This is a genomic window from Engelhardtia mirabilis (assembly GCF_007748095.1).
Lineage (GTDB): Bacteria > Planctomycetota > UBA1135 > UBA1135.
On record NZ_CP036287.1, the window covers coordinates 2,998,250 to 3,055,920 of the forward strand.

The window sequence follows — 57,671 nt, forward strand, 5'->3', positions numbered from 1 at the left end:
GAGCGAGGCGCTCGTCGCCGCGGTCGAGGGCGGCGCCGGGTTCCTGCGGATGATGGGCTGGAACCACCGCAACCCGGACCGCGTGGCGGGCGCCGAGGCCCTCGAGTCGATCATGGCGCTGCGCTCCAGTCGGCCCTCGCGGCCGCCGCGCGACGTGCTCCTGTTGGTGGATGGATCGGGCTCCATGGCGGGTGAGCCTTTCGAGCAGGTCGAACGGGCGGCCGTGGACCTGGCCGGTGCGGCGCCGGCGGACGACCGCCTGCTGCTGCGCTTCTTCACCAGCGTCCTGCAGCCCAACGTGGTGCTCGAGGACGAGAGCGGTCGCGGCCGCGCCGCCGTGGCCGAGCGCCTGGTGGGGGCCCGCGCGGCCAGTGGTCCGACGGCGCTCCTGGCCTCCATCGAGCAGCTCGCCGCAGAACGCCGCGTCGACCACGAGCGGGCCATGCTCGTCTTGCTGTTGACCGACGGCCGTGAGGCGGGCGGTCCGGTCCACGAGCGGGAGCGTCGCGCCGAGCTGCGCTCGACCTTCGCGTCGACTGACACCGACCTACGCGCCCTGGCCGTCGGTCCGCGCGCGGACCTGAGCACCCTCGCACCCCTGGTCGCGCGCCCCGAGTACCTGTCGCGCGTGGCCGATGCCGCCGACCTGGCGACCCTGGTGGTGCGCGCGGTGGCGGACGAGGACCTGGTGCGCGGGCCCTTCGGTCTCGAGCGGGCGGCGGCGCCGGACTCCGGGCTCGTGGCGCAGGCTCTCGATGCCGCCAGCGAGCCTCCGCCGGTCGAGCTGCTGGTTCGGGCTGAGCTGGCACGCGGTTGCGAGCTGGCCTGGGCCGGACCGCGGGGGGAACCCGCCCTGGGTCTGGGCCGGGTGGGGTTGGGCCGCGTTGCCAGCCTGGCGACCCTGCCCCAGGCCGATTGGGCCCCGGCCCTGGCGCGGGGCCCCTCTGCCCTCTGGCCCTTGATCACCTGGCTCTGCGCGCGGCCGGGCGGCGGTGGACCGCGGGCGGTGGTCGAGGGCGATTGGCTGGTGCTGCGCGACCTACCCGCCGACGCTCGGCCGAGCCTGACCGGGCGCCTGCGCGACCCGGTGGAGGGCCAGGAATGGAGCCTGAGGTTCGACGCCCCCGCGCCCCTGCTGCGCGTCGACGAACGTCGCGCCCCCTGGCCCCCGACGAACTTCGATCGACGCTCCGTCGCCCTGCGATCAGTCGCGGATCTGGAACTGCACCTGGATCTCGGCGGCGCCCGGGTCCTGTCGATTCCGCGCCCTCTGCCAGACGAGTTCGAGCGGGCCCGGCCCCTTGTCCTACCGGTCCCGAGGGAGGGGGGTAGCCCCGATTCGGCCCAGCGCGGGCCCCAGCGGGTCTGGCGTGCGGCGGCCCTGTGGGCGGTGGCGGTGGCATCGCTGGGAGGACTGGCCCGGCTGCTGGCACTGCGGGGGATCAAGCTCCCGGCGCGACCGCGCCGATGATCGGCCCAGGCACCATCGCCAACACCGACCGCCGTCCCGCCGACCCCACTGGAACCATGCGCCGTCGAATCACGACCGCCCTCTGCGCCATCGCCCTTGCCGCCTGCTCATCGACCGCCGAGGTCAAGGAAGGATCGCCCAAGGGCTTCTGGGTGGCCCCGTCGGCGGTCATGGAAGCGCAGATCCGCGACGAAGCGGAGCGACTGCCCTGGACCCGCGGCATCGAGCGCATGGAGCAGATCCGTTGGTTCGCCTCGCTCGGCGAGCCGGCCTACGAGATCCTGCTCGAGCTCCTGGCCGATCCGCGCGACGACGTGGCGGCCTCGGCCCTGTCGGCGCTGGGGGCGACGGGCGACCGACGCCTGGTGTCGCACATCCGCGCGGTGCCCTTCGACAAGGAGCAGCGCGGCTTGGACCTGCGCCTCGAGCGCGCCCGCACTCTGCTGCGGCTGGGCGACTGGGGCGAAGTGCCGGAGTTGATCGCAGGCCTCAGCGACAAGCGCCTCTTGACCCGCGCTCTGTGCGCCCAGGCCCTGCAGGAGTCGACCAACGAGAGCTTCGGCTTCGACCCGAAGGCCGACGAGACCGCGCGCCAGTTGGCCGTGGATCGCTGGGAGCGCTGGTGGCTGCGGTTCACCGGCGACCCGCTCAAGACCCGCGGTTGAGCCTCGCTGGACCGGGACCGGTCTCGTGGCCTGAGCAGCGCGGCGTCCGTCAGGCCCGCAGTCGATCGACCAAGTTCCGGAAGCGCGGATCGTCCCGCAAGCACGCCAGGTCGTCGTCGGCGAGCATGAAGTCGGCGTCGTCGTAGCCGATCTCCAGGCAGTGCTCGAGGGTCGCAAGAGCCTCGTCGCGCGCCCCGGTCAGGGCCAGGGAGCAGGCCAAGTTGTAGTGCACCGTGGGCTCGTCGGGGAGCAGGTCGGCCAGGCGCTGGTCGACCACCAAGCCTTGCTCGTAGCGGCCCAGCTTGGTCAACAGGTGCCCCAACTCGATCAGGACCTCGACGTTGTCGGGGTCCGGGGCCCGGTCGACGTAGCGGCCGAGGAAATCGGCGACGAACTCATCCCCGTAGGCGTCCAGCCGCTCTCGGAGCGAATCGGGCAGCTCCATGGGTTGCGGCTTGTCGGGGTCCATCGGTTGGCCCCGGGCGTGGGGGTCGCGTCATCCTAGGAAGACGGGGGGGCCGAGGGCAGGGTCGGGTACCCGTCGGACCGGGAGCGCCCAGCGGAGGTGTACCGACGGGGCAGCGGGGGACTAGGGTATTCGTTCCCGCCGCCGGCCCCTGTCCCCGAACGCCCCATGGACATTCGCTTCTGCGACATCTGCAACGAATCGGTCGCCCAGGTCCACTTCGACGAGGGCCGCGCGGTACTCCGCGAGGGGCACGTGGCCGTGGCCTCCAGTTCCCAGGAGCCCCGCGCCGCGGGCCGCGCCGCCCAGGCACGTTCTTCGGGCGCTGAGTGGATGGCCGCGGCGGCCATCGTCGTGGCGACCGCCCTGGGTTGGATGGCCTTCCAGCGCGCCGAGGTCAGCGAGGCCCGGATCCAGCGTTCCATGACCGAGGACCAGGCGCGCCTGGCCGCGACCATCGGGGGTGTTTCCGCCGGCCTGGCGGACTTCGACCAGCGCGGCGAGGACCTGCGCCAACGCATGCTCGGCGAGTTGGCCAGCCTGCGCGCAGAATCCGGCGCGGGGCGCGTGCGGGTGGAGGAGTTGGCCGCGGCCTGGCAGGGACAGCTTTCCGCCCTGAGTGCAGAGGTCGCCGAGCTTCGCACCTCGCGCAGCGATGACAGCTCTGAGCGACTGGCCCGGATCGAGACCAGCCTGGCGCGCTTGCGTGGCGACGTCGAACTGCTCGGCGGGGCGGTGATCGATGCTCTCGAGGGGCTCGCCCTGGCTCCGGTGCAGATCGGTCAGAGTGTGCCGGCGGCGACGGAGGGCGTGGCGCCCAGTTGGTCGACTGCCCTCGCCGGATTGAGCTCGCCCGATGCGATGGTGCGCTGGGACGCCGTCGACCAACTCTCCCGCTCGGGTGACGCGGGGGCCGCCGAACCCCTGCTGCCGCTGCTCGACGACCCCGACCTGGTGGTTCGCATGAGCGTCGCGCGGGCCCTGTCGGAACTCGGCAACCCGATCGCCGTGCCGGCCCTGATCGACACCTTGGAGGATCCAGAGTCCGCGGTACGTGAAGCGGCTGTGGTGGCCCTGCGCGAGTTGACCGGTCGCTCGATGCGCTTCGACCCGGCGGCTTCGGAGTCCGACCGCGCCCGCAAGGTCGAGGCCTGGCGCGATTGGTGGGAGCGCGCAGGGGTCGAAGAGCTCGACGCGCCCTGATCCGGAGCGAGTGCGCAGTGTCGATCCGACCCTCGGGCAGTGAGCCGGCCGCGGGCGTCGATTCCACACGGGGGGCGATTCCACCCCGGCGGCGATCCTGATCGGACCGGCCGAGCGCGATCGCGATGGGGGATCGCCCGGCCCCCTGTCACGGCCCATCTTCGGTGGGCAGACTGGTGGGCGTGACTCGCCGACCGTCCTCCGCCGCCGGTGCCGACAGCGCGCACAGGTCGATTCTCAAGCGCTGGTGGATGGCGCCTGTTGCGGCCATTGCCCTGCTGTCGCTGCTCGAGGTCGGCTTGCGGTTGGCGGACTTCGACTACCCGGAACTGAAGCCGCCCCTGTTGATCTTCAAGGCCGAGGTCGACGCGCAGATGCAACGCGACGACAGCCTGCATCGGGTCGACCTGGAGACCATGTGGAGCCTGCGGCCGGGCGCGCGCATCGACGAGGGGTCGGATCCCGCGCTCGAGCTGGTCAACGGGTTGGGCATGCGCGGGCCCCTGCCCGGTGAGCGCGGGCCGTCCCACCTGCGCGTGGCTTCACTGGGCTCCTCGACGAGCTTCGGCTACGGGGTCGAGTGGCCCGAGATCTTCGCCAGCCGCGTGGCGCAGAGCTTCGCCGCCGACGGGCGCTCGACCGACGTGCTGCTCAGCGGCGTCGTGGGGCATTCGATCTTCCAGATCCTCGAGCGCTATCGACGGGACGTGAAGCCCCTGCGCCCCGACCTCGCGATCGTGGCCCTCAACGGCGTGAACGAGCACTTTCCCAGCCCCTCCGGAAGCGACGAGCTGCACCGTGAGCGCGTGCGCGAGGAGTTCTCGCGCTGGGAGCAGTGGCGCGGCCGGCTGCGCGACGGCCTGCGCGTGATGCACCTGATCGGTTGGATCTCGGACCGCCGTCAGGGCGGGCGGGAAGAGTTGGTGCGCCAGTGGCTCGAGGGCCAGGAGCGGGAGAACCGCGCCTGGTTGGACCGCGGCCAGCCGAGCTTCACCGGCGCCCGCCGGGTGACCCCGCAGCGCTTTGGCGAGCTGCTCGCGAAGCTGGTGGGGGAGCTGCGCGCCGAGGGCACGGCCGTCGTGGTCGTTGCCATGCCGCGTCGGGCCGAGGTGCTGGAGAGCTCCCCGGTCCTGGCCGAGTACGACCGGGTCCTGCGCGAGCGGGTCGAGTACCTGCGGATCGACTTCCTGGACGCGGACGCCCTCTTCCAGCGCCTGCCCGACGGTCCCGAGGCGCTGTTCCTGGACGGCCTGCACCTGACGCCCCTGGGACACCGGCGCCTGGCCGACGCCCTGGGGACCGTGGTGCGCCGGGCGCTCGACCGCCGGGGCTGAACCAGGCGCCGATCCGGACTCGGGGCCAGCCGGCAAAGCGGCTAACCTGTCCGGCCCGAGGACCCATGCAAGCAGTCACCCAACGCAAGATCACCGTCGTCGGCGCAGGCTTCGTAGGCATGTCCTGCGCCCATCGCGCCGCCCAGCTCGAGTTGGCCTCCGAGGTCGTGTTGATCGACGTCAACGGCAGTCGGGCCCGGGGCATTGCCCTGGACCTGAGCCAGGCGGCGGCGATCGAGGGCTGGGGCACGCGCGTGTCCGGCACCGACGACCCCCAGGCCACGGCCGACTCGGACCTGGTGATCGTCACCGCCGGCAAGCCGCGTCAACCGGGCATGAGCCGTTCCGACCTGCTCGAGGTCAACGGCCGTGTGATGATCGCCGTGGCCGAGTACGTGCGCCGACTGAGCCCCGCGGCCCACGTGATCGTGGTCACCAACCCGCTCGACACGATGGTGCACCTGTGCCGCCACGCCCTGGGCTTTCCGGCGCGTCAGGTCACGGGCATGGCCGGGGTGCTCGACTCCGCGCGCCTGCGGTACTTCATCGCCGAGGCCACCGGCACCGGTGTGGTCGACGTGGACGCGATGGTGATGGGTGCCCACGGCGATTCGATGGTGCCCCTGCCGAAGCGCTGCTCGGTCTCGGGGGTTCCGGCCCTCGACCTGATCTCGCCGGCGGAGTTGGACGAGCTGAGCGATCGCACGCGCCACGGCGGCGCCGAGATCGTCAAGCTGCTCGGCACCGGCAGCGCCTTCTTCGCGCCGGCCGCCGCCGCCGTTGCCATGGCCGCCTCGATCCTCAATGACGAGCGACGCCTGTTGCCCTGCGCCTGCCTGCTGAACGGCGAGTACGGCCTCGAGGGGATCTACATGGGCGTACCCGCGATCCTCGGCGCGCGCGGCGTCGAGCGTATCGTCGAGCTACCCCTCGACACCGAGGCGCGCATCGCCATGCAGAAGACTGCCGGCACGATCGAGGACGACCTCGACGCCCTGCGCGGCCTCGGCCTCTTGTAGCCGCGTCCGACCGCGCGTCCTGCGAACCCGTCCCAGACCCCCCCCAGCCCAAGCTCACGTGACCACCCGTACCGAGACCGACTCCATCGGACCGATCCAAGTCGACGGCGACCGCCTCTGGGGCGCTCAGACCGAGCGCTCGCGGCAGAACTTCAAGATCGGCGGGCAGACCTTCCCGCGCGCGTTCATCCGCGCCCTGGGCCTGGTCAAGCTCTGCGCGGCGCGGGCCAACGCCGAGTTGGGGGAGCTGGACTCCCTCGACGCCGGGCAGCGCGACGTGCTCATGCAGGCGGCCCAGGAGGTCGTCGACGGCAAGTGGGACGAACACTTCCCGCTGGTCGTGTGGCAAACCGGCTCGGGCACCCAGACCAACATGAACGCCAACGAGGTGATCGCCAACCGGGCGATCCAGATCCTCGGGGGCGAGTTGGGGTCCAAGACTCCGATCCACCCCAACGACCACTGCAACCGCTCCCAGTCGTCGAACGACGTCTTCCCGACTGCCATGCACGTGGCGGCGGCGGAGCAGGTGGGTGGCCAGCTCCTACCGGCCCTCGAAGCGCTCGCTGGCGCCTTCGACGGCAAGGCGCGGGAGTGGAACCAGGTGGTCAAGATCGGTCGCACCCACTTGCAGGACGCCACGCCGCTCACCGTCGGGCAGGAGGTGTCCGGTTGGGCCCAGCAGCTGCGCGACGGAATCCGCGCCCTGCGGGCGATGCTGCCCGGCGTCTACGAGCTAGCCCTGGGCGGCACGGCCGTGGGCACGGGCCTGAACACCCACCCGCGCTACGCGGGGCTGGTGGCCGAGCGCATCGCCGAAGCGACGGGGCTGCCCTTCGTCACGGCGCCGAACAAGTTCTCGGCCCTCGCGGCCCACGACGCCCTGGTGGGCCTCTCGGGTTCGCTGCGGCAGGTCGCGATGGCCCTGATGAAGATCGCCAACGACGTGCGTTGGCTCGGTTCGGGGCCGCGCTGCGGTATCGGCGAGCTGCGCCTGCCGGCCAACGAGCCGGGCTCGTCGATCATGCCCGGCAAGGTCAACCCGACCCAGTGCGAGGCTCTGACCATGGTCTGCACCCAGGTCTTCGGCAATGACGCAGCGGTGGGCTTTGCCGGCAGTCAGGGCAACTTCGAGCTCAACGTCTTCAAGCCGGTGATGATCCACAACGTGTTGCAGTCGATCCGGCTGCTGTCGGACGCCTGCGACTCCTTCCGCACCAACTGCGTGGACGGCATGGAGCTGGACGCGGCGCGCGTGGACGAGCTGATGCGTAAGAGCCTGATGTTGGTCACGGCGCTCAACCGTCACGTGGGCTACGACAATGCCGCCAAGATCGCCAAGCACGCCTACAAGGAAGGCCTGACCCTGCGCGAGTCGGCCGAGGCCCTGGGGCTGATGAGCGGCGCCGACTTCGACGCTGCGGTGATCCCCGAGCAGATGGTCGGTCCCCGCGAGGCTTGAGGTCGGCCGATCGGCCGGCCGCGAGCGCTAAGCTCTGGCAATGAGTTCCTCTCCAGCGGGCGGTCATCCGGTGGTCGACGTGGCGCTGGTCGGCGCCGGGATCATGAGCGCGACCCTCGGCGCGATCCTGCGACGCCTGGAGCCCGGTTTGTCGATGGTCGTGCTCGAGCGCCTCGACCAGGTGGCGACTGAGAGCTCGTCGGCCTGGAACAACGCAGGCACCGGCCACTCGGCCTTCTGCGAGCTCAACTACACCCCCGAGCGTGCGGACGGCACGATCGATATCTCCAAGGCCGAGAAGGTCGCGGCGCAGTTCGAGCTCAGCCGCCACTTCTGGGCCTCGATGGTCGAGTCCGGCGTCCTGGGTGACCCGCGCCGCTTCCTGCACTCAGTGCCCCACATGAGCTTCGTGGTGGGGGCGGAGGGCGTCGACTTCCTGCATCGCCGCTGCGAGGCCCTGTCCCACTCGCCGCTCTTCGCGGGCCTGCAATTCTGCGACGACCGCAGGGTCCTGGCCGATTGGCTGCCCCTGATGTTCGAGGGGCGCGAGGGCGACGAAGTCCTGGCCGCGACACGCATGGACGCGGGCACCGACGTGGACTTCGGTGCCCTGACCAAGCGGCTGTTCGAGTCCCTTGCGAGCTCGTCGACGGTCTCCCTCGGCCTGGAGCAGGAGGTTCGCGACCTCGTCCGCAAGGACGACGGCCTCTGGCGATTGAAGGTGCGCGACAGGCGCTCGGGCGAGGACCGCATCGTGCGGGCGCGCTTCGTCTTCATCGGCGCGGGGGGCGGCGCCCTGCGCCTGCTCGAGCGCTCGGAGATTCCCGAGGCCGAGGGCTACGGCGGCTTCCCGGTCAGCGGTCAGTGGCTGCGGTGCAACAACCCGCAGGTGTCTGCGCGCCATCGGGCCAAGGTCTACGGTCGCCCGGTGGAGGGCTCGCCGCCGATGTCGATGCCGCACCTGGACACGCGCGTGATCGACGGCCACCGCGAGCTCTTGTTCGGACCCTATGCCGGGTTCAGCACTCGCTTCCTCAAGCGGGGCTCGCTGCTCGACCTGCCGCGCTCGGTGGACCTGGGCAACCTGCTGCCGATGCTCGAGGCCGGCGCCGACAACGTCGGGCTGATGGGCTACCTGCTGGGGCAGGTCCTGGAGTCGCGGGAGGAGCGCGTGGAGGCCCTGCGCGAGTTCTACCCCGCGGCGCGGGACGCGGACTGGGAGCTGGTCGTGGCCGGGCAGCGAGTCCAGGTCATCAAGGACGAGCCCGGTCGCGGGGGCGTGCTGGAGTTCGGGACCGAGCTGGTGGCCTGCGCCGACGGCTCGCTCGCGGCCCTCCTGGGCGCTTCGCCGGGGGCGTCCACGGCGGTCGCCGTGGCCCTGGAAGTGCTCGAGCGATGCTTCCCCGAGCGCCTTGCGGGGGCCGACTGGCAGGCCGAGCTGCGGGTCCTGGTCCCCGGCCACGGCCTCGGACGCGACGAGCTGCGCACCCGCTGCGGCGCGCTGCGGGCCGCCGACGCGCGGGTCCTGGGCCTCGACGCCTGAGCGTCGGGACTCGTCCTGAGCGCCGCCCGGACCCCGATCCGGTCGCCAGCCGGCTCCCGGCGGCCCGAGTCCTGGGGCCGGGGGGCTCGACTCGGGAACCTGCCATGGATAGTCTCTTGCCCCCGAAGTCTCCGAGACAGGTCCCCACGATGAAGATCAAGATCCGCAAGAGCCGCGCCAAGCACGCGAAGACCACCGGCTTCCTGAGCCGCCAGCGCACCAAGGGCGGTCGTAAGACCAACAAGCGCCAGCGCGCGCGCCACGGCGCCTTCTGAGCTAGCGCTCGGCCCCATCGGACTGGGAGGCTCGGCTGCTTTCCACGCGGCCGGCTTCCGAGCCGCGGCCCATCAGTCCACGCGCCTGTCCCGCGCCGATCACGGATTGACTCCGGGAGTGCACCCCAGCCAGGGGAGCGCTCCCGGTCCCCGTTCGGGGCTCCCGGTGTCCATTCGGGGCTCCCGGTGTCCATTCGGGGCTCCGCCGCGGGCCCTGGTGGGTGAACGGCGCGGCTCCGGGGAGGCCGAGCGTCCTGGAGCGCACTTGGTCGGCGCAGCGCCGGCTCCGCGCGCGGACGGCGGTCGCGTGTGTCAGAGCGGGTCGGTGCCGTCGTGGATCGCGCGCAGCTTGCCGCTCCACTCGCCGTCGCCCGGGTCGATGGCGCGGGCCCGCTCCCAGCAACGTCGGGCGTCCTCCTGGCGACCGATCATCCAGTAGTGATCGGCCAGGTCGCCCCAAACCTCGTCGTTGCTGCGGGCGCCGCGTTCTGCGTTGTGGAGCGCGGGCTCGAGGATGCCAGCGTTGGCGAGTGCCGTCTCGCGGTCGAGCTGGGGAAGCCAGCCCATCTGTGCGTTGCCCTCGCCGATCGCGTCGAGCAACCGCACGTGCAGACCCGCGGCCCGTTCGGGTCGCCCGGCCTCGGTGTACAGGTCGATCGCGCTGGACAAGAGCTCGATCGATGAATCGTCGGCCAGCGAGAGGTTGGCCCGATCGATCCAATCGTCCATACGCAGAGCCACCTGCTCGATCGGCAGGCCCTCGATCACTTGCTGCAGCATCCCGTGCACGCCGGGGGCGTCCGTGGCCAGCAACTCGTCGACCATCTCGATGGCCTCCTCCGGACGGCCCTCTTGGATCAACAGCGAGGCGAGCTGGGCACCCAGAACCGGATCGGCCTCGTTGGCCCAGGCGTCGGCGAGGATCGCCTCGGCCGCGTCCGGATCCAGGTCGGCCAGCACCCGCAGGGCCTCGACTCGATCGATCGGGTGCTCGAGCATGGGCGCCAAGAGCGCCCGCGCCTCCGCCTCGCGGCCGGCGGTGATCAGGTGCCGGGCCAGTTGCAGGCCGTCGCCGACCTCCTCGCCGGAGAAGAACTGCTCGGCCAGCACCGCGGCGGCGGCGGGGTCGATCCCGGCGATGTTCTGGATGATCCCGGGGATCTCCCGGCGCTGCCAGCGGCTGTTCGGCTGATCGCCGTTGCCGTCACCCATCAAGATGTCGAACGACCGGGTCCAGGCCGCCACGGCCTCGGCGGTGCGACCGGAGCCTTGGAACTTGGCCGCCAAGCGATTCCACTCGCCCGAGAGGCCCCCGAAGGCCTCGAGCACCTCGTGGGCAGCGTCCAGGTCACCCATGTTGAGGTACTGGGTGAAGAGGAAGCTTTTGGCCGAGGCATCGCTCTCCGCGAAGTAGGCCTCGAGGCGCCCGGAGGTGAGCAGTGCGGTCAGCTTGTCGTAGAGCGCCCCCTCCTCGTCGCCACCCGTCGGGATACTCACTGGGCTCCCATCGGCGGACGGCGCGACGGCGGTGCGGGCGTTCGGGACCGGCGCCTGCGGCCGCGCCGCACTCTGCGCGGCGACGAGATCGGAATCGGCGCCGGGGGCCTCGTCAGCGTGGCTGCCAGGGGCCGCGGCCGCCCGGGTGACGGAGTCACCGGACTCCTCGCTGGCGACGGCCACGTCGGACCCGAGGGCCGCGTTGCCGATCCAGCCGAGGGCCAACCCCACGACTCCTGCGACCGCGGCGACGAGGGTGGACTGCTTGGCGCCATTGCTCATGGAATTGCTCTTCAAAGGGGGTCGGTTCCGTTCTCGACGGCAGAGATCTTGTTGGTCCACTCACCGTCGCCAGGGTCGATCTCGTTGGCTCGCCGCCAGCAGGACTCGGCGGCCTGGAATTGACCCAGGCGCCAGTAGGAGTCGGCGATATCACCCCAGTACTCGTCGTCGGTGCCCGCGAAGGTCGTCATGCGGTCGAGCCGCGAGACAAAGGCGCCCTGGGCCGCCTGGGCCACGCCCTCGGGGATCAGTGGGACGTTCCCACCGTTGCCCGACGCGGCGACGTCGTAGATGCTCAAGTAGGCGTCGGCGGCGGCCTCGTAGTTGCCTGCGCGCGTGTAGAACTGGGCGATCTCCGTCTGGACCGTGACGTTGTCGGGCGCGTTCGCGGCCCAGGCGTCGACCTGCTCGCCGACCAAGTCGGCGTCCATGGTCCGCATCGCTTCACGCAGGAGATGGGCGGGCAGTGTGCCGCCAGCCGCGCGGTCGAGGATCAGCGCGAGGGCCTCCTCCGAGCGTCCGCTCGAGTTCAACACGCGGAAGTACTCGAGCTCGATCTCCGCGGAGGGGTTGCTGGACATCAGGCTGTTCAGCAGCTCCTCGGCGCGCTCCGGGTTCAACTCGCGCAGCTCCTGGATGGCGGCGACGTTCACTTGGCCCTCGGCCAAGAGGGACTCGACCTCGGCCAAGGCCTCCTCCACGCGCCCCGACTCGCGCAGGCTCTGGATCAAGTCGATCCGCATGCCCGAGTCCAACTCGCCGTTGCTCGCCTGCTGCTGGAGAATGTCCGCGGCGACGTCGGGACTCGAAGCGCGTAGCTCGTCGAGCCAGGCGTCGGTGTCGTTCTGGTAGCGCTGGAAGATCTGCCACAGGTTCCCCGGCATTTCGCCGCCAGTGCTGTCGCCGGCCAGGGCGAGTCGAATCGCCTGGGCCAGGGCCTCGTCGGCCAGGTCGGTCCGACCGGCTCGCCGCAGCGCCTCGGCGACGAAGTTCCAGTTGCCGGGGCGGGTCTCGACCCGCCCGAGCAGGCCGTAGGCCGCCCCCGCGTCGCCCACCTCGAGATAGAGATCGATCAAGCGGTCGACGACCTTGGACTGGTCGGTGGCGAGCGCCTGCTCGATCCGACCCGAACGCAGGATCGCCGTGAGCTCCGCGACGAGGGAATCCGCTCGGCCGAGTTCCTCGGCGCTCGCGAGCGGCTTCTCGGTCTCGCCGCTCGCTTCTTCCGAGGCTGCCCCGAACTCCCGCCGGGTCGCGGGCTCGGGAGCTTCGTCAGGCCGTGGGGCGCTGGCCTGAGGGAAGGCGGCCGCAGCGGTCGGTCGGGCCAGGTTTGCGTTGCGATCCACGCCATCGGGCCGAGCGACAGGCGCGGGTGCGTTGGACGCGGCCTGGGTGGCAGCGGTGGGGAAACCCAGTTGGCTGGTCAGGAGCGCGCCGCCGAGCCCACCGATGAGCAGGCACGCGGGGGCAATCAGGGCGAGCGAGTCGGATCGAGCCACGGTCTGTCGTCTCCGGGTGGAAGGTTCTCGAAAGGGCCTGTCTCTCCCAGGCACTTGGGGTGGGTCGTTGGAGCCCGCTCGGGCTCCGTCCCCTGCTACCCATCCCCGAGGTCTAGTAGACGCACGGAATCCCCCGAGGCCAACGCCGCGGACAGCTCGTTGTTGACCGGAACCTCGGAAATCCCGTCGATTGGCTCTGCGGATCGGCGCGATCGACCCGGAGGCTCGGCAGCCTCGGCGCCGGATGCGGGTCAGGCGCGGAACGGCCGCGCCAGGGTCAGGTCTTGATCCCCATAGCTGGGACCCGGACGCCCGTGGCCGTAGAGGTTGCGCGGCCGCCCGCTGGCGCGGAAGAAGCGCAGGCGGAAGAAGACCTGACCGTCCTCCAGGAGGAAGGGCACGTCGTGGGCCCGGACCTCGAGCACCGCCGGGGTGCCGCAGCCCAGGGCGCGGCCGTGCTCGTCCTCGCGCCAGCCGAAGCCGTTGTCGAAGAATCCCGCGTAGTTGTTGCGCAGCTCGCCCACGCCCACGTCCACCGGCAGCATCTCGGCCGCCAGGTGAGGCGGGATCACGATCCGTTCGCGGCTGGCGAAGATGTAGAAGCGCCCGGGGTCGAGGATGCAAGCGCCGCCACTGCCGCGGGAGTAGACCGACTCCCAGAAGTCGAAGCGGTCGTGGACGCCGTCGGAGGCGAAGTCGACCACGGCCGTGTGCAGGGCGGCGCGCCAGCCGCAGGGCTTGCGGCCGGTGAGGCCGATCCGCAGTTCCAGGGAGCCGTCCTCGGTGAAGCGGACTTCCTCCTCGGGCAGGGCGCGGTCTCCGTCGAAGGCCAGGGGCGTCTCGCGATAGACCGCGCGCAGCTCCTCCTCGGTCAACGCGCAGGGGCCGTCCTGCAGACGCAGCTGCACGAGTCGGTCGCCGCGACGCAAGCGCACGGGGAACGAGAGCGGAACCACTTCGAGCCACAGGGGGCCGCGGTAGCCCGGGGGCGTCTCGTCGAAGCGTGGATGCCCGGGAACCAGCACCCGGCAGAACAGGTCACAGCGTCCGCTGGAGCTGCGCGGGTTGAAGCGCGCGACCACGCCCGGGGGAAGGTCGAGGTACTCCGCGAGCGGGATCAGGTAGACCTGCCCGCGCTTGAGGATCGCGCCGTCGCCGCTGAGCTCCTCCTCGTGGATGGTCAGCTCCGCCAGGCGCGACTCGAGGTCGGAGCGCTCGGGCAAGAAGCCACAGCGCAGGTTGGTGACGCGCCCGCCCAGGCGCAGGTCGAGGCTGGCCGGCTGGATCTGGCGGACCTCGATCGGCGGCGAGCCCTCGGCGCTGCGCAGCGCGGTGCCGAGCAGCGCCTCGAGCTCGCGATCGACGAAGGTCACGCCGCCCTCGGACGCGCCGCTCACGTCGATGGGACCGCTCGGGTTCGCCTGGGTCTGAGTCATCCGCGCATGGTGCGGGCTCGGCCGCCCGCCAGGCAAGCGCAGACGCCGCTCCCGAGCCCCGCGGGCGCGCGGCATCGCCGCGACAGGCGAACTCTCAGCCGCAGGCGCTTGGCCCGAGCGTCAGCCATGGAGGCCCGCCCGGGCCGCGATTCGCGCTCAGTCAAGCTCCACGAACCAGGGCAGCTTACCGTCCGCCAACTGGTCCTTGGCGAGCTCGATGTCCTCCAGGTCGAGCTCGGTCTGATCCGCGACCGAAGCCCTGGCGTGCAGGCGATCGGTGGCCCGGCGAGCCAGCTTCCAGTCGCCGCTCCGAAGGGCCGCGCTGACGGCGTGCTCCCACTCGGCCTCGTCCAGGGGATCGTCGCAGATGCGTCGTAGGGCGCGCATCGACAGGGGCGAGAGGCCTCCGATGCGGCCCATGCGATCGAGGGACGCGGCCACGGCCGAGCGTCGCCGCAGGGCGTCGAAGGCCCCGTCCCCGGCGTCGAAGGTCCGCTCGAGGGCCCGATCCACGTGGCGCGCGAGCAGCGGGAGGTCCGTGGCCTCGAAGTCCTGGATGAAGTCCACCATCAGGTCGTTCGTCGGGTCGACGGATTCGACCCACTGTCCCAGGAAGCGGTCCGCGGCGGCGATGGAGCGGTCCTCGGTCGACTGGGCCAGCATCTCGCCGATCCAGCCGACCTCGTCCGGCATCGTGGCGGCCAGGTCGAGGGCCAGGTCAGCCGTTTCATCGATGCGGCCTTCTCCGACCAGCAGTCCGAAGAGCTGCTCGCGCACGTCCGTATCTCCCTCCGCCAGGCGCACGCGCAGGAGCTCGATGCGCTCGCCGGCGGGCAGACCGTCGAACTCGAGCTGGCGCGCGAGAGTCCCCAGGAGCGGGTCGCTGCGGTAGCCGGCCACGAAGGCCTCGGGGTCCAGTCCCACGGCGGCCAGGACGTCGGCGCCGTCGGCCAGTCTCAGCTTGCCGGCGTCGATCGCCGCACGCACCCGGGCTTCGAGCACCTCGACCGGGGGCGCGGGCAGGTGGGCGAGCACGCTGAGCAGACGCGCCCGGTCGTGGCTGGGCCAGCGGTAGGTGTCCGCGATGCGCCACATGGCGTTCACGAGCTCCACTGCGCGCTCCTGGTCGCCGCGCCAGGCGACGCCGAGGGCAGCGGACCGGAACAGTTCCAGGGCCCGCTCGGGGCTCGCGTCGCGCGACCCTCCGATGGCGCCGCGGACCACGAGGCCCTGGACGACCCACTGGGGCTGGGAGCCGTCCGCCCTGGTCCAGGGGCGCGGCGGACTCGCGGCCGAGCCAGTGGGCCAAGGGGTGAAGTTGGTGGTCGAGATTCGATCCCACGCTGAGATCAGGAGCGCCGCCACCGGCTCGGGGTCGGATCCGAGCATCCGGCGCTGCTCGCACAGGGCCAGGATCAGCGTCATTTCGGCCGGACCCCCCGCCGCCTCGTCGAGCAGCTCCCGCAGATCCGGGGGACTCCCGACTCCGAGCGTGGGGGCGGGCGCTCGTCTCGGTGCCGCGGCAGTGGACAGTGCGACCCCCGGGCTCGCAGGGTCCGACCGCAGGCGTTCGGAGTCGGCAGCAGATGCCGCGGCCTCGCGCAGGTCGGCGGCAGCTTCGGCCCCCGCGTGCCCGACCGGGGTCGAGGTCGGCCGGGACCCGGGCACCGCGATCGACGCCGGGGTCCCTGGATCGGCGGCGCCCGGGCGGTTCCCCACGAGGTACCCGAGGCTCGCACCAAGCGCGAGGGCGATCGACAGGGCGGCCAGTGATGGAAGCGAGCGAACCATGGAGCACGGTTTACCCCGCGGGTGCTCCGACCAGTGCGGGGGCCCCGCCTTCCTGGCCACCGGCGGGCCGCGCCGCTATTCTGCTGCGCCCGAAAGCCACCTCGGCGCGCCCCCGGCGGGCGCTCGGGCCCCTCCACGCGGCTCCTGCCGAGCCACCCCGGCGGTCGCCGACTCGCGCCCGCGGACGCCCCCCACAAGCCCATGAACATCCACGAATTCCAGGCCAAGGAGCTGCTGCGTCGCTTCGGCGTGGCCACCCCCGACGGCCGCGAGTGCACCAGCGCCGACCAGGCGGCGGAGGCCTACACGGCCCTCGGGTCGAAGGTCGCCGTCGTCAAGGCGCAGATCCACGCCGGTGGCCGCGGCAAGGCCGGCGGCGTCAAGCTCGCGAAGAGCGCCGACGAGGCCCGCGCGGCCGCGGCCGAGATCCTCGGCAAGACGCTGGTGACCCACCAGACCGGTCCCGGCGGTCAGCTCGTGCGGCGCCTGTGGGTCGAGCAGGGCTCGCAGATCGCGTCCGAGTACTACGTCGGCATCGTGGTCGATCGCACCACGAACGGCCCGGTGATGATGGCCAGCAGCGAGGGTGGCATGGACATCGAAGAGGTGGCCGCGCACACCCCCGAGAAGATCCTCAAGGCGCCCTTCGGGTCGGACGGCCTGTTGGCCGACGACGCCGCGAAGCGCCTGGCCGAGGGCATCGGCCTGCCGGCCGAGCTCGTGCCCCAGGGCGTGGCGCTGATGCAGCAGCTGGCCAAGGCCTTCTGCGAGCTGGACTGCTCGCTGATGGAGATCAACCCGCTGGTCCACACCGACGACGGCAAGGTCATCGCCCTCGACGCGAAGATCAACTTCGACGACAACGCCCTCTACCGGCACCCCGACGTGGTCGCCCTGCGCGACCTGCACGAGGAGGACGCCAAGGAGATCGAGGCCAGCAAGTACGACCTCTCCTACATCGCCCTCGACGGCAACATCGGCTGCATGGTCAACGGGGCCGGCCTGGCCATGGCGACCATGGACGTGATCAAGCTGAACGGCGGCGATCCGGCGAACTTCCTGGACGTGGGCGGCGGCGCGACGGTCGAGAAGGTCACCGCGGCCTTCAAGATCCTGCTCTCCGACGCCAACGTGAAGGGCGTGCTGGTCAACATCTTCGGCGGGATCATGAAGTGCGACGTGATCGCCGAGGGCGTCATCGCGGCCGTCAAGGAAGTTCAGCTCGGCGTGCCGCTGGTGGTGCGCCTGGAAGGTACGAATGTCGAGCGCGGCAAGCAGCTGCTCGACGGTTCGGGTCTTCCGATCATCACCGCCAACGATCTCGACGAAGCGGCCGGCAAGATCGTCGCCGCAGTGGCCTGAGGCCGCAGAAAGCAAATCCAATGAGCGTCTGGGTCAACAGCGACACGAAAGTCATCTGCCAGGGATTCACCGGGAAGACCGGTACGTTCCACTCCGAGCAGGCCATTCAGTACGGCACGCAGATGGTGGGGGGCGTGACCCCCAAGAAGGGCGGTCAGACCCACCTGGGGCTGCCGGTCTTCGACACCGTGGCGGAAGCCGTCGCGGAGACCGGGGCCAACGCCTCGGTCGTCTACGTCCCGCCGCCCTTCGCCGCGGCGGCGATCATCGAGGCGGTGGACGCCGGCATCGAGCTGGTGGTCACGATCACCGAGGGCGTGCCGGTGTTGGACATGGTCCGCGTGCGCGAGCACATGGCTGGCACCTCCGCGCGCCTGATCGGGCCCAACTGCCCGGGCATCATCACGCCCGACCAGTGCAAGATCGGGATCATGCCGGGCTACATCCACAAGGCCGGTCGGGTCGGTGTGGTCTCGCGCTCCGGCACCCTGACCTACGAGGCCGTGTGGCAGCTCACCAGCCGCGGCATCGGCCAGTCGACCTGCATCGGCATCGGCGGTGACCCGATCAACGGCACCAACTTCATCGACTGCCTCAAGGCCTTCAACGAGGACGAGGACACCGACGCGATGATCATGATCGGTGAGATCGGTGGCACGGCCGAGGAAGAGGCGGCCGAGTTCATCGCCTCCGAGGTCAAGAAGCCGGTGGTCGGCTTCATCGCCGGCGCGACCGCGCCCCCCGGCCGTCGCATGGGGCACGCCGGAGCGATCATCTCCGGCGGCAAGGGCACCGCGGCCGACAAGATGGCGGCCCTCGAGAAGGCCGGCGTCGCGGTCACTCCGACCCCCTCGCGCCTGGGTCTGCTCATGGAGCAGCGCCTCGAGGAGGCCGGTCTGCTCGCCACCGCGCGGGGTTGACCACGAACCGCGAAGTGGAGCGCGGTTGGCGACCTGTCCGCACGGCGGACGGGTCGCTGACCGCGCTCCACCCCATTCACGGCCAGGCTGCCCACGACCTGGAGGGGGCGCGGTCGGAGGCTCGGTCGCGCTACGCGCGGCCCTGCCTGCTCGACCTGGTGGAGCCCGGGGCGACGGTGCGACTGCTCGACGTGGGCAGCGGACTGGGGTTGAACCTGGCCGCGGCGCTGGAGGCCGTGGAAGGTCACGGTGCCCGACTGCAGGCGGTGGGACTCGAGCTGGACCGCCGCGCGCTCGAGTGTGCGGCGGCCATGGGGCCCGATCCGGAACCCGGGTTCGAGCGGGCCTGGAGTGCGGTGCGCCTGGCCTTCGTCGCGGCCCTCGAGGGGCGCGGGGGCGTGCTCGGCTTCGGGGCGCGCAGCTCGATCGAGTTGCACCTGGGCGACGCCGCGGCGGCCCTGGCGGGGGACCGATTCCCGGGACCCTTCGACGCGATCTTCCTCGACGGGTACGCCCCGGCCTTGGGTGGAGCTCTGTGGGACCCGCCCTTCCTGGCGGCCCTGGCCGAGCGCCTCGCCCCGCACGGCCGGCTGGCGACCTACACGGCCTCGGCGCGGGTGCGCGCCGGAATGCTGGCGGCGGGCCTGGCGCTGGGACTCCCGGAGCGGGTCGGACGCAAGGGCGCGGGCACCCTCGCGGGCTGGAAGGCCTTGGATGGACCGCGGGTGAGCGCCCTCGACCGAGCCCAGGCCGCCAAGCTGGATCGTCGGGCCGAGCGACTGCGAGTGTCCCCGGGGGGGGGAAAGCCGGACGGCGGGGCCTGAGCTTCAACTATCATGGCGCCGGCCAGTTGCGTCCGTCGGACGTCCGACGTGACAGGGCTCGCAAGGCGCCCAATCGAGGCCTAGAAACCCGCAAGCGCGATCCCACAGGAAAGCGCGGCCCACCGCCAGACCATGACCCACATCGCAGCCGGAACGATCGCCGCCATCACGCCGTTCGTCGGCTCCCCGTACCTCGCCATGCCGGGCCCGACCGAGCTTTGGATCGTCCTGGGCGTGGTGCTGCTCATCTTCGGTGGACGCAAGCTGCCCGAGCTCGCGCGCGCCGCGGGCTCGAGCATCACCCAGTTCAAGCGCGGGCTGAAGGAAGAGGAGAGCGCCGAGCCGATCGAGGGCCCCGCGGGCAAGGCCGAGAAGGAAACCACCTGAGACGGGCTCGCCGGGGCTGATCCCCGGGGAGACAGGAGAGGAACCTAGTCATCGCACCCACCGAGGATCTCCCCCGGCTCCCCGCCGAACGGCACTCGAGCACCGACCGCCGCACGGGCGGCGGGCCGGTGAGTGGAGTCGTGCTCTGCGGGGGTGCGAGTCGTCGGATGGGCACCGACAAGGCCCGGCTGCGGTGGGAGGGCTCGACCCTTCTGGCGCGAGCCGTCGAGGCCCTGCGCCCCCTCTGCGATCGCGTGCTCTTGGCCAGCGGTGAGCGGGCGCGCTACGGCGACCTCGGACTCGACGCCTCGGAGGTGCTCGACCGGCGCGCCTCGTTCGGGCCGTTGGCGGGGATCGAAGCGGCGCTGCTGGCGGCGAGCGGTGAATGGCTCGTGACCACTCCGGTCGACATGCCGGGAACGGGTGCCGCGGTGTTCGGCGCCCTGATCGATCGCGCGCGCTCCAGCGGGGCCGACGCCGTGACCCTGCGCAGTCCCCGGGGAATCGAGCCCCTGGTAGCGGTCTATCGCGTGTCGGTCTGTGCGCCCCTGGCGCAGCGTCTTCTGGACGAGGGACAGCGGCGGCCGGTTGCCCTGGCTGCGGCTCTGTGCGCGGTCGAGATCGACGTCGCCGAGTTCGGCGAGGACGTCCAGTCCCTGTTGCGCAATGTGAACGCACCTAACGACCTGTTCACGCCGGCTCGGGGCCGAGCTGACGATGATCTAACCACCGGAGGGGCCGCGTGAGCGATCCGAGCGGCGAGTTGCCCAACCTGTTGGCGCCCATCGAGGCCGACCTGGAGCGGACCCGCGAGGTGCTCGATCGAGAGCTCTCGGACAACTCTCCGGCGGTGCGGGACATGCTCGATCACATCAGTCGCTTCCGCGGCAAGCAATTGCGGGCGGCGATGGTGCTGCTCTGCGGTCGCGCCTCGGGCGCCTGGGGTCCCGAACATCCCCAGGTCGCGGCAGTCGTCGAAATGATCCACCTCGCCACCCTTGTCCACGACGATGTGCTCGACGGCGCCTCCGTGCGGCGACGGGTCGCGAGCGTCAACACGCGTTGGGACAACCAGGTGGCGGTGCTCCTGGGGGATTGGCTCTACGCCCGAGCCTTCGCCCTTTCGACGCGGCTGCAGTCGCCCCTGGTCAGCCGTCACCTGGCGCTCACCACCCAGAAGATCTGCAAGGGTGAAATCGAGCAGGCGGGGCACCGCTACGACTTCGACCTGAGCCGCGACGGCTACGAAGCCATCGCGGGCGCCAAGACCGCATCGCTCTACGCGGCTGCCTGCGAACTCGGAGCCCTCTACCCCGATGGCGACGAGCGCACCGCTTCCGAGTTGGGGCTCTTTGGGTGGGAGGTCGGCCTGGCCTTTCAGATCGTGGACGACGTGTTGGACCTGACCGGAACACAGGAAGAAGTGGGCAAACCCGTGGGCAACGACGTCGACGACGGGAAGGTGACCCTGCCGGTGCTGCACGTCTACGCCAGCGCCGACAACTCACAACGTGCCGCCATTCGCGACGCGTACACGGAGCCCGGGCTGGCCGATCGCGTCGGGCGTCTGCGCGAGGTGTGCGACCTGCGTCCGGGCCTCGAGGCTGCTCGAGGTCGCGCTGACGAGTTGCTGCGAACGGCGCTCGGCCGACTGTCCGTCCTCCCCGATGGACCGATTCGAGAGACCCTGGCGAGAGCCGGGAGTTTCGTCCTACAGCGACGCTACTGAACCGTACGAGACTCCCATGCACGGCAGCTCCTCCCGACGACCCTTGAACCCGCGCACCGCTCACGGGAGCGGCCAGTCACCCAAGCGGGTGCTCTCGCTGCTCGGGGTGAGCCTGCTTGGCCTGACGCCGCTGGTCAGCCTGGGCTGCAGCAACGGCGACGGGCCGCTGGTGCTCGAGCCGAAGACCCTGACCAAGACGCGCATGGCCTCGCGCGTGGTGGTGCCGGCCGACCTCTCGGCCACTAGCGAGGACCGCTTCGGGAACCCCTTCGCGCCGGCCAAGAAGGTCGAGCCGGAAGCCCCCGCGGGCGGCTACGAGTGGGACGTGCCCGCGAGCTGGGTCGAGGTTGCGCCGCGCAGTCAGTTCCGCATGGTCGACTTCCAGGTAGCGGGGGTCTCGACGGCCGAGTGCTACGTCACCAAGCTGCCCGGCGGCGCAGGTGGCGTCATCGGCAACATCAACCGTTGGGCCAGCACCCAGCTCGGCCTCCCGCCTCTGACCGAGGCGGACGTCGCGCTGCTCCCGAGGCACTCGCTGCTGGGCCGAGAGGGCGTCCTGTTCGAGGCGGACGGGGACTTCTCGGGCGTGGGGGGCGCGAGCCTCGAGCAGGCTCGAATGATGGGGCTCGTGCTCGAGGACCCGATGTTCACCCTGTTCGTGAAGATGACCGGGCCGCGCGACCTGGTCCTGGCCGAGCGCCAGGCCTTCCTCGACTTCGCGGCCTCCCTGCGGGAGAGCGAGGATCCGCCCTCGGGCAACAGCGCCGCGCCGGCCGCGCCTGGGGCTGGGGGCGGCGGGTTCGGGTTCGACGAGATCGACTACGAGCTACCCGAGGGCTGGACCCGCGGCGGGCCGCGCCCGATGCGGCTGATGAGCTTCGTCACCGCCGATGGCGGCGACGTGTCGGTGAGCACGGCCGGGGGCACCTTGGACCAGAACTTGACCCGTTGGTACGGCCAGGTCGGGCTCGCTCCGCCCCAGGGCGCGGCGATCCTCGGTCTGGAGCGCATCCCCGTGCTCGGCCGCTCGTCGATCGTGGTCGACGTCGAGGGCGACTTCACCGGCATGGGGGACCAGAAGGTCCCGGACCAACGCCTCTTGGGCATCATCGTCCCGCTCGAGGCGAACGACGAGAGCCTGTTCGTGAAGATGGTCGGCGACCGTGAACTGGTAGGCGCCGAGCGTGAACGGTTGCTCGCCTTTGCCCGCTCAATGACCAAGACGCCCGAGTCCCAGGCCACGACCAAGGGCCGCTGAGCGGCGCTGCGATCATGAAGCCTATTCGCGCAGTTATCGACGTCCTGGGGTCCTTCGGACTCTCCGTGGCCGTCCTGTCCGGGATGCTGCTCTTGACCTTCCTGGGTACGGTCGAGCAGCAGAACACCGGCCTGTACGAGGTTCAGAAGAACTACTTCGAGTCGTGGATCGCCATGCATCCGACGCGCTGGGGCGAGATGCCCCTGCCCGGAGGCGTGCTGCTGATGTCGCTGTTGGCCGTCAACCTCGCCATCGGCGGGTTGGTTCGCATCCGCAAGTCCAAGCGCACGGCGGGGATCATCATCTGCCACGTGGGCATCGCCCTGCTGATGGCTGCGGGCCTGGTCAAGCTGACCAACAGCGACGACGGCTTCCTGGCCCTGGTCGAGGGCGAGTCGTCGGACGACTTCGTGAGCTTCTTCCACTGGGAGGTCGCGATCTACGACGCTGAAGCGGACCCGGACGCGCCGGTGCAGGAGATCTTGATCGACGACACCGACCTGCGGGCCCTGTCCGGCGGCCGATCGCGGGTCTTCAGCCATCCGGACCTGGGCTTCCAGCTCGAGCTCTCGAACTACGTGCCCAACGGGCGCCCGCTCCCGGTCGGGCCCCAGTGGCGGTCGGAGTATCCGATCGTCGACGGCTACGCGACCTACACCTTCCCCAAGGCCAACCAGGCGGAGGAGAACGTGCCGGTGGTGTACGCCCGCGCCCTCGTGGGTGGCCAGGTGACCTCGGCGGGGATCCTCTACGGCGGTGAGGCCAGTCCGCTGATCCTCGGCAACGGGGACGAGCTGATGGCCCTCAGTCTGCGCAAGCAGCGCTTCCAGATGCCATTCACCGTGCACCTGGACGACTTCCACATGGAAGAGCACCCGCGCACGCGGATCGCGTCGGTCTACCGCAGCGACATCACGAAGCTCCAGGACGGCGTCGAGGACAAGGTGCGGATCGAGATGAACCGGCCCCTGCGCGACTCGGGCCTGGTGCTGTTCCAGTCGTCATACGGGACTCGCATGACGGACTTGGGGCCTAGGCCCTACAGCCAGTTCTCCGTGGTGCGTAACCCCTCCGACCACTGGCCCCTGTACGCGTGCATCGTGATCGGGGTGGGTCTGCTGTTCGCCTTCGTCCAACGACTCACGGCTTTCCTCAAGAAGCAGAACGCCGCCCGGCGCGCGGCGGCCTAGGTGAATCCCATGCAGTTGAGCCGAGTTCTGCTGATCCTCGTCGCTTCGTTCGCCGCGCTGGGTGCGGTGGCGGTGGCCGAGCCCCAGCCGCCGAGCGTCGCGACGCCTCCGGTCGCCGTCCAAGGTCAGACGCCCGAGGCCAGGGCCGAAGCGCTCTACCGCGGGATCCCCCAGCGTGCGCTGCGAACGTCGCCGTGGCCCGAGGAGACCCTGGCCATTGCCGCGGAGATCCCGGTCCAGGACGGAGGTCGGATCAAACCCCTGTCGACCTTCGGTGCCTTCCGCCTGCTCGAGTTCAACGGCAAGCGCTCGCTGAAGGTCGTGTTGCCGGGCGGGATCGAAGAGAAGCTCACGCCGACGGCGTGGCTGCTCGACGTGCTCTTCTATCCCGACCAGGCCCGTCGCTATCAGCACTTCCTGGTGCGTGACGACTCCACCCTCACGGCCCTCGGTCTGGAGATCAGCGGCCGCAAGCGCAGCGACCGCTACAGCTACGACGAGCTGTTGCAGGCCCGGCCGGAGCTGGCCGCGCGGGCCGCGGCGGCGTCGGAGAAGGAATCGTCGTCACTGACCCGGCTCGAGCGCGACTTCCTGATCCTCGGGAGCAACGTGGTCGATTTCGAGGACCTGGTCGTCTCCCTCGAGTTCGCCCGTGCACCCCTCGCCTTGACGGCGACCGAGTTCCTGCGCGGGGTCTTCCCCGAGGCGGGGTTGGGGGTGACGTCCTTCCTGCAGCAGGTGGACGTGGTGCGGGAACGCTGGGACCAGGCGGAGTCGGGAGCGCTCGACCCCCAAGTGGCCCAGGCCGAGTTGTCCGCTGCCAAGCTGATCCTCGACAACTTCGGGCGCGCCATGGAGCGCGCCACCTACGGACCCGGCCTGATCGCGCCGGCTGCCGACGCCGAGTCGGTGCCGGCCTGGTTCGACCTTGGCGACGCCCTACAGCACGCCTTTGAGCAGGGCGACGACCTCGAAGCCCTGCCGATGCTCGCCGCCTTGGAGCACGCCGAGGCCGCCAAGGGCGACCCCGCTGCCTTCCGCAGCGCGCTCGGTGAGTTCAAGCAGCTCTCGCAAGCTCGTGCCGAGAGTCGCGGCGAGTATTCGAAGGTCCCGCTCGAGGTCAGCTTCTACCGCTGGGACTTCTTCATCTGGGCCCTGGGCCTCTTCCTGCTCGGCTTCTTGGCGGTGGCGGTGACCTGGATGCGGCCCATGTTGCCGGTCACGGCCATGGCGTGGCTCTTCTCGAGCGCCGGCCTGGCCATGTTGATCGCGGGCATCGTGATGCGTTGCATCCTGCGCTCGCGTCCTCCCGTGTCGACTCTGTACGAGACGATCCTGTTCATCACGGGCGTGGTCGTGCTGGTCGGACTGTTCATCGAGTGGGTCACGCGCCAACGGATCGCCCTCTCGGTGTCGGCGCTCGTCGGTGCCGCCGGGATGTTCCTTTCGACTCGCTACGAGTTGAAGGAGGCGATCACCGCCGGTGACACCATGCCGAGCCTGGTGGCCGTGCTCGACACGAACTTCTGGCTCTCGACCCACGTCACCAGCGTGACCGTCGGCTACGCGGCCGGCCTCTTGGCGGCAGTCTTGGCCAACGTGTGGCTGCTCGGGCGAATCCTCGGGATCGGCAAGGAGAACCGCGCCGTCTACGCCTCGATCACCCGCATGGTCTACGGCGTGACTTGCTTCGGGCTGCTCTTCGCCGTGGTCGGAACGATCCTCGGCGGGGTCTGGGCCAACTACTCCTGGGGCCGCTTCTGGGGCTGGGATCCCAAGGAGAACGGCGCCCTGATGATCGTGCTCTGGCAGTTGATCATCCTCCATGCGCGGCTCGGCGGCTACGTCAAGCAGTTCGGGATCAACGTCCTCGCGGTGATCGGCGGTTGTGTGGTGGTCTTCTCCTGGTGGGGGGTCAATCTGCTCAACGTGGGCCTTCACACCTACGGCTTCACCACGGGCGTGGGGGCGGTGACCAAGGCCGTCTACCTGATCGAGGGAGCGGTGGTGTTCGGGGCCCTGCTGTGGTACTTCTTCGTCGGTAGCGCGGTTGCCAACGGTGGCAAGCGCGAAGTATCCGCGGCGAGCTGAGAACCGACGGCAACATGGCGGCGGAGACCATCGACGGCAAGGGGATCGCGGCGCTGGTGCGAGCCGAGGTCGGCGTTGCGGCGCAGCGACTCACGGCTGCGGGCCAGCGGCCCGGCCTGACCGTGGTGTTGGTGGGGGAAGACCCTGCCAGCCAGGTCTACGTGCGAAACAAGGATCGCGCCGCCGATCGGGCCGGCTTCCGTGTGGAGACCCGCAAGCTCCCGGCCCAGACACCCCAGGCCGAGCTGCTGGCCCTGGTCGCCGAGCTGAACGCCGACGAGGCGGTGCACGGGATTCTGGTCCAGCTGCCCCTGCCCGGTGGCCTCGACGCGGACGCGGTGGTGCGCGCCATCGACCCCGCCAAGGACGTGGACGGGCTGCATCCGGACAACGTAGCGGCCCTGTGGATGGGGACGCCCGGCCACCGGCCCTGCACGCCCTCGGGCTGCGTCGAGCTGCTCGACCGCACGGGAATCGACATCGCCGGGCGCAATGCGGTGGTGATCGGCCGGTCCCTGCTGGTCGGCAAGCCCCTGGCGGCGCTGCTGCTCGCCCGCAACGCGACCGTGACCATCGCCCACAGCCGCACGGCGGACCTGGCGGGGCTGGCGCGCGGCGCCGACATCTTGGTCGCCGCTGTGGGGCGCGCGGAGCTGGTGCGGGGCAACTGGATCAAGCCCGGGGCGGCGGTCCTGGACGTGGGGATCAATCGGGGTGCCGATGGCAGCCTGGTGGGGGACGTGGCCTTCGACGAGGCGCGGGAACGCGCCGCCGCGATCACTCCAGTCCCCGGCGGGGTCGGGCCGATGACCATCGCCATGTTGTTGCGGAACACGGCGGCCGCGGCGGCACGCCGGGCCGGTTTGGATGCCGAACAGGTCTTCGCCGAGGCCCGGCTGATCGCGGCGGAGCGCTCCGCGAGCGCGGCCGGTTCGGGGCTCGCCCGCTGATTGGCGATGCAGACGAGTGAATACCAAGGCGGGGGCTCCTCCCTGGCTCTCCCCGGCTTGACCCCCGTGGTCAAGTGGCTGCTGATCTCCATGGCCGCGGTCTGGGGGGTGGAGCTGGTGATCAGCCTCGTCAACCCGGATTGGATCTCGTCCGTCACGCTGGGGACCAGGGTGGCCGACGGCGCGTTGGTGCCCGAGGCCCACTGGGGCGGACTGTTCGGCTACTTCGGTGCCACCCCCGGCATCTGGTTCGACCGCTTCCCTTGGCTGTTTCCGTGGCAGGTGCTGACCTACGGCTTCCTGCACGGGGTGAGCTCGCCGCTCCACCTCCTGTTCAACCTGCTCGGCATCTACTTCTTCGGGACGATGGTCGAGGGGACCATCGGCAGCCGGCGCTTCCTGCAGTTCTTCCTGATCGCCCTGGCTGCGGGCGGGATCACGTCACTGCTGCTCAAGCCGCTCTTGATGGGGAGCAGCGGGCCTACCGTGGGTGCCTCGGCGGGGGTCATGGCGATTCTGTGCTGCGCCGCGACGATGCAGCCCCGAGCGACGGTCCTGCTGCTGTTCTTCCCCCTGCCCCTGGCCTGGCTCGCGATCGGTCTGGTGGGCATGGACGCCTTCTTCCTGATCCAGGAGTTGGCTGGCCGCGGCACCGACTTCAAGGACCACCTGGCCCACCTGGCAGGTGCCGGCTTCGGCTTTCTTGCGGCCCGACGTGGGTTGATCTGGCAGGACTGGGGATCGGTCGTCGAGGCCAAGGTCGCGGAGCACAAGGCCCAGGGCGTGGCCAACGACGAGGGGCGGCTCGACGAGCTGCTGATCAAGATCCAGAAGGAAGGCATCCACTCCCTCAGTGAGCGTGAGCGGGCCTTCCTGAAGCGGATGTCCGATCGTCGCTGAGGCGGCGTGCCCTCGATCGAGTCCGTGGCGCGAGCCGCGGAGGGGCCCGGCGGGCGTGGTCGATTCCCGGCGTGGCCCGCTCCGAGCCCGGGCGGCTGATACGGGTGGTGAAACGGGTTCAGGAGCCCCGGTGCGAGACCCCATCGCCCTGGGCAATGGGCCGCAGACCGGGGCTACACTGTGAACCCGCTGGGGCCGGGTGGCCTCGGTGGAACAGAGACCACCGCCATGACGCGATTGACCAGCCTGTCCGCCCTCGCCCTGCCGTCGCTGCTCCTACTCGGCCTGCCGCCCGCTGCGGTGCTTCCCGCTGCGGTGCTCCCCGCTGCGGTGCTCCCGGTTCCGCCTGCGGAGTTCATGGGGGCGACTACGCCATCGAGTCCCGCAGCCCGGGCCCTCAGTGCAGTTGCTGCCGCGGCCCAGGAGTTGAGCTACGAGGACTTCAAGGCCGAGTTCCGCCAGGCCTCGAAGATCGGTGACACCCGTAACGTCGGTCAACTGATCCGGCGCAACGAGATGAACACGCGCAACTTCGTGATCTTCACTGCCGAGGCGATGGGGGAGACCCCGGGTCCGGACCTGGGTCAGGACCTGAAGTGGCTCAAGGCCGGCTGGAAGGAGGCCCATGGCACGTCATTCGTGTCGAAGATGGAGACTTACTACCAGCTCATGCGGCCCGAGGTGCGTCGGGCCCACGTGTCCGCCAAGGCTCGCTACGACAAGGTGCGCGAACAGATCATCGCGGCCAAGGCGCAGGAGCGCTCCGACGAACGCTCGCGCAAGCTCGAGGGCCTGGCGGAAGAGGCCATGGCCATTCACAAGAGCTTCGACGAGATCGGCGACCACTACTACGCGTCCGAGATCGTGCTGCTGGCCGGGACGTCGGTCAACGCGGAGACGCTCACCGAGGAGGAGGCCAACCTGCCCCTGGTGCTCGAGGCCTACAAGGCCTTCATCGAGCACCGTGACTCGATCGAGTTGGAGGGCGCGAACTACACCGCCGTCAAGGAGCAGATCGCCTACCTCGAGACGCTCGGTGCCGCCCTCGATCCGAACACAGCGGCGGGACTCTCCCTGGGCAGCGGTATGCCCTTTGCGTCCACCTTCACAACGATCGAGGAGCTGACTGCGATCGAGCGCCCCAACTACTGGGCCGACGATGCGGCGCTCACTTGGCAGGCCGTGGGAATGGGGCGTGTCGGTTCGGACGTGAAGGTCGGCAACATCGATGGGGGACCCACCATCGAGCGCAGCGCCTTCGAGACGATCACGATCCGGCCGCTTGAGGGCGACCCGATCGAGGTCGCGCTGAGTGGTCGCACCAAGCTGATCGAGACCACGGTCGGGCGCAGCTCCGAGTTGCGTCCCTGGGCCTTCCTGATGCGGAACGCGACCAATCCCGAGTACCTGTTCGGTATCTCGATGAACTACTCGCCCACGGACGAGTTCCTGACCGTCTACTTGGCGCCGGCCGCGGCCGCGGAGTTCGAAGTCGACGGCGTGAAAGTTCAGGTCATCGATGACAACCTCGACGGGATCTACGGCAGTCCGCCGCTGCTCTACACGCGCTACGGCATGCGCGAGAAAGAGTACGAGCCGGTGGTCGACTCGGTCGTGATCGATGGCGCCAAGAAGGCCCTGCCCTGGAGCACGTTGGTGCAGATCGGCGAGCAGTGGTACCAGATCGACTCGATCGCGCGGGGCAAGTCGTTCACCCTCTACCCCGCCGAGCTGAACACCGGGACCATCAAGCTCGATGCCAAGGGGGTCGAGTTCGCCTCGCTGCTGATCGAAGGGGTCGACGCCCTGCAGGGCGCGGTCTTCGATATCTCCGATGCGAAGAAGGGCCAGCAGGTCCCGGCGGGCAAGTACCAGATCCTGGGAGGCACGGTCCGCGAGGGCGGTCGTTCGATCGTCAAGGCTGGGGTGACCGCACCCCTGCGGGGCGGCGCGATCTACGTGCGCCCTGACGAGGAGGTCGAAGTTCAATTCGGTGCGCCCTTCGGCTTCGACTTCGATGCGGAGCTCGACGGCGACCAGATCACCGTGATTGGGTCTTCGGTGGTCCCCGTGGGGGTCGCGGGTGAGCGCTACCACCGAATGTGGGAGACGCGCAATTCGCCGGAGATCTCCATTCGCAAGGCCGGGAGCGGGCGCGGAGGCAAGGGCACCAAGATGCAGGTCATCGGCGATGCACAGACCATCACCGACCTCGGACAGGACCAGGCCTGGAAGCCCCTCGATCAGTCGGTCGAGAACAAGTACGGGGCCGAGGTCGAGATCATGCTGACGGAGAAGAAGAACAAGCTCCTCGGCAAGATCGAGTCCGATTGGAAGCCGCCGGTCCAGTGAGTCCGGGCGGAGGGCGGCCCTGACATCGAGCCTGCCTGAGGTAGGGCGCGATCCCGTTGTGGCCGCCCATCCGGGCGCGGGTCGGGGCCTCCGCAGGGCGTAGAATCTGGCCCGCCACCCGCTTGTCCGCACTCCGTACGAAACCCGAGCCCCCCCGAGACCCAAGTTGCTGGACCTGAAGTTCATCCGCGCCGAGCCGGACGCCGTTCGTGCCGCGGCCGCCAAGAAGCGCATCCCTTGCGACGTCGACCGGATCCTGGAACTCGACGTCGAGGTACGCGCGCGGGGGCAACGCTTCGACGAGCTTCGGGCCGAGCAGAAGGCCACGGGCAAGGCGATGGGCAAGGCCAGCCCGCAGGAGCGCGAGCGGATCATCGCCCAGCAGACCGAGCTCAAGGCCGAGCTGAAAGTCCTCGAGGATGAAGTCGCGGCGCTCAAGGCCGAGCTTCAGGGGCACCTCGATCGCGTCCCCAACATTCCGGCCGACGACGTTCCCGACGGGGTAGACGACAGCGACAACGTCGAGATCAAGCGGGTGGGGGAGCCCACTAGCTTCGCCTTCGAGCCGCGCGACCACGTGACCCTGGCCGAGGGGCAGGGTTGGCTCGACACCATTGCGGGCGCACGCATCGCCGGCAGCCGCAACTACATCCTCAAGGGCGATCTTTCGCTGCTGGAGGGGGCCGTGATGCGCTTCGCCCTGGAGCACATGGTCGAGCGGGGCTTCACGCCCCTTTCGGTACCGACCCTCGTGCGCACGGAGGTCATGTACGGCACGGGCTACTTCCCTGGTGGCGAGGACCAGGCCTACCGCTGCGACGAGCGCGACGATCTGTGCCTGGTGGGAACCGCCGAGGTGCCGGTCACGGCGCTGCACGCGGAGGAGATCCTGCCGCTCGATCAACTCCCGCGGCGCTACGTGGCCCTGTCCTCCTGCTACCGGCGCGAGGCCGGTGCAGCCGGGCGCGACACGCGCGGCCTGTACCGGGTGCACCAGTTCCAGAAGGTCGAGCAGGTGGTCATCGACATCGCCGACGCCCAGCGCTCGATCGAGCACCACCAGGCCATCCTCCAGAACGCGGAGGCCGTAATGATCGCCCTGGGATTGCCATACCGGGTGGTCAACGTCTGTGGCGGTGACCTGGGCCAGCCCCAAGTGCAGAAGTTCGACATCGAGACGTGGATGCCCTCACGTGAGGGCTACGGCGAAACCCACTCAGCCTCGCGCTTCCACGACTTCCAGGCGCGGCGACTGATGCTCAGGTACCGGGACGGCGAGGGCAAAGTGCACTTCTGCCACACCCTCAACAACACCGTGGCCGCGAGCACGCGGATGCTGATCGCCCTGCTCGAGAACTGCCAACTGGCCGATGGCCGGATCGCGGTCCCCGAGCCCTTGCGACCCTACCTGCGGGGTCGTGCAGTCCTGGGCCAGCCGCTCTGAGCGGCTGGGCCCGCTGAGGAGCTGGGCCCTGTCGTGAATCAGCCGCCACCACCGAACAGCGGCGGGACCGACGTCGGCCCGTTGCCACCGCCGGACAGGATCTGGGTGAAGCTGCCGGTGTTGCCGCCGCCGCCCCCACCGGGGAAGCCGCCGCTGCCGCCGAAGCCGCCACCGTCCCCAAGGCCCTCACCGCCCGCGCCGCCGTCTGCGATGCCTCCGCCGCCCAGGTCGCCGGCGCCCGCCTGGGGTGGGCCGATCACAGGGATCTTGGGCAGGGGCTGAACGACCATCGCGTTGCGAAGGTACTCGGGGAAGCGGATCACACGCCGGTACTCGACCGTGCGTTTCTCGACATCGGCCAGCTTGATCTGTTCGCGCACCAGGCGGGGCGCAAGCTCCAGGGTCAGCGTGATCTCGATCCGCGCCGGCAGTCCCACCTGTTCATCCTCGGCGGTCCACTCGTCGAGCGGTTCGGGATCCTCTTCGGTCTCGTCCGCGTAGACCTCGATGTTGAAGTCCTTCACGCGGTCGTGGAGGAAGGTGTAGCGACCGCCGCTGAAGGGCTCGTTGTCGACCCCGAAGCCCTCGCGCCGGTAGATCTCCAGGAAGTCGTCGTTGCGCGGGTTGGGCCGCAGGCAGTAGCCGACCTCGTTGAAGTCGGAGTGCAACCTGTCGTTACCGACGAAGATCGGCGCCAGGCTGCCCGTGCTGGTGACGAAGTCGATGCGGTCGCCGTCACGCCCGGCCAGGGTGCGATCCTGGATCCGCAGGGCGTCGGCGGGGGGCCGACCGAATACGAAGATGCTACGCAGGTCGCGCTCGATGTTGTCGAGGATCGCCGGGCCCGCGAGCTGGTTCTCTTGGATGTTGTGGATCAGGTCCCGGGTGGCGCGCGCGCTCGCCAGGACGCTCGAGATGCCGACCAGGATGCTGGACATGATCACCGTAACCACCAGCACTTCGGCCAGGGTGAAGCCGGCGCGCGGCGCACCCAGGGACCGGGCTCGGTGGACGAGGGTCGAAGCCCGCCGCGCTAGCCCGTCTTGGAGTCGCCCGTCGTGGAACACCTTCATCGCGCACCGCCCCCTTCCTCAGGCTTGCCGTAGACGAGCTCCCATTCGATCCACTGCTCCAGCATCAGCTCACCCTTGTACCTGCCGGTGGTGGGGAAGGTGACGCGGATACGGACCTGCTCGTAGGGCTCCTCGAGTAGCTCTTCGTCTCCGTCCGAATCCTCCAGCTGTTCGCGCTCGCGTTCCCTGCGTGCCTCGATCGCGTCGTAGGGCAGATTGCTCTCGACATCCTCGAGCTCGGGGAACTGCTCGTCCCCGACCAGCACTTCCCAGTGGAACAGGGGGTAACCCTGGTCCGCGTAGGTCTGCTCGTCGAGGCCGTCCTCGATCTCCTCACGCCACTCGCCACCGGCGATCTCGCCCAGGGTCATCAGGGCCAGCTCGCGCGCCACCTTGAGGTTGCGAGTGTGGGCCGCTTCGAACTTGGACTTGTTCAGGCCCTCGACCAGCATTACCAGGGCGACGCCGACGATCACGATCGTCACGGCGACCTCGGCCAGGGTGAAGCCGTCACCTCGGGAAGGACCGCGTGTGGATTCGCTTGGCACTAGCCTGCGTGGGAGTCGCATGGGATCAGTCGAAATCTCCGTCGTCGACCAGCTCGCGACGGAAGTTGGGATCTTCGTGGAATCGGAGCAGGCCGGTCAGGGCCAGCATCTCGATCGTGTGGTATTGGTCGAAGGTCTCGTTGTGCAGCAGGATCGTGACGTCGTCCGTCGCGCCGAGAGGGTCGAAACGCAACTGGATCGTCTCGTCCGCGTACTCCTCGCCGTTGATCGTCACGAGGGCGAAGCGCACACCCTGATGCAGCTTGGTGCGCTGCATGTTGACTCGCTGATCGACGTTGGGCTCGAACTCGCCCTTCGCGTTGAAGGGCGTCTCGAGCCAGTACTCGCCACTCGTCATGTCGATGTGGACGAAGTACTCCGAGCCTCGCGAGATCGCTTCCGATCGCGCACCAGAGATCCGTGCCGCGATCACGCGGATGTCCGCCGCCAGGTTGGCCCGGGGGAGGACCGAGCGCCAAGAGACGGCGACCACGCCGACCAGTAGGCCGATCAGTACCAGCACGACGAGCAGCTCTACCAGGGTGAAGCCCTGCGTGCCGCCGCTCGACCGTGCCGTGGCACCGCGCGCTGCTGCACCGCTCACTGCTACACCCTTCACAGCGCGACCTTCCATAGAAGAGCGGCTAGCCATGGTCCCAGCTGCCGGGCGATCGGGCAGGCGCATCACGGGGACGGACTCACTCGTCGTCGCTCAGGCCCTTGGCCCAGTTCTGGTCGCGGTCGGCCGCCTTGCCCTCGCCGCCGATCTGGCCGTCCTCACCCATGGAGTAGACGCGGAAGTCCTGTCCGCCGGAGGGCGGGTCGTACTGGTACTCGTTCTTCCAGGGGTCGGTCGGAATCTTGCCGCCGGACTTCAAATAGGTCTCGCCCGTCTCGTCCTCTTCGACCAGGGCGTCGAGGGAGTCCGGGTAGACCCCGCCGTTGCTGAGGGCGTAATTGTCCAGGGCGCCTGCGATCGAGACCAGGTCGGACCTCATCCGAGTTTCCTGGCCCTTGAACAGGTACTTGAAGGCGTTGGGGGCGACGACGCCCACGAGCAGGCCGATGATCACGATCACGACCATCAACTCGGCGAGCGAGAAGCCTTCACGCCGCGAGCGTCGGAGGATGCGGTTCTTCATGGTTGGAGAGTCCGTTGTTTGGATGTACGGGGCCGAAGGCCCGGGGTGAGCGTCCGATTCGCCGGGGCCGAGGCGGCGCCGAGGATCAGCCGATCTGGGTGGTTTGGAGGATGGGCAGGACGATCGAGATCACGATGAAGCCGACGATCACGGCCAGCACAACGATCATGATCGGCTCGAGGACCGTGGTGACCCGTTCGGTCACGACGTCGACCTCCTCGTCGTAGGCGTCGGCCACGCGGTCGAGCATCTGCTCCAGCTCGCCCGAGGCCTCCCCAACGGAGACCATGTAGCCCACGCTGGCGGGGAAGACCCCGGTCGCCTTGAGCGGACTGGCGATGTCCGTGCCCTCGATGATCTTGTCCTTGATCTCGGTCGTGGCCTTGGCGATGACCTGGTTGCCGACCACGTCCGCGGTGATCTCCAGGGCTTGGACCGCCGGCACCCCGCTCGAGAGCAGGGTGGCCAGGGTGCGCGAGAAGCGGGAGACGGCGCGCTTGCGGAAGAGCTCGCCGAGCAGCGGCACCCCGAGCAGGAAGCGGTCGATCTTCATGCGCCCCTTGGGCGAGCGGTAGTACCGCTCGAGCAGTGCCGAGATCGCTGCAACCGCCAGGAACAGCACCCACCAGTAGACCTTGAAGAACTCCGAGACCCCGACGAGGATCTGCGTCGGCAAGGGCAGGGTCTGGCCGGTGTCCTTGAGCATCGCGGTGATGCGGGGCACGACGACAGCCATCAGGATACTGACGACGATCACGCCCAGCCCGACCATCAGCAGGGGGTAGGTCAGGGCCGAGACGACCTTGCGCTGCAGGGCCCGTTGAGCCTGGAGGAAGTCGGCCAGGCGCGTCAGCACCACGTCCACCTGACCGGTCGCCTCACCGGCGCGAACCATGTTCACGTAGAGCTCGCTGAACAGTTCCGGGTGCTCGGCCAGGGAGTCGCCCAGGCTGTTGCCCTGGGTGATGCGTTCGCGCAACTCCCGGAAGAGGGTCTCGATCCGTCGAGACTCGGCCTGCTCGATGATGGCGCGCAGTGCCTCCGCCAGCGGAATGCCGGCGCCCAGCAAGGTGCCCAGTTGCCGCGTGATCGCACCCACCAGCTCCAGGTCGCGCCCGGACGCGCCGCCGGAGTTGGCCCGCCGGTGCTCCATGTAGCGGGTCAGGAAGCCCGGCTTGCGGTCCTTGCCGCGAGAGTCGCCCTTACCCTTGGCCGAGACTGCCGGGGATCCACCGCGACTCTTGCCGCGCTTGCGGACCACCCGCAGGTCGGAGACCAGCAGCTTGTCCTTCCGCAGACGCTGACGCGCCTCGCGCGGCGTGTCGGCGTCAATCACACCGGTGCGGGTGGATCCGCCCTCGGCGTAGGCCTTGTACTCGTAGATGGGCACGTTTGAGTCGGAAGGGGCCAGGGCCGAGCCGCGGCTCAGCCCATTTCGAGCTGCGTCATTCGCAGCACTTCGTCGGGCGTGGTGTGGCGGTCACGGATCTTCTGGCAGCCATCGAGGCGCAGGGTGATCAGACCCCGCTCGATCGCCGAGCGCTGGATCACCGAGGCGGTCGCGCCCTCCATGACCTGGGTTCGCATGGCTTCGTCGACGGGCAGGAACTCGTAGATGGCGGTCCGGCCGCTGTAGCCCGTGTGGTAGCACTCCTCGCAGCCGGCACCCACGGCGATGCGTCCGCCGAGCTCTTCGCTGGTCATGCCGAGCTTCTTGAGCTTGGCCGCCCACTCGTCGTCGATGTCCTCTTCGGTCCGGCAGTGGGAGCAGATCGTCCGCACCAGCCGTTGGGCGATCACGAGCACGATCGAGCTGGCCACCAGGTACGGCTCGACGCCCTGGTCGACCATCCGCACGATCGTGCTGGCCGCGTCGTTGGTGTGGACGGTCGAGAAGACCAGGTGGCCCGTGAGAGCGGCGCGGATCGCCACCTCGGCCGTCTCCAGGTCTCGAATCTCACCGACCATCATCACGTCGGGGTCCTGGCGCAGGAACGAGCGCAGGCCGGCGGCGAAGGTCAGACCCTTCTTGGCGGCCACCTGCACCTGGCTGATGCCGGCCAGGGAGTACTCGACGGGATCCTCGATCGTCAGGACGTTCTTCTGCGTCGTGTCGATCTCGGTCATGGCCGCGTACAGCGTGGTCGTCTTGCCCGAGCCAGTGGGGCCGGTGACGAGCACGATGCCCGAGGTGTAGTTGATGAACTCACGCAGCATCGCGCGGTTCTTCTCTTCCAGCCCGATCTCGTCGATCGTGTACAGCCGGGCCGACTTGTCGAGCAGACGCATGACGATGCGCTCGCCATTGCTGGTCGGCACCGAGCTGATCCGGACGTCGACCTCACCCTCGCCCAGTCGGATCGACGCGCGACCATCCTGGGGCAGTCGCCGCTCGGCGATGTCCATCTTGCCCATGACCTTGACGCGACTGACGATCGCTTCGTGGGCCTTGCGCGGGATGGAATCCATGTTGTAGAGGATGCCGTCGATGCGGAAGCGGACCTGCGTGCGGTCGGGGTACGGATGGAAGTGCACATCCGACGCGCGCATCTTCAAGGACTGGAACAGGATCGTGTTGACCAGCTTGATGATGGGGGCCTTGTTGGAGACGTCGAGGACGTCTTCCGCGTCCTCGACCTCCTTGGCCAGGCCGGCGATGTCGGCGTCGTCCGCCACATCGGCCAGTGCCTGGTCGACCCCGTCCGCCTTGTGGCGGTAGGCGCGGGCGATCAACGTGTTGATCTCACCCAGGGGCGCCAGGACCGGCTCGACCTCGGTGCCGAGCATGGCCGCGAGGTCGTCCATCGGGTTGGTGTCGAGCGGTGAACTCGTGGCCACCCGCATCACGCCCAACTCGTCCTGCTCGAGGGCTACCAGGCTGTAGTTGCGCGAGAACTGGACCGGGATCCGATCGACGAAGCCCGCCGGGACCCGTAGGCCGTCGAGGGACTCGCGCACTTCGTAGCCGAGCAACTGGCCGTAGGCCTGCAGTACCGCGACCTCAGGCAGGTAGTCCTTCTTGACGATGACGCGATCGAGGGATTCGCCGGACGTCGAGGCGATCCGACGGCACTCGTCCAGCTTCTCGCGGGACAGGCCCCTTTCGACCAGGATGTCGGCAACCGAGGTCACTGGTCGTCGCCTCCGCTAGTTGCGGCCGGTACCAGCTCGGGGGTGGCTCCACTCGCGGTGGTTTCCGGTGTCTCGGGAACCATGTTGATGCCATAGACGGCGTCCTGCGCTGCCGCTTGCTTGGCAGCTGCCTTCTCGGAAGCACCGTCGAGCATCTCGCGCCGACGCTGGGCGTCGATGCCGACGTCGGCGGGATCGACCTCGCCCACCGGCGGGCGGCGGTACAGCGGCACTTCGAAGCCCATCAGCGTGTTCTCGTCGTCGCCGATCCCGAAGTCGGGGTCGATCACGCGCAGGCGGTCGGCGCCGATGATGTCGGACGCCTCGAGCTTCTTGCGATAGGAGATCTCGGCCAGGTCGGCGAAGTCCTCGTCGGCCAGGATGTGGGGCGTGACGAAGAAGTAGAGCGTGCGCCGGTCTTCGGTCTCCTGGTCGCGGCGGAACAGGGCGCCGATGATCGGCAGGTCACCGAGCCACGGCGTCTGCTGCCGCAGCAAGGTCGTGTTGTTGGTGATCACACCGCCGATGATCATCGTGTCGCCGTCGGGGACGTTGATCGTCGTCTGCAGGCGACGCGTCACGCGCGGCGGGGGGATCGAGGCGTTGGTCGTGCTGCCGAGGAAGTTGGAGACTTCCAACTCGACGCCCAGGCGCAGGTAGCGCGAGGCGCTGATCGAGGGCGAGATGGTGAGCGTGATACCCGCCTCCTGGTAGCCCTGGAAGTTCTCCTGGGTCTGGCCGCTCACGCCGCCGGTCGCGGTGATCTGGGTGAAGGGGCGCTCGTCCAGGGTCGAGACCGTGGCGCTGTCGTTGTTGTTGACCAGGATCGACGGCACCGAGAGCACGTTGGCGTTCTCGCGCGTCTGCAGGAGGCGCACCAGGAAGGGCAGGGCGAAGTCGTCGCCGTCGAGGATGCCGGCGGTGATACCGCTCGCGAAGGTGGGCACCCGGGCGTCCGGGATGCCGTCCAGGTCCAGGTCCTCGAGGGTCGAAAGGCCCCAGCTCGTGATGCCGAAGCCACCGGTCTCGCTGGTGCCCGGAAGATCGGCGAAGCCGAGCTCGACGCCGATGTCCTGGAAGTCGTTACCCGACAGCTCGATCAGCGCGGTCTCGATCAGCACCTGGTCCGCGCGGCGGTCGAGGTCCTGGATCAGCTGAACCACCTCGGCGTAGCGAGTCTTGTTGGCGGCGATCAGCAGGGAGTTGGTGGCCGGTTCGGGCACGACCACGACCTCCTCGGTGCTCGAGCTGCCGCTGGAGCCACCCTGCTGGGAACTGCCCGACGAACGGTTCGCGCTGTCGGTCACCCGCGCGGCGTCCTCCAGGAAGCTCTCCAGCACGTCGGCCAGCTCCTCCGCGCCCACGTTGGCAAGGGTGTAGACGTTGTAGGAGCGCTCGGGCTCGATCACCTCGGTGTCGAGGCGCGCGATCAGCTCCTTGATTGCCGGCAGGTCCTTGGGAAGCGCGACGACCGCGAGCGAGTTCGTTCGCCGGTCGACGATGATCTTGGCGCTCGATTGGTTGCGGGCCTGGGGCGTCGTGGTCTCGCCGGCGGCCTGCCGCGCGACCTGCTCCGCCTCCTGGCTGGCCTCGAGCAGTTGCTCGACCATGTCGGAGACGTCGTCGGCCGAGGCGAACTCGAGCGGGACGTAGTCGAACACCGGCGGATCGGGGGGCGGGATGATCGACTCCTGGTCGATCAGGAACAGCAGCTTGGCGAGCTGGACGATGTAGCTGCCGAAGCCCTGCAGGATCAGCGAGTCGCTGTTGCCCGCGGGGACCATGTTCAGGGTGTTCTGATCGGTGATCAGGCTGCGCAGGGAGTTCGACAGCTGGCGCACGTCGGTGTGCGGCAGGGTGACCACGGTGGTGATCAGCGTGGCCGGCTGGTCCGCGTAGCCGTCAAGCTCCTCGGGCAGCACGTAGATCGACTTCTGGCGGATCGAACCCTGGGTCCGCGCGTTGCTCGAGGCCAGGCTCTGGATCACGGTCACCGTCAACGGCGGGGCGCCGACCTCGACGCACGCGAAGTTGTGGATGAACATGATGATCTGAAAGAAGCTGTAGAAATCCTGCTTGGGGATTCGCTTCGTTCCGATCATCCGCACCGTCTCGTTCTTCAGCTCGTCGCTGGCCTCCTTGGGCACGATGAACTGGAGTCCTGTGGCCTGCTCGCAGGCCTTGATGAACTCGAGCAGGGACATGCCCTCGTCATCCTCCTTCTCGGCGAAGTTGAGGATGAAGAAGTCGCCCTCCGCCTGGATGGGGGGGACGGCGCCCTCTTGGTTGGCCGAGTTGCCGCTGGCGGCAGCGTTCCCGCCTCCTCCACCTCGTCCGTTCTGGACCAGCGGTGTTGTCGACGCAGGGGCGACAGCCGCCGACGTCGATGCAGCCGTGACGGCGGGGGCGGGCGCCGGCGAGGCGCTGAGCAGCAGAGAGGCGAGCAGGGTGGCGATCATGTTCGAGCGTCGGTCGGCGAGTGGCTTCTGCGGTCGCGGGCGTGTTCGGTGGAAGGGCCGAATTCGGCCGATGGCCGGCATTCTTGGCCTGAGGCCCCGAGGCCTCGGCGCCCGTTTCGGTGACCGGAGGTCGCCGAGTCGGTCGAGGACGTGAGCCGGGCGAGCCAGGCGCGTGGCCCCCAGGGGGGCCTTGCGGCGCGCCGCGACTCACCGTTTGGTTGAGCTTATCTCGTTGTGCTGTCTTGATTTAGGCGCCCCGATCGGAGGCGATCGCGGGCACTCTATGGAGCCGCCGGTCACGTGTCAAACCCGCGACCTGTGGAGAGGATGCCTCGCGATGTAGTGCGACGTTCGGGGAAGCCTAATCTTCCCGCCGAAGCATCAAGAGGGCCGCCTCGCCCTTCCAGACCATCTCCGACGTCGGCACCATGTTCGGCCCACGGCCGCCGCTGTCCCCGTCCCGCTCCCACCCTCGATGCGCCTTTCCGAGCTCCTGCGACAGGAGGACCTGTTGGTCCCCTTGGAAGCCGTTGACAAGTGGGACGCGATCGCGCGCCTGGTCGCCCACCTGGTCAAGTGCGGGCGGATTCCCGAGGACGCCCGCGGCGAGCTGCTGGAATTGGTCCTGGCCCGTGAACGGTCCATGTCCACCGGCATGGAGCACGGGATCGCGATCCCCCACGCCGCCGTCGACGCACTCGACGAGCTGGTGGCCTGCATGGGGGTGGTGCAGTCGCCCGAAGGCTTGGCCTTCGAGGCCATCGACGCCCGGCCGAGCTACCTGGTCGTGGTGCTCTTGATTCCGCGCGCCCAGAAGCTGCTGCATATCCGCACCCTGGCCGACGTGGCCCGGGTGCTCAGGCAGGAGTCCGTGCGCCAGGGACTGCTGAGTGCCCCGAACTCCCAGGGTGCTTGGAAGGTCCTCGACGAGGCCGAGGCCGACTGACGAACGCCTCAGGCCCAGCTCTCGCCACGGGCGCTGACCATGGCGGCGATCGCTCGGGCGCAGCGTTGGTAGTCGTCGAGGGAGCCGCCGACCGGGTCGGGAACGTCGCCCCCCTGCGGATCCAGCAGGTCCAGATGGTCGGCGCGCCCCGGCGGCAGGGACATCCGTAGGGCCTCGAGGTGGGAGCGGGTCAGGCAGTAGACCCGGTCGAGGCTGGCAATGAGTTCCGGGGTGGCCGATCGCGAGCGATGTCCTTCCAGGTCCAGTCCGCGCTCGGCCATGGCCGTAACAGCGTGGGCCGAGGGCGGTGACCCCGGTCCAGCGAACACGCCCGCCGAGACCACGCTGAAGCCGAAGCGCGTGAGGTCGTCACTGGCGAGGCGTCGCGCCAGGTCAGCCCGGGCCAGGGTCTCGGCCATGGGGCTGCGGCAGGTGTTGCCGGTGCACACGAAGCCGATCGAAAGGCCCGCAGTCTGACGCAGGCTCTCGATCGGTAGGAGCCCCTCGCGGGTCAGCTCGAACGCCCCCGGCCCGACGCGCAGCACCGCCGCCGCCTCCGCCAGCCGGGTGGGGCCGCCGTCGGCGAGCAGGCGCAGGCCCGAGCCGTGGACCCGCTCGACCGCGTCGGCGTCGGTCAACGCGGCGCCCTCGGCGTCCGACGCCGGCGTCCACACCAGCCCGTGTCCGAGCGCCTCCACCAGGCCTCGGGTCCCGACGTGGGCCGTCGCGCGGAATGCTCGCCGGCGGGCGTCCGAGGCGATGCCGTCGATGGTCAAGGGGCCCGGCCAGTAGCGCTCTACCAGGCGCGCCACCAGTGGCTGCAACTGCAGATCGCCGGTCGCCCGGTTCGGTCCCGCAACGGCCTGCACCAAAGGTGTGGCGTTCGAGCCGAACGCGGCCAGGACCCCCGGGTCGTTGACGTCCGCCGCCAGGACGTAGCCGCACTCCGTCGGCAGGCCGACGACTCCGCCGCCGTCCAAGGCCTGCGCGATGGCCGAGACGGCCTCGTTCGAGGGAGCTCGGTCCGGGAGGGGGATGCGCTTGCAGGTGGCAGTCATGGGGATTCGAGGCCTCGCGGAGGCCGGATCGGTGCCGGGGCGGGCAGCGGCCCAAGTAGAGTACGCACCTGCGCGCGGCGCCTCCAACTCGCGCGGCACCCCCAAGCCCAATGACCCCCAGCGATTCTGGCAGTGAGGCCGAAGCGGCCGCCGAGAAGCCGGTCCCCCAGCCTCCGTCGCCGAGCCCCGACGGGCGCGGTGGGCGCGATGGGGCGGCCGACGCCCCCCGCGCGGAGCCTTCCCGCGCGGAGCCATCCCGCGCCGAGACCGCCCGGGTCGAGGCCGACGACCAGTTTGCCTTCCTTTCGCGCCTGGCCGGGGGCCTGGCCCACGAGATCAAGAATCCCCTCTCGACCATGGCCATCAACCTGGCCCTGCTCCAGGAGGATTGGGAGCGGGTCGCCGCCCAGCGCAGCGCGGACGTGCCCCTGCCGCCCCGGGAGCAGCGCACCTTGAAGCGGGTCACGACCCTGCAGCGCGAGGTGCAGCGGCTCGAGACCATCGTCCAGGACTTCCTCGACTTCGTGCGCGGCGCCGCCGTGAACCGTCGGCCCCAGAACATCGGCGCGATCGTCCAGGAGGTGCTCGATTTCGTCGAGCCGGAGAACGACCAGGCTGGCGTCCGTCAGCGCACCGACATCGTCTTCGGCCTGCCCTTGGTGTTGGTGGACGAGGCGCAGATCAAGCAGGCCCTGCTCAACCTGCTGATCAACGCGCGTCAAGCCATGCCCACCGGCGGCGAGATCCTGGTGCGCGTGCGGCGGGTCGGTAACGACGCGGAGGTGTCGATCACCGACACCGGCATCGGCATGACACCGACCCAGGTCGAGCGCTGCTTCGACGTGTACTGGTCCAACAAGAAGGGCGGCACCGGTCTGGGACTTTCGACGACCCGGCGTATCGTCGAGGAGCACGGCGGTTCGATCCACGTGATCACCGAGCAGGGCCGCGGGACCTCGTTCCTGGTCTGCCTGCCCCTGGCCGTCGAGCTGACCGGCGACAACCGTAGCGAGGTGCAGGTCGACCCGACCGAGCCCCGCACCTTCGACGTCGAAGCACGCGAGCGGCGCCTGGACGGTGCCGGAGAGGACGACGAACGGGCATGACTCCCCCCAAGGACGAAGTTGGCAACGCGGGACGCGTGCTGATCATCGACGACGACGAGGGGCACGCCGAGGCCCTGGCTGACGGGCTGGAATTGGACGGCTACGTCTGCACCCTGGCGCACTCAGGGGAGGAGGGCATCGCCAAGATGGGGGACGCGACCTACGACGCGGTACTGACCGACCTGGTCATGCACGATCGCGACGGGCTCGAGGTCCTGGCCGAGGCCGGAGCCCTCCAGCCGGAGGCCGCGGTGCTCTTGATCACCGGCCACGGGTCGGTCGAGACCGCGGTCGACGCCATGCGCCGCGGCGCGGTCGACTACATCGAGAAGCCCGTCCGCATCAACGAGCTGCGTACGCGCCTGGAGCGGGCGATCGAGAACCGCCGCCTGCGCCGCGAACACCGCGAGCTGCGCCAGCAGGTCGATCGCCAGTTCCGGCTCGAGGGCATCGTCGGCCACAGCCCCGCGATGCAGCGGGTCTTCGACGTGATCCAGCAGGTCTCTGCGACCAACGCGACGGTGTTGATCCTGGGCGAGAGTGGCACGGGCAAGGAACTGGTAGCGCGCGCCATCCACCGCGGCAGCCCGCGCTCGGAGCGTCGCTTCGTGGCCATGAACTGCGCGGCCCTGTCCGAGGGCCTGATCGAGAGCGAGCTCTTCGGGCACGTGAAGGGCTCCTTCACCGGCGCCGTGACCCACAACGAGGGCCGCATGGTCTACGCCGACGGCGGAACCCTGTTCCTCGACGAGGTCGGGGACATGCCCCTCGACACCCAGGCCAAGCTGCTGCGGGTGCTCGAGACGCGCGAGGTGCAGCCGGTGGGCGGCAACACGACCAAGAAGGTCGACATTCGCCTGCTGGCCGCGACGAATCACGATCTGCGCGATCTGGTCAGCAAGGGCAAATTCCGCGAGGACCTGCTCTACCGCCTGCAGGTGGTGACGGTCGACCTGCCGCCCCTGCGCGAGCGCGTCGGCGACGTGCCGCTGCTGCTCGACCACTACGTGCACGAGCTCTCGGCCCAGCACGGCCGCGAGGTGCGCGGCATCACCCCCGAGGCCCGCGCGGTGTTGGTGCGTTACGCCTGGCCGGGCAACGTGCGCGAGCTGCGCAACGTGGTCGAGAACATGGTGCTCTTGACCCGCTCCGACGTGATCGGCATCGACGACGTGCCCGAACAACTGCTGGACGGCCCGCGCGTCGAGGGCGGCGGCGGCGGGGGCTATGACCTCACCGGGCGCAGCCTCCAGGAGGTCGAGCGCGACCTGATCGCCGCCAACCTGTCTCTGGTCGAGGGCAACCGTCAGAAGGCCGCCCAGATGCTCGGTATCGGCGAACGGACGCTCTATCGCAAGCTCAAGGAGTACGGACTCTCCTGACGGCGAGTTGGAGTGGCGTCGCGCACTGGCCGTGACCGGCCCGTGCGGAACCGAGGCCCTCGCGGGCGGTGTTCGGTGGCTGCGGTGATCGAGAAACGGGGCAATGGGCAAGCGGGCTTCATCCGAGCGCGCGAGCCGCGCGGTTCGATCGGCATCTGGTACGGCCCGCGACCGACGTGGCTTCGGCCTGTCGAGGATCTCCGCGCGGCGAAGCTGCGGGAGTCGCGCCCAGAACCAATCCGGCGGGGCAGCCCAGGATCACTCCGAATCGGGGAGCGAGGACTCGGCCAACTCGGCCAACTCGGCCATGAGCTCGACCAGGGAGCCGTGATCCAGGCGCGCCAGATCCAGGTCGCCCGTGTCCGAATACTCGAGCAACTTCCGTCGGCTTACCTCACGCATCGAGAGGAAGCCCATGGACCAGTTGCTGAACGTCCGTCGCTCCACGTCTTCGCAGCCGACCAGGTTGATCTCACGGTGCCGGTCGTCCGCCATGATCCTCTCGAGCAGGCGCGAGACCTGCTCGCGTCCGCCCTCGAGCACCTGGACGAAGCAGTCATGGCGGTAGAGCATGAAGCCCGTGATGGATGCCTCTCGATTGCGCACGCGGGCCACCCCGAGGATCTCGTTGATCTCGACCAGCGTCGTGCCGTCCGCCGGGCGACTGAAGTAGCTGAGTTGAGTCATCACCATGATCCAACCGGGGTCGACCGTCGTCGATCGCAGACTTGAGTGGACCGGAACCTATCTGACTGAGCGCTGGGGGTGGCGGGCTCGCGTTCCGCGGGTTCGCCCCCCCCCCCTAAAGTGTTCGCCAAGCTCGCCCTTGGAGCCGCGATCTTGGGGACTGGCGCGAGGTGCGCGGGGTCCGCCGCTGGGCCAGTCGAACCAGGTGCAGGGCGATCGAGCCCGGCCAAGGCCCTGGATCCGAGGTCCTTGGCCCGCATCGGTCACCAGGATCCGCACCCAGCACGCCCAAACGGCGGCCCGCGGCCGCCACTCGGCCGCCACTCGGCCGCAGACGGCAGCTCGCGAACCGATCCGTCGTCGGCGGGGTTTGTAGCCCCGCCTGCGCGGGCTCGGTCCACAAGGCACCGTCGCTGACGAGTTGGAGGCACGAGCCCCGGGGAGGTGACGACGAATTCCTGATCCAGGACTCTAGGATGAGCGGCGTGCCGCGCTCCTCTCGATCGCATCACCTCCCCATCCACGATCCATGACCATCGAGCGGAATCTCGGCGAACAGCCCCTCGCCCGGCTCTTGATCCAACTCGAGCTGAGCCCGGCGCAATTGGTGCGGGCTTCGACCGAGCAGTTGAATCACAAGATGGTCAGCCGCGCGACCAAGGGGCGGCGCTTGACCCCTAGTGTCCAGGGCAAGGTCCTGCGGGCTCTGAACGCGGCCAGTGGCCGTGAGTTCCAGCTGGGCCAGTTGTTCACCTACGGTCCGCCGCCGCGCGCTATCGGCGAGTAGGGGTCCTCGGTCCGACCGCTGGGGGGCCCTCCGATGCTCCTGCCGTATCGGCAGCGGCTGTTTGGAGCCCTCAGCAGCGAGCTGCCAGATTGGCGGGGTGGGCCATGGCGGGGTCGTCGAGAAGGCTTCCATGGCCGCATCCGGCCCGATCGCGCTCCTGGCACGACCCTTGCAATCCCACGGCGCGGGCCCAACCAGCCAGGCAGCGGGCTCGACCGCGCCGCGCACGCCCGTGCGCCACTAGGCCAGGAGGGGCCCCGACACACCATGAGCAAGCAGACCAAGATCATCGGCATCGACCTCGGTACCACCAATTCGGTGGTCGCGGTCATGGAGGGCGGCGAGCCCGACGTCATCACCAACCTCGAAGGGGCCCGGACGACCCCCTCGGTCATCGGGTTCCAGAACGACGGCAGTCGACTGGTCGGCGCGCCGGCCAAGCGCCAGGCCGTGACCAACCCGACGCGCACGATCTTCTCGATCAAGCGCTTCATGGGCCGACGGCACGGGGAAGTCGCCGACGAGGAGAAGCAGGTCCCCTACAAGCTGGTCGGCGGTGCCGATGAGCTCGTGAAGGTGCAGATCGGCGACAAGCAGTACACCCCGCCGGAGCTCTCCGCCGTCGTCCTCTCGGCCCTCAAGGAGGCCGCCGAGGCGCACCTGGGTGAGACCGTCGAGAAGGCCGTGATCACCGTCCCGGCGTACTTCAACGACGCCCAGCGCCAGGCCACCAAGGACGCGGGCACGATCGCCGGCCTCGAGGTGGTGCGGATCATCAACGAGCCGACGGCCGCGACCCTGGCCTATGGCCTGGACAAGAAGAAGGCCGGCAAGGTCGCCGTCTTCGACCTGGGCGGCGGCACCTTCGACGTGTCGATCCTCGATATCGGCGACGGCGTCTTCGAGGTGCTGGCCACCAACGGTGACACGCACCTGGGTGGCGACGACTTCGATGAGACCCTGATCGCCTTCGTGGCCGACGAGTTCAAGAAGAGTTCGGGGATCGACATCCGCGGCGACGCGATGGCCCTGCAGCGCCTCAAGGAGGCCTGCGAGAAGGCCAAGATCGAGCTCTCCAGCACGAACTCGACCGACATCAACCTGCCGTTCATCACCATGGACGCGTCGGGTCCCAAGCACCTGACCCAGAGCTTGAGCCGGGCCAAGTTCGACCAGCTCACGGCGGCCCTGGTCGCGCGCACCAAGGAGCCCTGCCTCAAGGCACTCAAGGACGCGGGACTCGACAAGAGCAACATCGACGATGTGATCCTGGTCGGCGGCTCGACGCGCATCCCCGCGGTCCAGGCCTTGGTCACCGAGCTGTTCGGGCGTGAGCCCAACCGGTCGGTCAACCCCGACGAGGTCGTGGCGGTGGGTGCCGCGATCCAAGGCGGCATCCTGGCCGGCGAGGTCTCCGACGTGGTCCTCCTGGACGTCACTCCCCTGTCCCTGGGCATCGAGACCCTGGGCGGCGTGATGACCAAGTTGGTCGAGCGCAACACGACCATCCCGACCTCCAAGAGCCAGGTCTTCTCCACGGCCATGGACAACCAGCCGTCGGTCGAGATCAAGGTCTTCCAGGGCGAGCGCGAGTTCGCCAAGGACAACCGCCTCCTGGGCACCTTCGTGCTCGACGGCCTGGCCTCGGCGCCGCGCGGCATGCCGCAGATCGAGGTCTCCTTCGACATGGACGCCAACGGCATCCTCAACGTCAAGGCCGTGGACAAGGGCACCGGCAAGGTGCAGACCATCCGCATCGAGTCGTCCTCGGGCCTCTCGGAGGACGAGATCGAGAAGATGCGCGCCGACGCCGAGGCCCACGCCGAGGAGGACAAGGCCCGTCGCGCGCTGGTCGACCTGAAGAACCAGGTCGAGCACGTGGTCAACGAGACCGACAAGCAGCTCGCCGAGCACAAGGACAAGCTCGAGGAGTCGGACGTGGCCGCGATCGAGGCCGCCAAGACGAAGCTCCAAGAAGTCGCCCAGGGCGACGACAAGGCAGCCATCGAGGCCGCTCTGCAGGAATTCCAGACCACGGCCCAGAAGCTCGGCGAGGCGATCTACAAGTCCGCCCAGAGTGAGCAGCCTCCGGGGGCCACACCCGGTGGCGGAGCCACGGAGACCGACGACTCCGACGAGCCGGTGGACGCCGACTTCGAGGTCAAGGCCTGACGGGTAGGGTCGACAACGCGACCCGAACTCAGTTGGCAGCGGGCCGGCACTCCGAGGGGAGTGCCGGCCCGCTGTCGATCCGTAGAGCGACTTTCCTGGTCACCCTTGTGGCTGGCCGCCCGGACTCACACCCGTGACCGCGGGGCCGGCGGCGCCTCAACCACGGCCGACAGCCAGCAGGTCGGGAACCGTCCCCTGCGGCGATGGGGGGCCTCCGCGAGCGGATGGCTCGGCACCGGACTCGATTGCGAGGCAGTCGCCCTCGCCGACCGCGCGGACCCTGGCGCTGGATTGGGGCTAGGATCGGGTCCCCCCCCGATCACGGCCCTCTTCCAGACCCCGTCCCTCGATCCACTCCATGTCGACTCCGCAGCCCCGTCGCCGCCGGGCGTCCCTAGTCTCCACTTCCGCGGTGCTCGCCACCGTCGGCGCGCTGGTCCTGGTGCCGTCCGTCGAGGCCCAGACCTGGCTCGACCTGGGAAATGCCCTGCCAGGATCCGCTGGCACGCCACAACTGGTGGGGCAGGGCACGCTCATCGGCGGCACCCACTACTCCCTCGAGCTCACCGGCGCCGCGCCCGCCAGCCAGGCCTTCCTGGTCTTCGGCCAGAGCCAACTCCTGCTGCCGATCGCCGGCGGAACCCTGGTGCCCTCGCCCGACCTGGTTGCAGGTCCGCTCGAAACCGGGGCGGGCGGCGGCTTGGCGGGCGAGTTCACCTGGCCGGTCGGCATGCCTGCGGGCGTGCAGGACTTCTGGCAGGTCTGGATCGCGGACGCCGGAGCGCCCGGCGGCTGGTCCGCCTCGAATGCGCTGCGGTCGACCACGCCGACCCAGCTCGGGGGGACCTTCCCCGACGACTGGATCTACGGCGGTGACTGTGCGAACGACCCCTTGATCCAGGTGCACCGCTACAACCAGGACACCTTCATCCTGCGTCAGTCCATGTGCACGAACTTCGAGGGCCCCTTCATGTACCTGCTCTTCGGGCAGGACAAGGTGCTGCTCGAGGACACGGGCGCGGGCGGCATCCCGATCGCCGCGACGGTCTACTCGCTCATCGACACCTGGCTGCTCGAACAGGGCAAGACTTCGATCGAGCTGATCGTCGCCCACTCCCACGGACACGGCGACCACATCCAAGGGGACGGACAGTTCAACGGTCAGCCGAACACGACGGTGGTGGGGACCTCCATGGGCGCGGTGGCCAACTTCTTCGGCATCGGTGCGGTGACCGACGTGGTGACCTACGACCTCGGCGGACGCGTGCTCGACGTGATGGCGATCCCTGGCCACCAGTCGGCGCACATCGCCCTCTACGACCGCAACACTGCGCTGCTGCTCACGGGCGATTCCCTGTACCCGGGCTTCATCTTCCTCTCCAGCTCCACCTGGAACGACTTCCGCGACAGCATCTCGCGCCTGCGCGACTTCGTCGAGGACAAGCCCGTGGCCTGGGTCATGGGGACCCACGTCGAGATGAAGTCGACGCCCTTCGAGGCCTACACCTACGGGACCAAGAACCAGCCCGAGGAGCGCGATCCGCAGCTCGAGAAGAAGCACCTGCAGGAGCTCGACGAGGCACTCGACCAGTTGCCGACGGCCACGACCGAGGTCCACGCGGACTTCATCATCAACGGCTGACGGACCCGTCCGCGGCCCGAGGCTTCCCCGCCTCGGGCCTGATCCGGTCGAGGTCACCTGAGCGGTCAAGGACCCGCCGGCGAAGTGTCGATCGCCTCCCGAGAGGAGCGCGCTCGCCATGAACCCCGGAGAGTCCAGGACCGCGTCGGAGATCCCGTCGGTCGTCCAGACGTCGCGTCTGCGTCGGGGTGCGGCCCTCGCGGCCGCTGGTCTCGGTGGCCTGACCGTGGGGCGGCGCACGAGTGAGGCCACCCGCCGCAAGTCGGCCGAGCACCTCGCGCGCCGCCTGGGGGGCCTGCGGGGTCTGCCCCAGAAGGTCGGCCAGATCCTCTCCATGGGGGCGCAGGACTCGATGGCCGAGCCGTTCAGGGCCTTGACCGACGGGGCGCAAGCCGTACCGCTGGCGGACCTGGCACCGGTCCTCGAGCAGGCCTGGGGACGGCCGCTGGCCGAGGTCGTGGCCGACATCGATCCGCAGGGCCGTGCCGCGTCCATCGGGCAGGTCCATCGCGCGACCCTGCTCGACGGTCGCGACGTGGCCATCAAGATCCAATACCCCGGCATTGCCGCCGCGATCGACTCCGACCTGTCCCTGATCGGATTGATCGCCCAGCCCCTGGCCGTAGGCGCCAGCGGGCTCGACCAAGGCCGCCTGCGCGCGACCCTCCGGGAGGCGCTGCTGGAGGAACTCGACTACCGCTGCGAGGCCGCTTCGCAGATCGCCTATCGGGAGGCCTGCGCCGCGCAGTCGGTCCGGGTTCCCGCGGTCGTGGAAGAGCTCAGTGGCGACCGGATCCTGGTCAGCGTCTGGGAAGAGGGCCAGACGATCGAGGAAGCCCGCGCCTGGCCCGCCCAGGATCGCAGCGCCCTGGCGCGTCTGCTGGTCGAGCACTTCCTCCAGCAGCTCTTCGACCGTGGCATGGTTCACGCCGACCCCCACCCGGGCAACGTGCGATTCCGTCGCGGCGCTGGGGGCCCCGAACTCCTGCTCTACGACTTCGGGTCTGTCTACCGGGTTGATGCGCCCACCCGACTGGCCCTCTTGCGACTGATTGCCGAGACCTTCGGTCGGCCCGAGGTCGACCCGTTCCCGCTCATGGTCGCAGTGGGTTTCGACGCGGATCTGCTGCGCCCACTGCGGGCCAAGCTGCCCGCCGTGTGCCGGGTCCTGTTCACCCCCTTCGGAGCGCCCACCAAGTTCGATGTCTCAGGTTGGCAGCGTTCGGAGCTACTCGCCGGTATCCTGGGCGACGACCGCTGGAACTTTCGGATGAGTGGGCCGCCGGAGTTCATGCTGCTGGTGCGCGCGTTCCAGGGACTGCTCTACTACCTGGCTGAGCTGGGCGAGGGGGTGTGCTGGTCGCGCCTGCTGGATCCGCTCGTGGCCAGGCACGCCTTGGAGATGGGGGCCCTGGCCTTGGCCGAGCCTCCGGATCCTCGAACCACGTTCAACTCGATCGCACGGCAGCTCTGCATTCGGGTCATCGAGGCAGGTTCCGTAAGGGTCAAGGTTTCCCTGCCGGTGACGACCGTCGACTCTCTCGACGACTGGCTCGACGGCGAGATTCGGCAGCGCATCGCTGCCCGTGGGATCGATCTGGCGGACCTCGTTCGAAGGGTCCGCAGTCGCTGCTACGAGCCGCAGTCCCTGATTCGCTTGGAAGACGATGCCAAGCAGTACGAGGTCTGGCTCGAGTGACGCCGTGGCCCCGGGCGGCCTGAACCGGGGCCTTGAAGGTTCCTGACCCCGCCCTCCCTGCGGCGAGACCCAATCGGATCTCAAGGACCGAAATTGCCGAGAGGTTGGGATGGCCGGCAGCCGATAGGGGCGTTGCCCCGTCCGAGTTGCCGCCGGCTCCGCCCCATTCCCCCGAGGCGCCCGCGACGATCCGCCCTGGAGGCGAACAGTCTCCCCCCCCAACCCGCCCCAACGATGTGAACTCGGTGTCGGCCGCGGCCCGGAACGCTGTGCCGGCCGACAGACGATCGAAGCCCCAGGATCAAGCGATTTCCAGCCAGTCCAGTGACGAGTCCAAGGAACCCGCGAGCCGCCTCCTCGGCGAGCTCAATCGGATCGTGACCTCATCGAATGCCCCCGAGGGCAGTCGACCGATCGACCTCGAGAGTCTCAACGACGCCGATAGCAAGGTCCTGACCCTGATCGAGGATCTGGTCGAGCTGCTCGAGAACCGAGTCGTGCGCGCCGAGGCAGCCGTCGGCGGGTCGGCGACGGCCTGCATGCAGATCGATCGCGACCTGGTCGTCACCTACGTCAACCCGGCGACGGTGAAGCTGGTTCACGAGAACCTGGCGGTGTTCCAGGGTCTCTACCCGAACGTCGACTTCGACGACCTGATCGGAACCTGCATCGACGTCTTCCACGTCAAGCCGGAGCTCCAGCGAGCCATCCTCGGCAGCGCGGACAACCTGCCCTACGGGGCCGAGATCCAGGCCGGACCGCTCAAGTTCCTGCTCAACATCTCCGCTCTCATCGACGCCGACGGGGAGTACATCGGCGCCCACCTCGAGTGGCAGGACGTGACCGCCCTGCGCGCCAGCGAGATCGCGACCGCGCGCCTCGAGAGTGCGGTGGCCGGTTCCGGAACCGCATCGATGCAGATCGATCTGGACCTGGTGATCACCGGTGCGAACCCTGCGACCATCGAGCTCGTCAGCAACAACCTGTCGACGTTCCAGAAGGCCTTCCCCAGCGCGGACTTCAGCAACCTGATCGGGGTCTGCATCGACGACTTCCACAAGGACCCGTCACTCCAGCGCCGGATCCTCGGCAATCCCGCGAACCTCCCGCACCAAGCGGAGATCCAGGTCGGCGACCTCCGCTTCGCGCTCAACATCTCTGCGATGTTCGACAACGAGGGCAACCACATCGGTGCCAACCTCGAGTGGCAGGATGTGACCGAGATGCGTCTCAAGGAGGACGCTGCGGCTCGATTGGAGAGTGCCGTGCTCGGTTCGTCGACGGCATCGATGCAGGTCGACCGGGACCTGGTGATCACCTCAGCGAACCCGGCCACGATCAAACTCGTCCGCGAGAACGTCGATACGTTCCGCCGGGTCTTCCCGGGGATCGACTTCAGCAACCTGATCGGGGTCTGCATCGACGTCTTCCACGAAGATCCCGGCCTCCAGCGCCGGATCCTGAGTGATCCAGGCAATCTCCCGTACCAGGCCGAGATCCAGATCGGCGAGCTCTTCTTCGCCCTGAACATCTCGGCCATGGTGAACCGGGACGGCGACTACATTGGCGCCAACCTCGAGTGGACCGAGATCACCGAACGGAAGCTGAACGAGGAACAGCAACGGCTGGCGAACGGCGCCATCGCCGATCTCGTCGACGCGGCCTCGCGGGGCGACCTCGCCACGCGTGCCGAGACCTCTGCCTTGACCGGGCAGTTCGCGACCCTCGTCCACGGCGTCAACGAGATGCTCGACGCTATCCTGGCGCCCATCAACGAGGCGAGTGCGGTCCTCGAGGCGGTGGCCGGCAAGGACCTGCGTGCCCGGGTACGCGGCGCGTACGTGGGGGACCACGAGAAGATCAAGCGCAACCTGAACCTGGCCGTCCAGAACCTCGACGAAGCCCTGGCGCAAGTGGACGCAGGAGCGGTCCAGGTGGGCTCGGCCAGCGATCAGATCTCCCAGGGCAGCGCGACCCTCGCCGATGGCGCAAGCAGCCAAGCCAGCGCGATCGAGGAGATCTCCGCGTCCCTCGAGCAGATGTCCTCGATGACGTCGCAGAACGCCGAGAGCGCTCAGCAGGCCAAGACCTTGGCGATCTCCGCCAAGGAGTCGGCCGATCGTGGCGACGAGCAGATGCTGAGGCTGAAGGAGGCCATCGACACGATCAAGGCCTCGAGCGACGAGACCGCCAAGATCGTCAAGACGATCGACGAGATCTCGTTCCAGACCAACATGCTGGCCCTGAACGCCGCGGTGGAGGCAGCCCGAGCTGGCGACGCCGGCAAGGGCTTCGCCGTGGTCGCCGAGGAGGTGCGCTCCTTGGCCCAGCGCAGCGCTGAGGCGGCCAAGAACACGGCGTCCTTGATCGAGGGCTCGACCCGGAACGTCGAGGGCGGCGTGGTGCTCACCGAAAGCGTCCAGGCGATCCTGGCCGAGATCAACCAGGGGGCGAACCGCGTCACCGACTTGATCACCGAGATCGCGGCTGCCTCGAAGGAGCAGTCCGAGGGGATCGGACAGGTCGCCGTCGCGGTCGATCAGATGAACAAGATCACCCAGGACAACGCCGCCGGTAGCGAGGAGTCCTCGGCCGCAGCTTCGCAGTTGAACGATCAGGTCGCGGATCTGATCCAACTGGTCGGGCAGTTCCAGATGACCCGCCATGGCGATGGCGCCGAGCCGCCGATGACGATGTCGCCCGACGACGTTCCCGGCGCGGTGCCGTCGGGGCGCCAGAGCGAGGTGTCCTCGTTCTAGACAGGCTGAACCGTATCACCGGCGACGGTTCCTGGCCCCGGGGGGGAGCCAGGCTCGCTGACCGCCGGCGACTAGACTGAGCAGTTCCTGGCAAGGACCCGCGGCCGGCGCCGCGGGTCCTCGCTCGTTCGGGCCGATCGCGCGACGGCTGTCAGCCCCCATGGCGATCGGCTCGGGTAGTGCTGCGGTGAGTCGGGTGCGCCGACTCTGAGGTTGCCGGAGGAAGCGCCGCGCGACCGATGCTTGGCCGGTTGGGCGAGGCGGCGCCTTCTGATTCACGGCAGTAGCAAGAGTCCCACGGGGTTGCTGACGAAGGAGACCACCGCACCCGCCGGAGCGGCCGGATCGAGCAGACCGAAGGCGTGGTCGAGCGCCAGGCCCGCGAGGGCGGGGTCCGTCGCCGCAGGCAGGGCGATTGCGGCCGTGGCCCGGCCGTACTGGTCGAGTTGGCCCAGGGTGTTCGACAGCACCGCGCCGTTGGCGGCCGTCAGGGTGAAGAGGGTGTAGGCGTCGAGGTTCAGGGGCCAGAGGGCGCCCCCCAGGCTCGTGCCCGGGCTTACGCCGCTGGCCGAGCCCCCCACGAAGAAGGTGGCGAACTGGCTCTGCGCGCCGGCACGCAGGTCGAGCTGCTGGCTGCCTCCGGATGAGAGCGACAGCCAGACCAGGTCGGCGGTCAGCGGCGCCAAGAGATTGCGGAACAGGACCACCGACGAGCCGCCTGTGGTGGCCAACAGATCCGCGTCCCCGTCGTTGTCGACGTCCTCGGCGACCAGGGCCCGGGCGAGCCCAGCCGACGTTTCGACCCGCACTGCCGAGGCGAATGCCCCCGAGCCATCGGTGTTCTCGAACCAGAGGAAACTCTGGTCGGTCCCGGCCTCGCTCGAGGCCGCGAACAGATCGAGGTCGCCATCGCCGTCGAAATCCGCCGCCGCGACGTCGAAGATCGCGGTCGACGTGCTGCTACCCGGATCGACGGTCACCACCGGACCGAAGCTGCCCAGGCCGTCCAAGTTCTCGATCCAGACCACTGCGGCGTCGCTGATCGATCCCGGGCTGTACTCGCCGGCGGCGATGTCCAGGTCCCCGTCGCCGTCCAGGTCGGCGAGGTCGAAACGTGCGCCCGGCAGGAGTAGGTCCGTGACGAGTTGACTCGATCCGAAGGCTCCCGCGCCGTCCACGTTCTCGAACCAGGTCAGGCTGTCGCCGAACGCCACCGCGGTCGCGACGACCAGGTCGGCGTCCCCGTCCCCGTCGATGTCCGCGGTCCTGATCTGCTGGGGTGACTCGATCGACCCGCCGATCTGCTGGCCCGCACCGAAGCCGAAGCCCGAGATGTTCGGGTACCAGACGACGCGATCCTGGGTCTGCTCGGCGATGACCAGGTCCTGGTCGCCGTCACCGTCGAGGTCCGCCGTGGCGGCGGCACTGGGGGATCCGGTGACCAGGGTCAGGATCGTCGGCGCACCGAAGACTCCATTGCCGTTGTTCGGGTGTAGCCGGACCAAGCCGTCGCCGGTCGAGACCGAGAGCAGGTCGACCGTCCCACCGAGATCCAGCTTGGCGGCCACCAGGCTCACCGGTCCGTCGACCCCGCTCGCCACGTTCCAGGCCGGCCCGAAGTTCCCGAGACCGTCGGTGTTCTCGTACCAGACGATGCGGTCGTCGAAGCGGGCGGCGACGGCCAGATCCAGGTCTCCGTCGGCGTCCAGGTCGACGGCGACGGGCGACGTCACCCCGCTCTGGTCCAGGTCGAGCTCCACAGCGGCGAAGAGGGGCGCGGGCTGGGAGGGAACGGGGGCGAACGAGGCCTCGAGGATCAGCTGCGCCCGGGGCGGGCCGTTGTGGGTCAGGACGCCGCCTGCGTCGACGAACTGGGCCTGGACGAAGCGCAGTCTGGCTTTCGCGCCGGCCGGCAGGGTGGCCGCGGGCAGGGCCGCGACGGTCTTGCCGTTGGGCAGGAGCAGCGCGGACGTGGCGAGTTCGCTCGGGCCGAGGCTCCAGGGCAGGTCGGTGGCGTCCGCATCGAGCTGCACCAGTAGGTCCGGCGAGGCGTAGACGTGTACGGCCTCGAGCGGCTCGCCCGTCAACTGCACCGTCTGCGGATGGCCCGCGAAGCCCACGCTGTTCGATGAGAGCACCCGCGCCGAGCTGGCGTGCTCCGTGTAGGGCCCCTGCACCGCCTGCCCATTCGCCGTCCCGGCGCACTGGTGGAAACCCGCGCTCAGGAGACCGCCGAAGCCGCCCACGGCGGAGCCGCCCTGGGCCACGATTGCCTCGGTCGAACCGTCGCCCGCGCCGCCGACGATCTCGCTATCGGTCAGGACTAGAGCGCAGAATTCCGTGGCCACGATGGCGCGCGCACCGAAGAGCCAGTCGCAACCCCCTGCGAAGCAGTTGCAACACAGCGCGCCACCGTCGCCGCCCGCAGCCGTGGCCGAGGAGAGCAAGATCGAGGAGCGGGTCAGCGCCATGGCTTGCAGCCCGTCCGCGCCGCCGTCGCAGTGGTCGCCGCCGTCTTCGCCGTTCATTCCCGTCACCGTCGTCGTCGCGAGCACGATCGCGTCGCAGTCGGAGGCGACCAGAGTCGCCGAGGTCGGAGTGCCGCCGGCGGCGCCGGGCAGGATCGTGCAATCCTGGAACAGGACCACTCCAGCGTCGTTCGTCAGTTGCACCGACGGAGTCAGAGCGCTCGTCACGTTCTCGAGGCGCAGCCCGATCCCGACGAAGACGTCGCTCGCCTGGAGGTCGCGCACGAGCAAGCGCGATAGGGCGACGTCGCCTGCGGCTCCCGGGTAGGGTGCGAGGACGAGCGACTTGGCCACGACCAGCGAGTCACCTTCGAAGGCGCCCGGCCCGATCAGGACCACGTCGCCCGGTTGGGCGGCGTCGATGGCGGCCTGGGGACTCGAGAAGTCCGGTGCCAGGGCTGCGTCGCTGCTGACGACCAGCACGTCCGTGGGGGACGCTTCGGCGGTCGAGGGGTGGGTGACGGCGAGGAGAACCAGTCCGAGCGCGATGGGGGAGAGCTGCATGGGTGGGCAAGGTCGACGTCGTGAAAGGGCTCGGCCAATCCTGCGTCGGGCGAGCAAGCAGGGTCGATCGGACCTCGCTAACTCTCCCCGACTGCGACGCGCATCTGCGCCAGCCGTGCCTCGAGTTCCGCGCGCCGCCCGGCGTAGGCGGGGTCCGCGTGGACGCTGTGCAGCTCGTGGGGGTCGGCCTCCAGATCGAACAGCTCCACGGCCGCTTCGGACTCGCCCTCGACCCCGGGGTAGACGATCCACTTGTAGCGCTCGGTCCGAACCCCGAAGTGGGGCGCCACGTTGTGGGTACCCCACTCGTAGTAGTGGTAGTAGATCGCCTCGCGCCACCCCGCGGGCTCGCGGCCGGCGACCAGGGGCACGAGGCTCCGGCCTTGGTTGAGGGTCGGAGCCGGAGTCCCGGCGAGCTCGCAGAGGGTCGCCGCCAGGTCGATGTTCTGGACGAGAGCGCCTTCCCGTCGACCCGCTTCGATCACGCCCGGCCAACGCATCACGAGGGGCAGGCGCAGGCTCTCCTCGTACATCCAGCGCTTGTCGTACCAGCCGTGCTCGCCCAGGTAGAAGCCCTGGTCGGAGGCGTAGACGATCAAGGTGTTCTCGGCCAGGCCCAACTCGTCCAACTCCGCGAGCAGCCGCCCGACGTTGCGGTCGACCCCAGCCACCGAACGCAGGTAGTTCTTGATGTAGC

Annotated in this window: 44 protein-coding genes and 1 pseudogene (2 of these 45 running past the window's edge); 29 read left to right on the forward strand and 16 right to left on the reverse strand. The window is 69.3% G+C overall.

The features are described from left to right. Together Pla133_RS10940 and Pla133_RS10945 are read left to right on the forward strand one after the other, a co-directional pair. Positions 1-1,471: the 3' portion of a vWA domain-containing protein gene (locus Pla133_RS10940; protein ID WP_145065091.1), read on the forward strand. 1,067 nt of this gene lie to the left of the window's left edge; 1,471 of the gene's 2,538 nt are visible here — the last part of the coding sequence; its start codon lies off the left edge, out of view; it ends in the stop codon at positions 1,469-1,471. A 56-nt stretch (positions 1,472-1,527) separates the two neighbouring features. Beyond that, entirely contained in the window at positions 1,528-2,136 is a 609-nt protein-coding gene (locus Pla133_RS10945) for a HEAT repeat domain-containing protein (RefSeq protein WP_145065093.1), read from the forward strand. 49 nt (positions 2,137-2,185) lie between these two features. Here Pla133_RS10945 and Pla133_RS10950 read toward each other — a convergent pair whose 3' ends face one another. Then, positions 2,186-2,605, reverse strand: coding sequence for a TPR end-of-group domain-containing protein (locus Pla133_RS10950; RefSeq protein ID WP_145065095.1), 420 nt, complete (start codon positions 2,603-2,605; stop codon positions 2,186-2,188). Between the two features lie 165 nt (positions 2,606-2,770). Between Pla133_RS10950 and Pla133_RS10955 the strand changes: the two genes are divergently transcribed. From Pla133_RS10955 to Pla133_RS10980, 6 genes are all read left to right on the forward strand, one after another. Beyond that, positions 2,771-3,805, forward strand: a complete 1,035-nt coding sequence (locus tag Pla133_RS10955) for a HEAT repeat domain-containing protein (RefSeq protein WP_145065097.1) — start codon at positions 2,771-2,773, stop codon at positions 3,803-3,805. Between the two features lie 182 nt (positions 3,806-3,987). Then, positions 3,988-5,139 (forward strand): SGNH/GDSL hydrolase family protein, encoded by a 1,152-nt coding sequence (locus tag Pla133_RS10960; RefSeq protein WP_419192365.1) that lies wholly within the window; start codon positions 3,988-3,990, stop codon positions 5,137-5,139. A 65-nt stretch (positions 5,140-5,204) separates the two neighbouring features. Next, on the forward strand, positions 5,205-6,158 hold the full coding sequence (gene mdh, locus Pla133_RS10965) for a malate dehydrogenase (RefSeq protein WP_145065101.1): 954 nt from the start codon (positions 5,205-5,207) through the stop codon (positions 6,156-6,158). Positions 6,159-6,216: 58 nt separating this feature from the next. Then, a complete protein-coding gene (fumC, locus tag Pla133_RS10970; protein ID WP_145065103.1) occupies positions 6,217-7,620 on the forward strand; it encodes a class II fumarate hydratase in 1,404 nt (467 codons plus the stop codon). A gap of 40 nt (positions 7,621-7,660) precedes the next feature. Then, complete coding sequence (gene mqo / locus Pla133_RS10975; RefSeq protein WP_145065105.1) at positions 7,661-9,163, forward strand: malate dehydrogenase (quinone); 1,503 nt, start codon at positions 7,661-7,663, stop codon at positions 9,161-9,163. 149 nt (positions 9,164-9,312) lie between these two features. Continuing rightward, positions 9,313-9,438 carry a 50S ribosomal protein L34 gene (locus Pla133_RS10980; RefSeq protein WP_145065107.1) on the forward strand — a complete coding sequence of 42 codons (126 nt, stop codon included), beginning with the start codon at positions 9,313-9,315 and terminating at the stop codon, positions 9,436-9,438. A 312-nt stretch (positions 9,439-9,750) separates the two neighbouring features. On the opposite strand, the gene Pla133_RS10985 is transcribed toward Pla133_RS10980, so the two are convergent. The 4 genes from Pla133_RS10985 to Pla133_RS11000 form a co-directional block, all read right to left on the reverse strand. Then, entirely contained in the window at positions 9,751-11,217 is a 1,467-nt protein-coding gene (locus Pla133_RS10985) for a tetratricopeptide repeat protein (RefSeq protein ID WP_145065109.1), read from the reverse strand. A gap of 11 nt (positions 11,218-11,228) precedes the next feature. Then, complete coding sequence (locus Pla133_RS10990; RefSeq protein WP_145065111.1) at positions 11,229-12,716, reverse strand: hypothetical protein; 1,488 nt, start codon at positions 12,714-12,716, stop codon at positions 11,229-11,231. Between the two features lie 251 nt (positions 12,717-12,967). Then, entirely contained in the window at positions 12,968-14,152 is a 1,185-nt protein-coding gene (locus tag Pla133_RS10995) for a 2'-deoxycytidine 5'-triphosphate deaminase (protein WP_419192366.1), read from the reverse strand. A gap of 156 nt (positions 14,153-14,308) precedes the next feature. Next, the gene (locus Pla133_RS11000) at positions 14,309-15,577 is read right to left on the reverse strand and encodes a hypothetical protein (RefSeq protein ID WP_145065115.1); all 1,269 of its coding nucleotides are present in this window, start codon (positions 15,575-15,577) and stop codon (positions 14,309-14,311) included. A gap of 567 nt (positions 15,578-16,144) precedes the next feature. On the opposite strand from Pla133_RS11000, the gene sucC reads away from it, so the two are divergent. From sucC to serS, 13 genes and pseudogenes are all read left to right on the forward strand, one after another. Further along, entirely contained in the window at positions 16,145-17,305 is a 1,161-nt protein-coding gene (gene sucC, locus Pla133_RS11005) for an ADP-forming succinate--CoA ligase subunit beta (RefSeq protein ID WP_145065117.1), read from the forward strand. A 20-nt stretch (positions 17,306-17,325) separates the two neighbouring features. Beyond that, complete coding sequence (gene sucD / locus Pla133_RS11010) at positions 17,326-18,225, forward strand: succinate--CoA ligase subunit alpha (protein WP_145065119.1); 900 nt, start codon at positions 17,326-17,328, stop codon at positions 18,223-18,225. Then, positions 18,222-19,049 carry an MnmC family methyltransferase gene (locus Pla133_RS11015; RefSeq protein WP_145065121.1) on the forward strand — a complete coding sequence of 276 codons (828 nt, stop codon included), beginning with the start codon at positions 18,222-18,224 and terminating at the stop codon, positions 19,047-19,049. Before sucD ends, Pla133_RS11015 begins: the two co-directional genes overlap by 4 nt. 132 nt (positions 19,050-19,181) lie before the next feature. Next, positions 19,182-19,436, forward strand: a complete 255-nt coding sequence (locus tag Pla133_RS11020; protein WP_419192367.1) for a twin-arginine translocase TatA/TatE family subunit — start codon at positions 19,182-19,184, stop codon at positions 19,434-19,436. Positions 19,437-19,576: 140 nt separating this feature from the next. After that, positions 19,577-20,182: a molybdenum cofactor guanylyltransferase gene (gene mobA / locus Pla133_RS11025; protein WP_419192368.1), complete on the forward strand. Its 606-nt coding sequence runs from the start codon at positions 19,577-19,579 to the stop codon at positions 20,180-20,182. Beyond that, positions 20,179-21,165 carry a polyprenyl synthetase family protein gene (locus Pla133_RS11030; RefSeq protein ID WP_145065125.1) on the forward strand — a complete coding sequence of 329 codons (987 nt, stop codon included), beginning with the start codon at positions 20,179-20,181 and terminating at the stop codon, positions 21,163-21,165. Before mobA ends, Pla133_RS11030 begins: the two co-directional genes overlap by 4 nt. A 16-nt stretch (positions 21,166-21,181) precedes the next feature. Next, positions 21,182-22,423, forward strand: a complete 1,242-nt coding sequence (locus tag Pla133_RS11035; RefSeq protein ID WP_145065127.1) for a hypothetical protein — start codon at positions 21,182-21,184, stop codon at positions 22,421-22,423. A gap of 14 nt (positions 22,424-22,437) precedes the next feature. After that, positions 22,438-23,613 carry a cytochrome c biogenesis ResB family protein gene (locus tag Pla133_RS11040; protein WP_145065129.1) on the forward strand — a complete coding sequence of 392 codons (1,176 nt, stop codon included), beginning with the start codon at positions 22,438-22,440 and terminating at the stop codon, positions 23,611-23,613. 9 nt (positions 23,614-23,622) lie between these two features. Continuing rightward, the gene (locus Pla133_RS11045) at positions 23,623-25,704 is read left to right on the forward strand and encodes a cytochrome c biogenesis protein (protein ID WP_145065131.1); all 2,082 of its coding nucleotides are present in this window, start codon (positions 23,623-23,625) and stop codon (positions 25,702-25,704) included. A gap of 14 nt (positions 25,705-25,718) precedes the next feature. Continuing rightward, positions 25,719-26,567 (forward strand): annotated as a pseudogene (gene folD, locus Pla133_RS11050) (bifunctional methylenetetrahydrofolate dehydrogenase/methenyltetrahydrofolate cyclohydrolase FolD); the annotation flags it as partial. Positions 26,568-26,660: 93 nt separating this feature from the next. After that, the gene (locus tag Pla133_RS11055) at positions 26,661-27,554 is read left to right on the forward strand and encodes a rhomboid family intramembrane serine protease (RefSeq protein WP_145065135.1); all 894 of its coding nucleotides are present in this window, start codon (positions 26,661-26,663) and stop codon (positions 27,552-27,554) included. A 228-nt stretch (positions 27,555-27,782) separates the two neighbouring features. Further along, positions 27,783-29,906, forward strand: coding sequence for a hypothetical protein (locus Pla133_RS11060; RefSeq protein WP_145065137.1), 2,124 nt, complete (start codon positions 27,783-27,785; stop codon positions 29,904-29,906). A 166-nt stretch (positions 29,907-30,072) separates the two neighbouring features. Continuing rightward, on the forward strand, positions 30,073-31,350 hold the full coding sequence (serS, locus tag Pla133_RS11065) for a serine--tRNA ligase (protein ID WP_145065139.1): 1,278 nt from the start codon (positions 30,073-30,075) through the stop codon (positions 31,348-31,350). A 38-nt stretch (positions 31,351-31,388) separates the two neighbouring features. Here serS and Pla133_RS11070 read toward each other — a convergent pair whose 3' ends face one another. The 7 genes from Pla133_RS11070 to Pla133_RS11100 form a co-directional block, all read right to left on the reverse strand. After that, positions 31,389-32,423 carry a PulJ/GspJ family protein gene (locus Pla133_RS11070; RefSeq protein ID WP_145065141.1) on the reverse strand — a complete coding sequence of 345 codons (1,035 nt, stop codon included), beginning with the start codon at positions 32,421-32,423 and terminating at the stop codon, positions 31,389-31,391. Continuing rightward, complete coding sequence (locus Pla133_RS11075; RefSeq protein ID WP_145065143.1) at positions 32,420-32,992, reverse strand: type II secretion system protein; 573 nt, start codon at positions 32,990-32,992, stop codon at positions 32,420-32,422. The genes Pla133_RS11070 and Pla133_RS11075 overlap by 4 nt, the downstream gene beginning before the upstream one ends. A gap of 4 nt (positions 32,993-32,996) precedes the next feature. Continuing rightward, positions 32,997-33,575 (reverse strand): prepilin-type N-terminal cleavage/methylation domain-containing protein, encoded by a 579-nt coding sequence (locus Pla133_RS11080; protein WP_419192369.1) that lies wholly within the window; start codon positions 33,573-33,575, stop codon positions 32,997-32,999. Positions 33,576-33,669: 94 nt separating this feature from the next. Beyond that, positions 33,670-34,113, reverse strand: a complete 444-nt coding sequence (gene gspG, locus Pla133_RS11085; protein ID WP_145065147.1) for a type II secretion system major pseudopilin GspG — start codon at positions 34,111-34,113, stop codon at positions 33,670-33,672. A gap of 85 nt (positions 34,114-34,198) precedes the next feature. Then, positions 34,199-35,503, reverse strand: a complete 1,305-nt coding sequence (locus Pla133_RS11090; RefSeq protein WP_145065149.1) for a type II secretion system F family protein — start codon at positions 35,501-35,503, stop codon at positions 34,199-34,201. A 35-nt stretch (positions 35,504-35,538) separates the two neighbouring features. Further along, the gene (locus Pla133_RS11095) at positions 35,539-37,245 is read right to left on the reverse strand and encodes a GspE/PulE family protein (RefSeq protein ID WP_145065151.1); all 1,707 of its coding nucleotides are present in this window, start codon (positions 37,243-37,245) and stop codon (positions 35,539-35,541) included. After that, the gene (locus Pla133_RS11100; RefSeq protein WP_419192370.1) at positions 37,242-39,704 is read right to left on the reverse strand and encodes a secretin N-terminal domain-containing protein; all 2,463 of its coding nucleotides are present in this window, start codon (positions 39,702-39,704) and stop codon (positions 37,242-37,244) included. The genes Pla133_RS11095 and Pla133_RS11100 overlap by 4 nt, the downstream gene beginning before the upstream one ends. A 475-nt stretch (positions 39,705-40,179) precedes the next feature. Here Pla133_RS11100 and Pla133_RS11105 point away from each other — a divergent pair, with 475 nt between their 5' ends. Beyond that, positions 40,180-40,650: a PTS sugar transporter subunit IIA gene (locus tag Pla133_RS11105; RefSeq protein ID WP_145065155.1), complete on the forward strand. Its 471-nt coding sequence runs from the start codon at positions 40,180-40,182 to the stop codon at positions 40,648-40,650. An 8-nt stretch (positions 40,651-40,658) separates the two neighbouring features. On the opposite strand, the gene Pla133_RS11110 is transcribed toward Pla133_RS11105, so the two are convergent. Next, on the reverse strand, positions 40,659-41,708 hold the full coding sequence (locus tag Pla133_RS11110; RefSeq protein WP_419192371.1) for an arsenate reductase/protein-tyrosine-phosphatase family protein: 1,050 nt from the start codon (positions 41,706-41,708) through the stop codon (positions 40,659-40,661). A 110-nt stretch (positions 41,709-41,818) separates the two neighbouring features. On the opposite strand from Pla133_RS11110, the gene Pla133_RS11115 reads away from it, so the two are divergent. Both Pla133_RS11115 and Pla133_RS11120 read left to right on the forward strand, forming a co-directional pair. Next, the gene (locus Pla133_RS11115) at positions 41,819-42,814 is read left to right on the forward strand and encodes a sensor histidine kinase (protein WP_145065159.1); all 996 of its coding nucleotides are present in this window, start codon (positions 41,819-41,821) and stop codon (positions 42,812-42,814) included. Then, positions 42,811-44,196, forward strand: a complete 1,386-nt coding sequence (locus Pla133_RS11120; RefSeq protein ID WP_145065161.1) for a sigma-54-dependent transcriptional regulator — start codon at positions 42,811-42,813, stop codon at positions 44,194-44,196. The genes Pla133_RS11115 and Pla133_RS11120 overlap by 4 nt, the downstream gene beginning before the upstream one ends. Before the next feature lie 258 nt (positions 44,197-44,454). On the opposite strand, the gene Pla133_RS11125 is transcribed toward Pla133_RS11120, so the two are convergent. Next, the gene (locus Pla133_RS11125; protein ID WP_419192372.1) at positions 44,455-44,883 is read right to left on the reverse strand and encodes a BLUF domain-containing protein; all 429 of its coding nucleotides are present in this window, start codon (positions 44,881-44,883) and stop codon (positions 44,455-44,457) included. Between the two features lie 529 nt (positions 44,884-45,412). Between Pla133_RS11125 and Pla133_RS11130 the strand changes: the two genes are divergently transcribed. From Pla133_RS11130 to Pla133_RS11150, 5 genes are all read left to right on the forward strand, one after another. Next, positions 45,413-45,670, forward strand: a complete 258-nt coding sequence (locus Pla133_RS11130; protein WP_145065166.1) for a hypothetical protein — start codon at positions 45,413-45,415, stop codon at positions 45,668-45,670. Positions 45,671-45,937: 267 nt separating this feature from the next. Further along, the gene (gene dnaK, locus Pla133_RS11135; protein ID WP_145065168.1) at positions 45,938-47,842 is read left to right on the forward strand and encodes a molecular chaperone DnaK; all 1,905 of its coding nucleotides are present in this window, start codon (positions 45,938-45,940) and stop codon (positions 47,840-47,842) included. A gap of 412 nt (positions 47,843-48,254) precedes the next feature. Beyond that, on the forward strand, positions 48,255-49,484 hold the full coding sequence (locus tag Pla133_RS11140) for an MBL fold metallo-hydrolase (protein WP_419192373.1): 1,230 nt from the start codon (positions 48,255-48,257) through the stop codon (positions 49,482-49,484). 118 nt (positions 49,485-49,602) lie between these two features. Beyond that, positions 49,603-51,183 (forward strand): ABC1 kinase family protein, encoded by a 1,581-nt coding sequence (locus Pla133_RS11145; protein ID WP_145065172.1) that lies wholly within the window; start codon positions 49,603-49,605, stop codon positions 51,181-51,183. 377 nt (positions 51,184-51,560) lie between these two features. After that, complete coding sequence (locus Pla133_RS11150; RefSeq protein WP_145065174.1) at positions 51,561-53,942, forward strand: methyl-accepting chemotaxis protein; 2,382 nt, start codon at positions 51,561-51,563, stop codon at positions 53,940-53,942. Between the two features lie 275 nt (positions 53,943-54,217). Here Pla133_RS11150 and Pla133_RS11155 read toward each other — a convergent pair whose 3' ends face one another. Together Pla133_RS11155 and Pla133_RS11160 are read right to left on the reverse strand one after the other, a co-directional pair. After that, positions 54,218-56,974, reverse strand: coding sequence for an FG-GAP-like repeat-containing protein (locus Pla133_RS11155; RefSeq protein ID WP_145065176.1), 2,757 nt, complete (start codon positions 56,972-56,974; stop codon positions 54,218-54,220). Positions 56,975-57,051: 77 nt separating this feature from the next. Then, positions 57,052-57,671, reverse strand: the final stretch of a protein-coding gene (locus tag Pla133_RS11160; protein ID WP_145065178.1) for a sulfatase family protein. Its footprint extends 964 nt past the window's final position; only the last 620 of its 1,584 coding nucleotides appear in the window; its start codon lies beyond the right edge, outside the window — the gene reads right to left on this strand; it ends in the stop codon at positions 57,052-57,054.

What these genes read in the sequence shown, in the direction of transcription:
- Pla133_RS10945 (WP_145065093.1), top strand. Translation starts at nt 1,528, where the DNA reads ATGCGCCGTCGAATCACGACCGCCCTCTGCGCCATCGCCCTTGCCGCC.
- Pla133_RS10950 (WP_145065095.1), bottom strand. Translation starts at nt 2,605, where the DNA reads ATGGACCCCGACAAGCCGCAACCCATGGAGCTGCCCGATTCGCTCCGA.
- Pla133_RS10955 (WP_145065097.1), top strand. Translation starts at nt 2,771, where the DNA reads ATGGACATTCGCTTCTGCGACATCTGCAACGAATCGGTCGCCCAGGTC.
- mdh (WP_145065101.1), top strand. Translation starts at nt 5,205, where the DNA reads ATGCAAGCAGTCACCCAACGCAAGATCACCGTCGTCGGCGCAGGCTTC.
- mqo (WP_145065105.1), top strand. Translation starts at nt 7,661, where the DNA reads ATGAGTTCCTCTCCAGCGGGCGGTCATCCGGTGGTCGACGTGGCGCTG.
- Pla133_RS10980 (WP_145065107.1), top strand. Translation starts at nt 9,313, where the DNA reads ATGAAGATCAAGATCCGCAAGAGCCGCGCCAAGCACGCGAAGACCACC.
- Pla133_RS10985 (WP_145065109.1), bottom strand. Translation starts at nt 11,217, where the DNA reads ATGAGCAATGGCGCCAAGCAGTCCACCCTCGTCGCCGCGGTCGCAGGA.
- Pla133_RS10995 (WP_419192366.1), bottom strand. Translation starts at nt 14,152, where the DNA reads ATGACTCAGACCCAGGCGAACCCGAGCGGTCCCATCGACGTGAGCGGC.
- Pla133_RS11000 (WP_145065115.1), bottom strand. Translation starts at nt 15,577, where the DNA reads ATGACGCTGATCCTGGCCCTGTGCGAGCAGCGCCGGATGCTCGGATCC.
- sucC (WP_145065117.1), top strand. Translation starts at nt 16,145, where the DNA reads ATGAACATCCACGAATTCCAGGCCAAGGAGCTGCTGCGTCGCTTCGGC.
- sucD (WP_145065119.1), top strand. Translation starts at nt 17,326, where the DNA reads ATGAGCGTCTGGGTCAACAGCGACACGAAAGTCATCTGCCAGGGATTC.
- Pla133_RS11020 (WP_419192367.1), top strand. Translation starts at nt 19,182, where the DNA reads ATGACCCACATCGCAGCCGGAACGATCGCCGCCATCACGCCGTTCGTC.
- Pla133_RS11035 (WP_145065127.1), top strand. Translation starts at nt 21,182, where the DNA reads ATGCACGGCAGCTCCTCCCGACGACCCTTGAACCCGCGCACCGCTCAC.
- Pla133_RS11040 (WP_145065129.1), top strand. Translation starts at nt 22,438, where the DNA reads ATGAAGCCTATTCGCGCAGTTATCGACGTCCTGGGGTCCTTCGGACTC.
- Pla133_RS11045 (WP_145065131.1), top strand. Translation starts at nt 23,623, where the DNA reads ATGCAGTTGAGCCGAGTTCTGCTGATCCTCGTCGCTTCGTTCGCCGCG.
- Pla133_RS11055 (WP_145065135.1), top strand. Translation starts at nt 26,661, where the DNA reads ATGCAGACGAGTGAATACCAAGGCGGGGGCTCCTCCCTGGCTCTCCCC.
- Pla133_RS11060 (WP_145065137.1), top strand. Translation starts at nt 27,783, where the DNA reads ATGACGCGATTGACCAGCCTGTCCGCCCTCGCCCTGCCGTCGCTGCTC.
- Pla133_RS11070 (WP_145065141.1), bottom strand. Translation starts at nt 32,423, where the DNA reads ATGAAGGTGTTCCACGACGGGCGACTCCAAGACGGGCTAGCGCGGCGG.
- Pla133_RS11075 (WP_145065143.1), bottom strand. Translation starts at nt 32,992, where the DNA reads ATGCGACTCCCACGCAGGCTAGTGCCAAGCGAATCCACACGCGGTCCT.
- gspG (WP_145065147.1), bottom strand. Translation starts at nt 34,113, where the DNA reads ATGAAGAACCGCATCCTCCGACGCTCGCGGCGTGAAGGCTTCTCGCTC.
- Pla133_RS11100 (WP_419192370.1), bottom strand. Translation starts at nt 39,704, where the DNA reads ATGATCGCCACCCTGCTCGCCTCTCTGCTGCTCAGCGCCTCGCCGGCG.
- Pla133_RS11105 (WP_145065155.1), top strand. Translation starts at nt 40,180, where the DNA reads ATGCGCCTTTCCGAGCTCCTGCGACAGGAGGACCTGTTGGTCCCCTTG.
- Pla133_RS11110 (WP_419192371.1), bottom strand. Translation starts at nt 41,708, where the DNA reads ATGACTGCCACCTGCAAGCGCATCCCCCTCCCGGACCGAGCTCCCTCG.
- Pla133_RS11115 (WP_145065159.1), top strand. Translation starts at nt 41,819, where the DNA reads ATGACCCCCAGCGATTCTGGCAGTGAGGCCGAAGCGGCCGCCGAGAAG.
- Pla133_RS11120 (WP_145065161.1), top strand. Translation starts at nt 42,811, where the DNA reads ATGACTCCCCCCAAGGACGAAGTTGGCAACGCGGGACGCGTGCTGATC.
- Pla133_RS11125 (WP_419192372.1), bottom strand. Translation starts at nt 44,883, where the DNA reads ATGACTCAACTCAGCTACTTCAGTCGCCCGGCGGACGGCACGACGCTG.
- Pla133_RS11130 (WP_145065166.1), top strand. Translation starts at nt 45,413, where the DNA reads ATGACCATCGAGCGGAATCTCGGCGAACAGCCCCTCGCCCGGCTCTTG.
- dnaK (WP_145065168.1), top strand. Translation starts at nt 45,938, where the DNA reads ATGAGCAAGCAGACCAAGATCATCGGCATCGACCTCGGTACCACCAAT.
- Pla133_RS11145 (WP_145065172.1), top strand. Translation starts at nt 49,603, where the DNA reads ATGAACCCCGGAGAGTCCAGGACCGCGTCGGAGATCCCGTCGGTCGTC.
- Pla133_RS11155 (WP_145065176.1), bottom strand. Translation starts at nt 56,974, where the DNA reads ATGCAGCTCTCCCCCATCGCGCTCGGACTGGTTCTCCTCGCCGTCACC.